The sequence below is a fragment of the Flavobacterium sp. GW821-FHT11G01 genome (assembly GCF_058808175.1).
Map to the genome: position 1 here is coordinate 173,014 of NZ_JBXARK010000009.1, position 57,671 is coordinate 230,684.

General features: G+C 32.9%; 48 protein-coding genes and 1 tRNA gene (1 of these 49 running past the window's edge). 27 read left to right on the forward strand and 22 right to left on the reverse strand.

Features of this window, described 5'->3' with window-relative positions; genetic code table 11:
- Window positions 1-93 precede the first annotated feature (93 nt).
- Window positions 94-393 carry a hypothetical protein gene (locus AC1RRN_RS16695; RefSeq protein ID WP_492968383.1) on the reverse strand — a complete coding sequence of 100 codons (300 nt, stop codon included), beginning with the start codon at window positions 391-393 and terminating at the stop codon, window positions 94-96.
- A gap of 126 nt (window positions 394-519) precedes the next feature.
- Here AC1RRN_RS16695 and AC1RRN_RS16700 point away from each other — a divergent pair, with 126 nt between their 5' ends.
- From AC1RRN_RS16700 to AC1RRN_RS16725, 6 genes are all read left to right on the forward strand, one after another.
- Window positions 520-1,104 carry an RNA polymerase sigma factor gene (locus AC1RRN_RS16700; protein WP_492968384.1) on the forward strand — a complete coding sequence of 195 codons (585 nt, stop codon included), beginning with the start codon at window positions 520-522 and terminating at the stop codon, window positions 1,102-1,104.
- Window positions 1,105-1,106: 2 nt separating this feature from the next.
- Window positions 1,107-1,832, forward strand: a complete 726-nt coding sequence (locus AC1RRN_RS16705) for a tetratricopeptide repeat protein (RefSeq protein ID WP_492968385.1) — start codon at window positions 1,107-1,109, stop codon at window positions 1,830-1,832.
- Window positions 1,833-2,066: 234 nt separating this feature from the next.
- Window positions 2,067-3,728: a S41 family peptidase gene (locus AC1RRN_RS16710; RefSeq protein ID WP_492968386.1), complete on the forward strand. Its 1,662-nt coding sequence runs from the start codon at window positions 2,067-2,069 to the stop codon at window positions 3,726-3,728.
- A 292-nt stretch (window positions 3,729-4,020) separates the two neighbouring features.
- On the forward strand, window positions 4,021-4,800 hold the full coding sequence (locus AC1RRN_RS16715) for a TatD family hydrolase (protein ID WP_492968387.1): 780 nt from the start codon (window positions 4,021-4,023) through the stop codon (window positions 4,798-4,800).
- 63 nt (window positions 4,801-4,863) lie between these two features.
- Window positions 4,864-6,000, forward strand: coding sequence for a 1-acyl-sn-glycerol-3-phosphate acyltransferase (locus AC1RRN_RS16720; protein WP_492968388.1), 1,137 nt, complete (start codon window positions 4,864-4,866; stop codon window positions 5,998-6,000).
- Window positions 5,990-7,021, forward strand: coding sequence for an asparaginase (locus AC1RRN_RS16725; protein WP_492968389.1), 1,032 nt, complete (start codon window positions 5,990-5,992; stop codon window positions 7,019-7,021). The genes AC1RRN_RS16720 and AC1RRN_RS16725 overlap by 11 nt, the downstream gene beginning before the upstream one ends.
- A gap of 165 nt (window positions 7,022-7,186) precedes the next feature.
- On the opposite strand, the gene AC1RRN_RS16730 is transcribed toward AC1RRN_RS16725, so the two are convergent.
- Window positions 7,187-8,419, reverse strand: coding sequence for an MFS transporter (locus AC1RRN_RS16730; protein ID WP_492968390.1), 1,233 nt, complete (start codon window positions 8,417-8,419; stop codon window positions 7,187-7,189).
- A gap of 91 nt (window positions 8,420-8,510) precedes the next feature.
- Between AC1RRN_RS16730 and AC1RRN_RS16735 the strand changes: the two genes are divergently transcribed.
- The 3 genes from AC1RRN_RS16735 to AC1RRN_RS16745 all read left to right on the forward strand — a co-directional run bounded on the left by AC1RRN_RS16735 (window position 8,511) and on the right by AC1RRN_RS16745 (window position 10,193).
- Window positions 8,511-9,383 (forward strand): LysR substrate-binding domain-containing protein, encoded by an 873-nt coding sequence (locus tag AC1RRN_RS16735; RefSeq protein ID WP_492968391.1) that lies wholly within the window; start codon window positions 8,511-8,513, stop codon window positions 9,381-9,383.
- A gap of 60 nt (window positions 9,384-9,443) precedes the next feature.
- Window positions 9,444-9,530 (forward strand) — tRNA-Ser (locus AC1RRN_RS16740).
- A gap of 72 nt (window positions 9,531-9,602) precedes the next feature.
- A complete protein-coding gene (locus AC1RRN_RS16745; protein ID WP_492968392.1) occupies window positions 9,603-10,193 on the forward strand; it encodes a hypothetical protein in 591 nt (196 codons plus the stop codon).
- A gap of 36 nt (window positions 10,194-10,229) precedes the next feature.
- Here AC1RRN_RS16745 and AC1RRN_RS16750 read toward each other — a convergent pair whose 3' ends face one another.
- The 5 genes from AC1RRN_RS16750 to AC1RRN_RS16770 form a co-directional block, all read right to left on the reverse strand.
- On the reverse strand, window positions 10,230-11,189 hold the full coding sequence (locus AC1RRN_RS16750) for a nitrilase family protein (protein WP_492968393.1): 960 nt from the start codon (window positions 11,187-11,189) through the stop codon (window positions 10,230-10,232).
- 67 nt (window positions 11,190-11,256) lie between these two features.
- Window positions 11,257-12,084, reverse strand: coding sequence for an AraC family transcriptional regulator (locus AC1RRN_RS16755; protein ID WP_492968394.1), 828 nt, complete (start codon window positions 12,082-12,084; stop codon window positions 11,257-11,259).
- Window positions 12,085-12,176: 92 nt separating this feature from the next.
- Entirely contained in the window at window positions 12,177-12,941 is a 765-nt protein-coding gene (locus AC1RRN_RS16760) for an SGNH/GDSL hydrolase family protein (protein WP_492968395.1), read from the reverse strand.
- A gap of 68 nt (window positions 12,942-13,009) precedes the next feature.
- Window positions 13,010-13,792, reverse strand: coding sequence for a DUF3050 domain-containing protein (locus AC1RRN_RS16765; RefSeq protein ID WP_492968396.1), 783 nt, complete (start codon window positions 13,790-13,792; stop codon window positions 13,010-13,012).
- Between the two features lie 86 nt (window positions 13,793-13,878).
- Entirely contained in the window at window positions 13,879-15,057 is a 1,179-nt protein-coding gene (locus tag AC1RRN_RS16770; protein ID WP_492968397.1) for an acyl-CoA dehydrogenase family protein, read from the reverse strand.
- Between the two features lie 164 nt (window positions 15,058-15,221).
- Here AC1RRN_RS16770 and AC1RRN_RS16775 point away from each other — a divergent pair, with 164 nt between their 5' ends.
- The 6 genes from AC1RRN_RS16775 to AC1RRN_RS16800 all read left to right on the forward strand — a co-directional run bounded on the left by AC1RRN_RS16775 (window position 15,222) and on the right by AC1RRN_RS16800 (window position 23,918).
- Window positions 15,222-16,976 carry a helix-turn-helix domain-containing protein gene (locus AC1RRN_RS16775; protein WP_492968398.1) on the forward strand — a complete coding sequence of 585 codons (1,755 nt, stop codon included), beginning with the start codon at window positions 15,222-15,224 and terminating at the stop codon, window positions 16,974-16,976.
- Between the two features lie 52 nt (window positions 16,977-17,028).
- Complete coding sequence (locus AC1RRN_RS16780; RefSeq protein ID WP_492968399.1) at window positions 17,029-18,387, forward strand: helix-turn-helix domain-containing protein; 1,359 nt, start codon at window positions 17,029-17,031, stop codon at window positions 18,385-18,387.
- Window positions 18,388-18,403: 16 nt separating this feature from the next.
- Window positions 18,404-19,789, forward strand: a complete 1,386-nt coding sequence (locus AC1RRN_RS16785; protein ID WP_492968400.1) for a tetratricopeptide repeat protein — start codon at window positions 18,404-18,406, stop codon at window positions 19,787-19,789.
- A gap of 97 nt (window positions 19,790-19,886) precedes the next feature.
- Complete coding sequence (locus AC1RRN_RS16790; protein WP_492968401.1) at window positions 19,887-21,125, forward strand: tetratricopeptide repeat protein; 1,239 nt, start codon at window positions 19,887-19,889, stop codon at window positions 21,123-21,125.
- Between the two features lie 109 nt (window positions 21,126-21,234).
- Window positions 21,235-22,542: a tetratricopeptide repeat protein gene (locus AC1RRN_RS16795; RefSeq protein WP_492968402.1), complete on the forward strand. Its 1,308-nt coding sequence runs from the start codon at window positions 21,235-21,237 to the stop codon at window positions 22,540-22,542.
- Window positions 22,543-22,607: 65 nt separating this feature from the next.
- A complete protein-coding gene (locus AC1RRN_RS16800; protein ID WP_492968403.1) occupies window positions 22,608-23,918 on the forward strand; it encodes a helix-turn-helix domain-containing protein in 1,311 nt (436 codons plus the stop codon).
- Window positions 23,919-24,098: 180 nt separating this feature from the next.
- Here the strand turns inward: AC1RRN_RS16800 and AC1RRN_RS16805 are convergent, their stop codons facing one another.
- Window positions 24,099-24,245, reverse strand: a complete 147-nt coding sequence (locus tag AC1RRN_RS16805; protein ID WP_492968405.1) for an rSAM-modified peptide — start codon at window positions 24,243-24,245, stop codon at window positions 24,099-24,101.
- Between the two features lie 258 nt (window positions 24,246-24,503).
- Here AC1RRN_RS16805 and AC1RRN_RS16810 point away from each other — a divergent pair, with 258 nt between their 5' ends.
- From AC1RRN_RS16810 to AC1RRN_RS16830, 5 genes are all read left to right on the forward strand, one after another.
- Complete coding sequence (locus AC1RRN_RS16810) at window positions 24,504-26,060, forward strand: vitamin K epoxide reductase family protein (RefSeq protein WP_492968406.1); 1,557 nt, start codon at window positions 24,504-24,506, stop codon at window positions 26,058-26,060.
- A 47-nt stretch (window positions 26,061-26,107) separates the two neighbouring features.
- The gene (locus AC1RRN_RS16815; RefSeq protein WP_492968407.1) at window positions 26,108-26,275 is read left to right on the forward strand and encodes a hypothetical protein; all 168 of its coding nucleotides are present in this window, start codon (window positions 26,108-26,110) and stop codon (window positions 26,273-26,275) included.
- Between the two features lie 28 nt (window positions 26,276-26,303).
- Window positions 26,304-26,495 carry a hypothetical protein gene (locus AC1RRN_RS16820; RefSeq protein ID WP_492968408.1) on the forward strand — a complete coding sequence of 64 codons (192 nt, stop codon included), beginning with the start codon at window positions 26,304-26,306 and terminating at the stop codon, window positions 26,493-26,495.
- A gap of 323 nt (window positions 26,496-26,818) precedes the next feature.
- On the forward strand, window positions 26,819-29,011 hold the full coding sequence (locus tag AC1RRN_RS16825) for a peptidase domain-containing ABC transporter (RefSeq protein WP_492968409.1): 2,193 nt from the start codon (window positions 26,819-26,821) through the stop codon (window positions 29,009-29,011).
- Window positions 29,012-29,013: 2 nt separating this feature from the next.
- Window positions 29,014-30,303, forward strand: coding sequence for an HlyD family secretion protein (locus AC1RRN_RS16830; protein ID WP_492968410.1), 1,290 nt, complete (start codon window positions 29,014-29,016; stop codon window positions 30,301-30,303).
- Between the two features lie 20 nt (window positions 30,304-30,323).
- On the opposite strand, the gene AC1RRN_RS16835 is transcribed toward AC1RRN_RS16830, so the two are convergent.
- The 3 genes from AC1RRN_RS16835 to AC1RRN_RS16845 form a co-directional block, all read right to left on the reverse strand.
- Window positions 30,324-31,031 (reverse strand): tRNA1(Val) (adenine(37)-N6)-methyltransferase, encoded by a 708-nt coding sequence (locus AC1RRN_RS16835; protein ID WP_492968411.1) that lies wholly within the window; start codon window positions 31,029-31,031, stop codon window positions 30,324-30,326.
- A gap of 74 nt (window positions 31,032-31,105) precedes the next feature.
- Window positions 31,106-31,630: a ribosome maturation factor RimM gene (rimM, locus tag AC1RRN_RS16840; RefSeq protein ID WP_492968412.1), complete on the reverse strand. Its 525-nt coding sequence runs from the start codon at window positions 31,628-31,630 to the stop codon at window positions 31,106-31,108.
- Window positions 31,631-31,645: 15 nt separating this feature from the next.
- Window positions 31,646-32,224, reverse strand: a complete 579-nt coding sequence (locus AC1RRN_RS16845; protein ID WP_492968413.1) for a 30S ribosomal protein S16 — start codon at window positions 32,222-32,224, stop codon at window positions 31,646-31,648.
- A gap of 194 nt (window positions 32,225-32,418) precedes the next feature.
- Here AC1RRN_RS16845 and AC1RRN_RS16850 point away from each other — a divergent pair, with 194 nt between their 5' ends.
- Both AC1RRN_RS16850 and rbp read left to right on the forward strand, forming a co-directional pair.
- Window positions 32,419-32,910, forward strand: a complete 492-nt coding sequence (locus tag AC1RRN_RS16850) for a DUF6252 domain-containing protein (protein WP_492968415.1) — start codon at window positions 32,419-32,421, stop codon at window positions 32,908-32,910.
- 135 nt (window positions 32,911-33,045) lie between these two features.
- Window positions 33,046-33,402, forward strand: a complete 357-nt coding sequence (gene rbp, locus AC1RRN_RS16855; protein ID WP_072970243.1) for an RNA-binding regulator — start codon at window positions 33,046-33,048, stop codon at window positions 33,400-33,402.
- Between the two features lie 126 nt (window positions 33,403-33,528).
- Here rbp and leuB read toward each other — a convergent pair whose 3' ends face one another.
- From leuB to AC1RRN_RS16885, 6 genes are all read right to left on the reverse strand, one after another.
- Window positions 33,529-34,590 (reverse strand): 3-isopropylmalate dehydrogenase, encoded by a 1,062-nt coding sequence (leuB, locus tag AC1RRN_RS16860; RefSeq protein WP_133523462.1) that lies wholly within the window; start codon window positions 34,588-34,590, stop codon window positions 33,529-33,531.
- Between the two features lie 108 nt (window positions 34,591-34,698).
- Complete coding sequence (locus tag AC1RRN_RS16865) at window positions 34,699-36,219, reverse strand: hydroxymethylglutaryl-CoA lyase-like TIM-barrel protein (RefSeq protein ID WP_492968416.1); 1,521 nt, start codon at window positions 36,217-36,219, stop codon at window positions 34,699-34,701.
- A gap of 121 nt (window positions 36,220-36,340) precedes the next feature.
- A complete protein-coding gene (gene leuD, locus AC1RRN_RS16870) occupies window positions 36,341-36,937 on the reverse strand; it encodes a 3-isopropylmalate dehydratase small subunit (RefSeq protein ID WP_133523459.1) in 597 nt (198 codons plus the stop codon).
- Between the two features lie 175 nt (window positions 36,938-37,112).
- Window positions 37,113-38,507, reverse strand: a complete 1,395-nt coding sequence (gene leuC / locus AC1RRN_RS16875; protein ID WP_492968417.1) for a 3-isopropylmalate dehydratase large subunit — start codon at window positions 38,505-38,507, stop codon at window positions 37,113-37,115.
- Between the two features lie 522 nt (window positions 38,508-39,029).
- On the reverse strand, window positions 39,030-39,950 hold the full coding sequence (locus tag AC1RRN_RS16880; protein WP_492968418.1) for a helix-turn-helix domain-containing protein: 921 nt from the start codon (window positions 39,948-39,950) through the stop codon (window positions 39,030-39,032).
- A 75-nt stretch (window positions 39,951-40,025) separates the two neighbouring features.
- A complete protein-coding gene (locus tag AC1RRN_RS16885; RefSeq protein ID WP_492968419.1) occupies window positions 40,026-40,829 on the reverse strand; it encodes an SDR family oxidoreductase in 804 nt (267 codons plus the stop codon).
- A gap of 319 nt (window positions 40,830-41,148) precedes the next feature.
- On the opposite strand from AC1RRN_RS16885, the gene dnaE reads away from it, so the two are divergent.
- The 3 genes from dnaE (at window position 41,149) to AC1RRN_RS16900 (ending at window position 47,587) form a co-directional block, all read left to right on the forward strand.
- Window positions 41,149-45,693, forward strand: a complete 4,545-nt coding sequence (gene dnaE / locus AC1RRN_RS16890) for a DNA polymerase III subunit alpha (RefSeq protein WP_492968420.1) — start codon at window positions 41,149-41,151, stop codon at window positions 45,691-45,693.
- Between the two features lie 177 nt (window positions 45,694-45,870).
- Window positions 45,871-46,839: an outer membrane beta-barrel protein gene (locus AC1RRN_RS16895; protein WP_492968421.1), complete on the forward strand. Its 969-nt coding sequence runs from the start codon at window positions 45,871-45,873 to the stop codon at window positions 46,837-46,839.
- A 130-nt stretch (window positions 46,840-46,969) separates the two neighbouring features.
- A complete protein-coding gene (locus tag AC1RRN_RS16900) occupies window positions 46,970-47,587 on the forward strand; it encodes a hypothetical protein (RefSeq protein WP_492968422.1) in 618 nt (205 codons plus the stop codon).
- Window positions 47,588-47,662: 75 nt separating this feature from the next.
- On the opposite strand, the gene AC1RRN_RS16905 is transcribed toward AC1RRN_RS16900, so the two are convergent.
- From AC1RRN_RS16905 to AC1RRN_RS16920, 4 genes are all read right to left on the reverse strand, one after another.
- On the reverse strand, window positions 47,663-48,652 hold the full coding sequence (locus AC1RRN_RS16905) for a Gfo/Idh/MocA family protein (protein ID WP_492968423.1): 990 nt from the start codon (window positions 48,650-48,652) through the stop codon (window positions 47,663-47,665).
- A 263-nt stretch (window positions 48,653-48,915) separates the two neighbouring features.
- Complete coding sequence (locus tag AC1RRN_RS16910) at window positions 48,916-51,024, reverse strand: prolyl oligopeptidase family serine peptidase (RefSeq protein WP_492968424.1); 2,109 nt, start codon at window positions 51,022-51,024, stop codon at window positions 48,916-48,918.
- 217 nt (window positions 51,025-51,241) lie between these two features.
- Window positions 51,242-53,449 carry a TonB-dependent receptor gene (locus AC1RRN_RS16915; protein WP_492968425.1) on the reverse strand — a complete coding sequence of 736 codons (2,208 nt, stop codon included), beginning with the start codon at window positions 53,447-53,449 and terminating at the stop codon, window positions 51,242-51,244.
- A 157-nt stretch (window positions 53,450-53,606) separates the two neighbouring features.
- Window positions 53,607-53,960 (reverse strand): hypothetical protein, encoded by a 354-nt coding sequence (locus AC1RRN_RS16920; RefSeq protein WP_492968426.1) that lies wholly within the window; start codon window positions 53,958-53,960, stop codon window positions 53,607-53,609.
- A 189-nt stretch (window positions 53,961-54,149) separates the two neighbouring features.
- Here AC1RRN_RS16920 and AC1RRN_RS16925 point away from each other — a divergent pair, with 189 nt between their 5' ends.
- Window positions 54,150-54,887 (forward strand): porin family protein, encoded by a 738-nt coding sequence (locus tag AC1RRN_RS16925; protein ID WP_492968427.1) that lies wholly within the window; start codon window positions 54,150-54,152, stop codon window positions 54,885-54,887.
- Here AC1RRN_RS16925 and AC1RRN_RS16930 read toward each other — a convergent pair.
- Window positions 54,882-55,487 carry a hypothetical protein gene (locus AC1RRN_RS16930; RefSeq protein WP_492968428.1) on the reverse strand — a complete coding sequence of 202 codons (606 nt, stop codon included), beginning with the start codon at window positions 55,485-55,487 and terminating at the stop codon, window positions 54,882-54,884. The two genes, AC1RRN_RS16925 and AC1RRN_RS16930, sit on opposite strands and share 6 nt — an antisense overlap.
- 216 nt (window positions 55,488-55,703) lie before the next feature.
- Between AC1RRN_RS16930 and AC1RRN_RS16935 the strand changes: the two genes are divergently transcribed.
- Window positions 55,704-57,671 carry the 5' portion of a bifunctional UDP-N-acetylmuramoyl-tripeptide:D-alanyl-D-alanine ligase/alanine racemase gene (locus tag AC1RRN_RS16935; RefSeq protein WP_492968429.1) on the forward strand. Its footprint extends 504 nt past the window's final position, so the window shows 1,968 of its 2,472 coding nt (coding positions 1-1,968); its start codon is at window positions 55,704-55,706; its stop codon lies beyond the right edge, outside the window.

Sequence of the window (57,671 nt, forward strand, 5' to 3'; positions counted from 1 at the left end):
CCTTAATTTTAAAATTTATTTTTCGGCTTGTTTTATATGGTTATATCAACTCATGATTAAAATTGTTACCCCTGTTTTTTATTTTTTTTTAATTTATGCGGAGAGGCATTTGTCTTCAAATAGATTTCCGTCTTCGTCGACGGCGACCAATATGTTTTTCTTCCGCGAAAGCGTAATTATTAAATACAACCAGACAATCGACCAAAGTCCAAATGTGAGACAAGTGAGAAAGAGATGAAAAGAATGTTTGATGGCTTTTTTTTCTTTGGATAAAACCACGTACGGCAACTTCTCATTATGTTCGATAACGATAAAACCATTTCGTTTTTTGGCCGAAATCATTTCGTAAAATTGATCCAGACTTTTTTTATTTGTGAATTGATACGTTTCCATTTCTTTAATTTTTTTAATCTAAAAGATAATTGTACTCCTATATCAACTTGATTTTGTAATTGTTACCCCATGAAATGAGAGTTATTTCAGATTCTTTTTCTAAATTAGCTATCAAAAAGTTTTTTTATGGGCGCAAATAAAATTCATCCTGACCAAATATATATTGAAGGGCTTGCTGCAAATGACTCGGCAATTATTCAATCTATATATAAGAAGTTCGTTCCCAAAGTCGTTTTTTTTGTCATGAATAATTCTGGCGATAAAGAGCAGGCTCAGGACATAGTTCAGGAAGTGATGATTTTGCTTTTTAATCAGGCTAAAGCCAATACCTTAAAATTAACGTGTCCGTTTGATGCGTACTTTTTTTTATTATGCAAAAGGAAATGGCTGAATGAGTTTAAAAAAAGATCGAATAAAGGGGTAACAATTAATGAAGATGTGGTATCTATGAATGAATCTGCACTCGAATTAATTGGACAAACAGAGGAATTTGACGAAAAACAACAACTTTTTGATACGATGTTTCAGAAATTGGGAGATAAATGTCAGGAGCTCTTAAAACTAAGTTTTTCAATTAAATCGATGGAAGAAGTTGCTGAAAAACTCAACGTGACTTATGGTTATGTCCGTAAAAAGAAATCGTTGTGCGTGGGCCAGTTAACGCAGTGGATTCAGGAAGCCAAAAATTTTAATTCTCTAAAAAACAATTAGTCATGAACGAAGAACGCTACATATTATTTGATCAATATCTTCAAAGCGAAATGACTGCTGCTGAAAAAACTGATTTTGAAAAACAATTAGCCGAAGATCCGGAATTTGCATCAGAATTTGAGACTTTCAAAACAGTACAACTTCAGTTGGAAAATAAATTTGGGTTTGAAGCCGAAAGAGAAGCGTTTAAGGAAAATCTGACCCAAATTTCAGAAAAGCATTTCAATAACAGTAAACCAAAAGTAGTATTAATGCGTCCGTGGTATTATGCAGCGGCTGCGTCTATAATTATTTTATTCGGATTGTTCTTTTTTGATTACAATCAGAATCCAACTTTTAACGATTATAATCATCCCGGACAGGCTCACTTTACAGAAAGAAGCACTACAGATATGCATCTCTTACAAGCCGAAAAAGCTTTTAATAGCAGAAAATTTAAAGATGCGATTCTGTTTTTTGAAATGGCTTTAAAAGAAACAAACACACCAGAAGTTCAATATTATTATGGCGTTTCTTTATTAGAAATCAGTGAATACAAAAAAGCCGAAGCTGTTTTTAATGAATTGAAAGCCACAAGCCCTGTTTATAAAGACAAGTCGCTTTGGAATTTAGCTTTAATAAAATTAAAACAAAAAGATTATAAAGGATGCAAGCAAATCCTGCAAACTATTTCTCAGGACTATGAAGATTATGATGAAGTTCAGGAACTTTTGGATGCTTTAGATTAAAGTTTATTTCACAGAGATTCGCAAAATTTAACCGCAAGGTGCGCAAAGGGTTTACGCAAAGATTCGCAAAGATTTTAATCTCCTTGCGTTCCATAGCGTAAACCCTTTGCGCACCTTGCGGTTAATTCTTTTTGCTTTTACGTAAAGCCGTAAATAGATTTGAATTTTAATAACTACATTCGACTTTGTTTTTTCCAAATTACCCAAAACTATTTACAACCTAACGATTATTTAATGAAAAAAATCACCATCTTTTTTCTATTAGTTCTTTCACAACTGACTTTCGGAAATGCTAAAATTACAGAAACAGAAAAACTTGCAGCAACTTGTAAAGTTTGGGGATTCTTAAAATATTATCATCCAGTTGTTGCGGGAGGCAAAACAAATTGGGATGAACAGCTTTTAGAAAAACTTCCTAAAATAGAAAAAGCACAAACCAAAGAAGAGTTTTCCTTAATTCTCGAAAACTGGATCGATGATCTTGGTCCGGTAAAAGAAATTGCGCCAATTGCTGCACCAAAAGAGATCAGGTTTCTGGATAAAAACTTCGATTTAAGCTGGATTAACAGCAATAAATTGTTTTCGAAAAAGCTTTCGAAGAAACTCAAATTTATTGAAGAAAACAGGTTTCAGGGCAAACAGTTTTACGTTGAAGGAAAAGAACATGTTGAGAATGTGTCTTTGATAAATGAGCGTTATGACGATCCCAATTTTGAGGATAAAAACTCCAAACTGCGCATGATATTTATGTATTGGAATGTGGTCGAATACTTTTTTCCTTTTAAATATTTAATGAGTCAAAAATGGGATGAAACGTTAACAGAGACATTACCTGCAGTTGTCAAATCTGAAAATGGTAACGATTTTTACACAGCAATGAAAAAAATGGTTTCAAAAATGGATGACAGCCATACGGAGTTTTTTATCTATAAGTCTACGATAGGCGAAGGAAAAGGAAAATTTTTTCCGGCTAAGGGAAAAATAATTGATGAAAAAATAGTTGTAACAGAAATTTTAGGCGACAGTCTGGCTGAGGTTTATGATATTAAAGTAGGCGATGTAATCACGAAAATAAACGACAAAACAATTAAAGAACTTATTTCAGAAAATAGAGATTTAATCTGTGCTTCAAATGACGATGCTTATCTGGACAAACTGACAAAAGTTATTTTGATGAATAACTCAGATAATGTTAAAGTAGAATTTTTAAAAGATGGAAAATTCGAAACAAAAGAAATGATTTGGTTTGATTATCATGATTCTCACAGAAATGAATTTAAAAAGGGAGTCATGAAAAAGAAAGACAAGTTTAAGCTTTTGGAAAATAATATAGGCTATGTTGATATGGGTATTATAAAATCGAGAAATATTCCGGCGATGATTGAAGCTTTAAAAACTTCCAAAGCAATTGTTTTTGATATGAGAAATTATCCACTAGGTACTTTTAGAGAAATATCAGAATTTTTAAATCCGCAGGAAAAAGAATTTGCCATTTATACCCGCCCATATTATGAGTATCCTGGCAAATTTATTTGGGATGGCTCGACGAAAAGCGGTTCTGAAAACAAAGATAATTACAAAGGAAAAGTGATTGTTTTGCTTAACGAAAAATCAATCAGTCAATCTGAATGGACGGCAATGTGCTTCCAGGCGGCGGGCAATACGACAATCATTGGAAGTCAGACCGCAGGAGCAGACGGAAATGTAAGTCAGTTTGATTTTCAGGGATTTCACACTTTGTTTTCAGGAATTGGTGTTTATTATCCAGATGGAAGAGAAACACAAAGAATTGGAATCGTGCCGGATATCGAAGTAAAACCAACCATAAAAGGAATTCAGGAAGGAAAAGATGAAGTTTTAGACCGCGCTTTGCGTTTTATTGAAACTGGAAAATAAGTAGAATATGTCATCCTGAGCGAAGTAGGAGAACAATAAGCACTGGGAAAAGAATTGGGGATCTTTTTTCGCGTACTTCAACGTCGCTCAGCCTGACATCTATAAAGAATTTAATAAGCAAACCTTTGTCAAAGTTCAAAACTTTGATAAAGGTTTTCGTTTTTAAGGAAAAAATCCGTTTTTCATCCGTGTTTTCACGAAGTGAATCCGCGTCATCCGCGTGCCAAATCCTCTCAAAATTGCTATTCTTTTAATATTGTCGTAATTTTGACAGCTTTAAAAAATTAGACAATTGAATTCAACACCAATAATTACCGATACACACACCCATTTATATTCTGAAGAGTTTGATCAGGATCGTGACGAAATGATGCAAAGAGCCATAAATGCCGGAGTAACACGTTTTTTTATTCCCGCAATTGATGTTGCTGCAACACAATCGATGTACGATTTAGAGCAAAATTATCCGGATTATGTCTTTTTGATGATGGGTTTGCATCCCACTTATGTGAAAGATAATTATGAGGAAGAATTAAAACATGTAGAAACCGAATTGGCCAGAAGAAAGTTTTATGCTGTTGGAGAAATTGGGATTGATTTGTATTGGGATAAAACGCATTTAAAAGAGCAGCAAACTGCTTTTAGAAGACAAATCCAGTTGGCAAAACAATATAAATTGCCCATCGTAATTCATTGTCGTGAAGCTTTTGATGAAATTTTTGAAATTTTAGAAGAAGAAAAATCGGATGATTTATTTGGAATTTTTCACTGTTTTACCGGAACGCATGAACAAGCTTTACAGGCAATTTCGTATAATATGAAGTTGGGAATTGGCGGAGTCGTAACTTTTAAAAACGGAAAAATTGATCAATTTCTAAATCAGATCGATTTAAAACATATTGTTTTGGAGACCGATTCTCCTTATTTGGCGCCCATTCCGTACCGAGGAAAACGAAATGAAAGCAGTTATTTAGTCAATGTTTTAGCAAAATTATCTTATATTTATAATATTTCTGAAGAAGAAATTGCAGAAATTACAACACAAAACTCAAAAGATGTTTTTGGGATTTAATAACCAACTAACAATACTTTAATTTTTTTTTTGTTCTTTTGCCCACCTAAATAAATATTTATAATGCAGAGATTTGATGCCATTCGACCGTTTTATGATTCAGAAATAAATGAAGCACTTCATGATGTTGTGAATCATCCGATGATGAAAACCATGATGAACTTTACTTTTCCGGAAGTACAAGATGAGGTTTGGAAAGAGCAGCTTAAAAAAACACATTCAATTCGTGATTTTCAATGCAACTTTATTTATAATACAATACAAAAGGTTTTAGAGAAAAGTTCTGAAGGCCTTACAACTTCAGGATTCGAGAAACTTGAAAAAAATACTTCTTACTTATTTATTTCTAATCACAGAGATATTTTATTAGATACTACTTTACTGAATGTTTGTTTGTTCGAACATGGTTTGGTTATGACCGCATCTGCAATTGGAGATAATTTAGTTAAGAAAGCGTTCTTAAGTACTTTGGCGAAACTAAACAGAAACTTTTTGGTTTTAAGAGGTTTGACACCAAGAGAAATGTTGCAGAGTTCTAAATTATTGTCTGAATATATGGGACAATTATTGCTTCGCGAAAATCGTTCGGTTTGGATTGCACAACGTGAAGGACGTACGAAAGATGGAAATGACGAAACCAATCCGGGTGTTTTAAAAATGATCGGAATGGGTTCTGACGAAGCCAATTTGATGGATTATTTTAAGAAATTAAAAATAGTTCCGGTTTCTATCTCATACGAATATGATCCGACAGATGTTTTGAAAATGCCACAATTAATGGCCGAAGCAAATAACGAGGTTTATATCAAAGAAAAAAACGAGGATTTCATGACCATTTTAAGTGGAATTATGGGAACCAAAAAAAGAATACACATTTCTGTTGGAGATGTTTTAGATACTGAAATTGATCAAATTGTAGCAGAGAACGACAACGCTAACAAACAAATTCAGGCTTTAGCGCAAGTTATCGATGATTCTATTTTGAAGAGTTACAGACTATGGCCAACAAACTTTATTGCTTACGATATTTTAAACGAGACAGATAAATTTTCTCATTTGTACAGAGAAAGTGAAAAATCACTTTTTGAGCGTCGTTTAGAAATGAGAATCGGAAGTGATAATCCGGTTACAAGACAAGGATTCTTATCAATGTATTCCAATCCTGTAGTCAATAAATTAAAATACCAGGATGTCATCTAAAGCTAAAATATTGCTGATTTATACCGGAGGAACTATCGGTATGAGCAAAGATTTTGAAACGGGCGCACTCAAAGCGTTCAACTTTGGAAAACTATTGCAAAAGATTCCTGAAATCAAACAATTAGACTGCGAAATTGAAACCGTTTCTTTTGAAAACCCAATAGATTCTTCGAACATGAATCCGGAAATGTGGACAAAAATTGCCACTATTATTGAGCAAAACTATATTGCTTACGATGGATTTGTAGTGCTTCACGGTTCAGATACCATGTCATATTCAGCTTCAGCATTGAGTTTTATGCTGGAGAATTTAGCAAAGCCAGTTGTGTTTACAGGTTCTCAATTGCCGATTGGAGATTTGAGAACTGATGCTAAAGAAAACCTGATTACGGCAATCCAAATTGCCTCACTTCAGGAAAACGGAAAACCGGTTATTACTGAAGTTTGTCTGTATTTTGAATATAAATTATACCGAGGCAACCGAACTTCAAAAGTAAATGCAGAACATTTTAAGGCTTTTACAGCTCCAAATTATCCTGAATTGGTAGAATCCGGAGTTCATCTTAAATTAAACAGACATTTATTTCTTCCTGTAAAGGAAAATGCTAAATTGATTGTTCACAAGAATTTAGACAATCATGTAGCGATTATAAAAATGTTTCCGGGAATGAGCGAAGTTGTTTTATCTTCAATTCTTGCCATTAAAGATTTAAAAGGAATTGTTCTTGAAACCTATGGTTCAGGAAATGCACCAACCGAAGAATGGTTTTTGAATTTGATTCAGAAAGCGATTCAGTCCGGTTTGCATATCGTAAATGTGACGCAATGTTCTGGAGGAAGCGTAAATATGGGACAATACGAAACCAGTACGGCCTTAAAATCTCTGGGCGTGATTTCTGGAAAAGATATTACTACCGAAGCAGCCATTACAAAATTGATGTATTTGTTAGGACATAATATTCAGCAGGAAAATTTTAAAACGATTTTTGAAACGGCACTGCGCGGAGAGATTTCGCTATAAAGTTTACGATATTTTTGTCATTTCGACGAAGGAGAAATCACACTCGAAATTCGACAAAGATTGGCGGTTTTAGCAACGGAGCTTCTTGTGTGATTTCTCCTTCGTCGAAATGACAATATTGTCGATAATTGGAATTTGGAATTTTTTTATTGAAATTTTTAAAGTTTAATCTTTATAACGAACCGGACAAGTTTCCAATTCTTCTTCAGAACTATGTCTTTTGTAATAAACATACACAATTACTGAAATAATACAAATGATTCCCTGAATTGCAACCGTATTTCTTGTTCCGATAATATGCGAAACATATCCAATAATCAAACTTCCCACAGGAATCATTCCCTGATACGCCATTAAATAATAACTGATACTTCTTGAACGCATTTTTACAGCACTTTGTGTCTGAACATAAATGTTTATAGCAGAGGTTTGTGCCATCATTCCGACGCCGCTTAATGCCATGCAAATAAGTGCTACAGTTAAACTATTTGAATAGGCGAGTATAATTACACTGAAACCTAATAATAAACTCGCAGCAATCATTATTTTGCTCATATTATCAGCTTTTTTAAGGTTAGCCAGATAAATAGCTGATACAATAGATCCAATTCCGGCAGCACTTTCAAACCAACTAAAAGTTTGGGCATTTCCGCTGAAAATATCTTTGGCGAAAACCGGCATTAAAGTATTAAAAGAAATCACGAATAAACTGCTACACATTAGCATTAAAAGCATTTTTGCCATTTCGGTTTCTTTTTTTACATAATCCAGACCTTCAATAAAATCATCCCACATTTTTAATTTGTCGGTTGCTTTAATATGCGGGGTAATTTTCATCATTAACAAAGAAACCAAAACCGGAATATAACTTAGAAAGTTTCCAATAAAACAAATGTCTTCACCATATTGGTTTAAAATAATTCCGGCTAATGCCGGGCCGGCAATTCGGGCAAAATTATTTAAAGTAGAGTTTAAAGCAACTGCATTAGGTAAATCTTCTTTATCATCAACGATATCAATCATCATGGTTTGTCTACAAGTCATATCAAACGAATTGATAATTCCCTGAAATAGACTTAAAGCCAGAATAAAATTGATGTTGTATATTTTTAAATAAATCAGCAAAGCCAAAGCCCCAGCCTGAAACATCGATAAAGATTGTAACAAAATCATGCTTTTATGTCTGTCGTAACGCCCAATTATACTTCCGGCAATTGGCGCCAGAAATAAAGACGGAATCATACTTAAAAAAGTAGCCAGTCCTAATAAAAAAACAGAGCCGGTAATGCTGTAAACCATCCAACTTACAGCTGTTTTTTGAAGCCATGTTCCAACAATAGAAACTGATTGTCCGTAAAAGAACAATTTGAAGTTTTTTGATTTTAACGCTTTAAACATAACCTCTGATATTTTTTTACAAAGTTCGGGATTATGATTTCATTAGAAAAATTAATAATTTTACTGATAATAAGTAGTAAAACTTATCAATATGGAGATCTATCAATTAGAATATTTTATAAAAACAGCCGAGGTTTTGCATTTTACAAAGGCAGCCGAATTATGTTTTGTAACACAATCCGGATTGTCACAGCAAATTAAAAAACTCGAAGAAGAACTCGGAATGCCTTTGTTTGTGAGAATTGGAAAGAAGGTACAGCTTACCGAAGCAGGTGCTGTTTTTTTAATTCACGCCAAACAAGTTATAGAAAATGTTCAGAATGGAAAACAGGCCATTGATGATTTAAATCAGATGATTGGCGGAGAATTGCGAATTGGTGTAACTTATATTTTTGGCCTTTTGGTTTTACCTGTGGTTAATTCGTTTGCTAAAACCTACCCGAATTTAAAGATTGTCGTAGAATATGGCACAACAGAACCTTTGGAACAAAAATTATTGAATAACGAACTAGATTTAGTTTTAGTAATTTCTTCCAATGAAATTAAACATCCATTTCAGAAAATTCCATTGTTTACCTCAAATTTGGTTATGGCGGTTGCAAAATCACATCCTTTAGCCGTTTTAGATAAAATCGCGTTTAAGAAAATAGAAGATATTGCACTTATTTTGCCTGTGAAAGGATTTAATTCGAGAGAGTTTTTAGATGAATTATTTCTAAAAAATAATATGAAACCTAAAGTTTCGATTGAATTAAATGCAGTTCATGCTTTATTGCGATTAGTTGGAGACAGTGATTGGGCTACAATTGTAACCGAAAAAGCCATGAAAGGCTGGGATAATTTAAAAGCAATTCAGATCACGGGCGTAGGTACACAAAGAGATTCGTTTATATTAACCATTGAAGGTGCGTATCAAAAAAAGGCAGTAAAACTTTTTATAGAAGAATTCAGAAAAAGTATGTAAAGTAATTTTAGATTTTGTTTTTCTAACTCAATTTTTTTTGTGTTCTTTGCAGACCTATAAAGAGAGGTGTCCGAGTGGTTGAAGGAGCTAGCCTGGAAAGCTAGTATATGGGTAACTGTATCGAGGGTTCGAATCCCTTCCTCTCTGCGAAATTTAAATTAAACCTGTAGATTAATTTTTACGGGTTTTTTATTGTCTAAAAAAAAATAAAAATTGTCAATGAGAAAAATCTACTTATTAATAATCTTGGGAGTAAGTTTAAATATGCATGCTCAAAATGCAACTGCTGAAAAATCTATATTTGGAGTACAAGCCGGATTTATTGGCGTATGGGCTAACAATGAAAGCCGACTGGTGAATAACTTTGTATTAAGAAGCGAAATTGGAATTGAACATGATATTGCAGTTGGAGATCAATATGAAGGAGCAGGTTTTATTTTTCAACCAGTATTGACACTAGAACCTAAGCTTTATTATAATTTGAGTAAAAGAAGTCAAAACGGAAAAAATATCTCAAAAAACAGTGGGAATTATGTCTCATTAAAAACAAGTTATCATCCTGATTGGTTTGTATTGAATTTGGATGATGATATCACAAAAACAGCCGATTTGTCAATTGTTCCAACCTGGGGTTTCAGACGTGTGGTTGGAGAACATTTTACTTATGAAGGAGGAGCAGGTTTGGGTTACAGAATTGTTTTTCTAAAACCTAATTATTATAACGGATACGCTCACAGTGTTGATGGTTTTTCTTCAAATGAAAGTCAATATACACCGTATTTTCACATAAGAGTAGGATATACTTTTTAAATAAAAAACCTCTTGATTTTTCAAGAGGTTTTTTATTTAACTTTTTTCATCAGAATTTAACCAAACTACATTTTGCTCTGATTCGTGATTCTGCCCAATAATATCGCGGTATAATTCTGGTCTTCTTGCCTTTATATAACGACTTCCTCCAGCCTGAATGCATTTTTCAGGAGTAATTACTGCTGTAGTAAAAGAGTCATCAAAAGTTCGACATTCGGCAATTATATCTCCAAACGGATCAATAATCATAGAACAACCGTTTTTTAACTGGTCGTCATCCATACCAATCGGATTTGAAAATATTGCATAAATAGCGTTGTCATATGCACGTGCAGGCAGCCATTTTAGCAACCAGTCTCTTCCTTTCATTCCGTCGAATTCCAGTCTTAAAGAAGTGGGATCCGTTTCGCGATTCTCCCAAAGTTGAGGTGCAACAAAACCAGCGCCGGGTCTGGTAGATGGCGTGCACATTGTTACGTGTGGCATGAAAATGACATCGGCGCCTAAAAGTTTTGTAGCCCGAACATTTTCGATAATATTATTATCGTAGCAAATTAAAATTCCGCATTTCCAACCGTTAATTTCAAAAACACAATAACGATCTCCAGCGGTGAGATTCGGATTTATAAAAGGATGAAGTTTTCTGTATTTAGCAACTAAACCATTTTTGTCAACACAAACATAAGCTTTGAATAAATTGTCGTTTTCATCTTTTTCGAAAAGCCCGGCTAATATTGTAATATTATTGTTTTTGGCAATTTCGGCAAGTTTTAAAATGCTTTCTCCGTTTGGAATAAATTCTGCTAAATCCAGCATTTGATCTTTCGATAAATGCCTTGCAAATGTATATCCGGTTATAGAACATTCATGAAATGAAATGACATTGCAGCCTTCGCTGGACGCTTTTTGCGAAAGCTTTTCGATTACAGATAAGTTGTATTTTTTATCGCCACTTTTATTTTCGAACTGAGCTGTGGCTATTTTTAGATTCGTCATTTTTTTGCTATTAAGTGATGTCAAAAATAGCATTCAAAATATTTTATAAATTGTACAAAACCGACATTTATAGTGTAAAAGAAGGAAAGGTTTTTAGGAGATTATTGGTCAATTTTCCTGGAGTATTTAAATATTCTTTAGGAGTAATTCCGGTATGTTTTTTAAATTCTTTGATAAGATGTGATTGATCTGAAAATCCTGCATCATAACAAATTGTTGTAAGATTGGTGTCGTCAGATTTGTGTTTTAGTAATTTTAGAAAATGATGGAGTCTTATAACATTGCCAAATTTCTTCGGATTTAATCCGATGCATTCCTTAAACTTTCTTTCAAGATGTCTTTCTGTGTAACCGGTATAATCGGTCAATTGTTTTACTGAGAAATATCCTTTATTGGCAATAATAAAATCTAAAGAACTATTTATTATTAATTGGTTTGATTCTGATTTTTTAGAGATAATGGTTTTAAAAAAATGATTTAAAAGTTTGATTTTCTCATCATTATCATTTTGTTCAGATAATTTTTCCTCAAGAATGACACCATTTTTGCCCAAAATAGCATCTGTACTTATAATATCGTCCTGAAACTCATTGGCAGGAATTTGTAACAACTTATTTATTCCGTTAGGTTGAAAAACGACAATTACTAAAGCAATTTCATTTTCAGAATATATGTCTTTAAAGTTATTGAGTTGCCCGTATAAAAAAGAGCCTGGTAAATAATTTTTTATTTCATAACCCTGAATGTCAGAAATAAGCTTACTTTTTAAAGAAAATACAATACCCATATTACCATCAGAAAACAAACGAAGTTTTTGAATTGTAGTTTCCTTATTATCTAAAAAAAGATAATGTTTGATATAAGGAGATAATTCTTTTGATGGTAAAACTTGCATGAAAGTATTTTAACCAAATTTAGAAAGAAATTCTGAATTTGGTTTTAAAACGAAGAAAAACAGAATTAATTTATCTGGAAATCTAAAAAATATTAATCCTGTAAAACCATTTTTATTTTAGGAAACATACGATCAACAAACATTTTATAAGCCATTTCTGAAGGATGTAACCCATCTGAAGCAACCAAACTCTTATTGTTTAATCCTTGTCTGGTAATATCGGTTATTGAAATAAAAGCAATGCCATTCATCATACAATAATTCTCTGCAAAAGTATTGTATTGATTGATTTCTGTTGAAATTTTTGCTCGTCCTGATTCTCCCTGACCGGAGCCATATTGAGTATAAGCATAATCAGGAATAGAGACTACAATTACATTTTTTTTGTCTCCTTTTGCTAATAGAATTGATTTTTTAACCAATTCGGGAAATTCTTTTTGATAAACCGAAAAATCCATGTGCTGATATTGATTGTTTACACCAATTAAAAGGGTAACCAAATCATAATTTGGATCTGGATTTTGAGTATTTATTGCCGAAATTAAGTCAGTAGTTGTCCACCCAGTTGTGGCAATTATTTTTAATGAAAATGTAGTACCGGGATATGTTATATTTAAATTTGATTTGATTTGTTCCGGAAATCGACAAACCTCGCAAACGCTTTGACCGATGGTGTAACTGTCACCTAAAGCTAAATACTTTATAGAAGTTGAAATTGGTGTAGTTGGAACTGTAGTTGTTGGAGGAATAACAACAGGAGGTTTTACTGCCGTTTGTGAATTTGTTTCTTCAGCACTGCAACTTAGCAGGAATATCGAAAGAATAACGGTAACTATTTGTTTGAAATGTGATTTCATAATTTGGATAAATTAGATTCTGGATCATTCTAAACAAATAGTTACGTTAAATATGTTGCTTTGGTTTTTTATACCATTTCTGTTTTCATCAGAATTTCTTCTTCGATAGCATTCCAAAGTCCGATTCGTTTTTCTAATGCCAAAATCGAGATTTCTTCTACTTCCTTCCATTTTTGAGCATCTTCTTCACATAAGTCTGTGATCATTTGCATTGCCATTGGTCCGTGCTCATCGGCATCTAACTCGATATGTCTTTCAAAGTAATAAAGCAATTTGCTTAGATCAGTTTCAGGTAGATTTTTTTGAAAGTTTTTTAAGATTGCAGTAAACATACTCGGAATCAAATCTTCTCTTCCAAAAGTAAATGTTGCTGCAATTTCATGCGGTTTTCCTTCTTCAATAACTCTAAAAGTAAAATCTAAAAAGGCTTTAATATTTGGATGTAATGAACTTTGTTTGATGGCAACAAAAATATTATGCAACGAATGTACTTCAGACAAAAATTTGTTGATTCCGTTTGTATCGGCACCACAATCTTCCATTGCTTCAAGATACATTTCATAATGACTTTGTCTTCTTCCGTCAATCGTCAAATCGGTTTCTTCGGCAAGAACAATTTCATTGATCAAATATCTCGTTTCAGGGTTTTTTGTAGCAAACCAAGGTGTTGTTGTGCAGGTAAGTTTGGCTTGTAACGCTTTTAATAGTGACATAAAATCCCAAACGGCATAAACATGACTTTCTAAGAAAATATGCAAATCATCTATGCTTTGGATTTTGTTGTATAAAGAATGTTGTAAAAGTTGTTCTTTTTGAGGTTGAATGCTATTGTTTATAGTTTCAATATTCATTGGTGGAATTTTTTGCAAATATAAAAAGCTTCTCGGTAAGAAGAAGCTTTTAGTATTGTTTTTGTATATATTTTAATAGTTATCTATTATTTAAATGCTGGAATTCCAGTTACATCCATTCCGGTTATCAATAAATGAATATCATGAGTACCTTCATAAGTGATAACACTTTCAAGATTCATCATATGTCTCATAATCGAATATTCGCCGGTAATTCCCATTCCGCCTAACATTTGTCTTGCTTCACGTGCAATATGAATCGCCATATCGACATTATTACGTTTTGCCATCGAAATTTGAGCCGTTGTAGCTTTTCCTTCGTTTCTCAAAACACCTAAACGCCAGGTCAATAACTGGGCTTTGGTGATTTCAGTAATCATTTCAGCTAACTTCTTTTGTTGCAATTGCGTTCCTGCAATTGGTTTTCCAAACTGAATTCTTTCTTTTGCGTAACGCAAAGCAGTATCATAACAATCCATGGCAGCTCCAATTGCGCCCCATGCAATTCCGTATCGGGCAGAATCCAAACAACCCAGAGGAGCTCCTAAACCTGATTTGTTTGGTAGTAAATTTTCTTTAGGAACTTTTACATTATCAAAAATCAACTCTCCTGTTGATGACGCACGAAGCGACCATTTATTATGTGTTTCCGGAGTTGTAAAACCTTCCATTCCGCGTTCAACGATTAATCCGTGAATTCTTCCTGTTTCATCTTTGGCCCAAACTACCGCAATATCTGCGAATGGAGCGTTAGAAATCCACATTTTGGCACCATTTAAAAGATAATGATCTCCCATATCTTTAAAATTGGTAATCATGCTTCCGGGATCAGAACCGTGATCTGGCTCAGTTAAACCAAAACAACCCATGAATTCTCCAGTAGCCAATTTTGGTAAATATTTCATTCTTTGTTCTTCATTTCCATATTTCCAGATCGGATACATTACTAATGAAGATTGAACAGATGAAGTTGATCGTATACCAGAATCACCACGTTCTATTTCCTGCATAATTAAACCATATGAAATTTGGTCTAGACCTGCACCTCCGTATTCTACCGGAATATAAGGTCCGAACCCGCCAATTTCTCCAAGTCCTTTTATGATTTGTTTAGGAAATTCTGCCTTTTGAGCGTACTCTTCTATAATAGGAGAAACTTCTCTTTTTACCCATGCACGTGCAGATTCGCGAACTAATTTATGTTCGTCTGTCAATAAATCGTCAAGGTTGAAATAATCTGGAGCCTGAAATAAGTCTGGTTTCATTTTTGATAGTTTTACAAAAACAAATTTACGCAATAAAAATATAACAAAACAAGGCTAAATTGTTATATTTTTTTAATTTCGTAACAAAATTAACAACAGTATGGCAAATAAATTTTAGTTTATTGAAAATTTAAGCGTTATTTTTGAAATCCAAAAACAAATAAATGAGGCTAATCATCTCTTTTTTACTACTTTTTGTTCTAAATATTGGTTTTTCTCAAAAAAAACAAATTAGCGAACAGGAATATTTATCGCTTCAAAGTAAAATTCGACTTCATTTTAATGCAAATGTCGATAGTGCACTTGTATACGCTTACCAAATGGAGAAATCTAATAATAATAAGCATTTGGCATTTGCAAATGGTGCTATGACTGTTTTTTTTCAGGCGAAGGGAAATACAAAAGAATCGCAAAAAAGATATAAAGCCGCACTTTACTACATGGAAAAAATGCCTGAATCTCGTGATAAAATACAGATGAGGTCATACATATATAATTATAGTGCAATAGCAGAGTCAAACAGAGGTAATTTTAGTAAAGCTCTTGAGAATTATCAAAAGAGTTTAAAATTTTCTACACAAATAGATGATATTAAGCAAATTATTAAGATTAAAGGGAATATTGCTTTAATTAATGAGGCAGTTGGAAATTATCAATTATCAATCAAAAACCTTAAAAACCTTGTTAATTTTGTTGATGAAAATGAAGGTGTCTTTACTAAAGTAGAATTATTAAATCATAAAAGTAATTATAATCTTGGTTTAGGGACGGCTTACGAAAGCTTCTTCATGAAAAATTTAAATAAAAAATATTTACTTGATTCAGCGGAATATTATTACAAGAAAGCAATTAATTATTCTCAAAATTTTGCCCAAAACAAAATATCTGCACAATTAAGTTTGGGAAATGTATACAACTGGAAAAAAGATTACAAGAGTGCTGAAAAAACATATTACGATGTTATATTTTTGGCACAACAAAACAATCTGCCAGGCATATTAGGTACAGCGAACTACAATTTAGGAGATATTTATTATACCACCAAAAAATATGATAAAGCATTGGTTTTCTTTAAAAAATGTGATTCAGTTGCAGCATTAACAAATAAAAATACCATTGACTATTTGAAATCCAATTTTTATCAGGCGAAAATCTATAATATTCTTAAAAAACCTGATTTAGCCTATAAACATTCTAGAATTTATTTGGATAATTATGAGCAATATGAGGCGAAATTAAGTGAAGAAGCTTTAGAAGTAAACTATAAGCAGGGAGTAGATGATTTGGCAGTTGAAATGATTTCTATTGAAAAAAAATATAAAAATGAAGTTTTTTTAAGTAGAGGATTAAAAGTATTTTATGTCTTGATGTTTATAGGCATTGTGTTTTTATTAATTAAAAATATAAGAGATAAAAATAAAGCCCATAAAAAAATGAATGCTTTAATCGAAGAATTTAAAGCAAATATTGAGAAGAAAAACAATCCTGAATTTGAAGTTGCAGAAAAAGAAGAATTGGTTTTCGAACACGAAGAAATTCAGCTTAAAAAAGAAAATGTTAATTTAAGTATTGATGAGGCTAAAGAGAATAAAATAGTTGAAAAATTATTAGCACTTGAAAGCAAACATGAATATTTAAATGCCGATTTTACCCTGCCTTACGTAGCTAAGAAAATAAAAACAAATACAACCTATTTATCATATGTTGTTAATAAACGGTTTGGTAAATCTTTTGGTGAATACTCCAATGAATTAAAAATCAATTATGTAATCAACGAAATGATTACCAATCACATGTATAGAAAGTATTCTACACAGGCTATTGCAGAAAGTGTAGGTTTCAAAAACGCAGTGTCTTTTGCAAAATCTTTCCGTAAAAGAACAGGTGTATCTCCGGCTCAATTTGCGAGTAATATTTAGATTCTAGATGTTCCGGATTATCATGACCCTTTCAAAAATACATCTAAAGAGAATGATTATCTCTTTATTATCCTTGTTTATTTTCAATACGGCATTTCCTCAACAGAAAAATGCGGTGATCGAAGATGATTACGAAACATTAAAGGATAAGATTCACCTAAATTTTAATAAATCAACTGATCGTGCGATTTTGTATGCCGAACAAATGGCAAAATCGAGTAATTATAAACATTTGGCTTTTGCAAATGGGGTAATGGCGTGTTTGTTACAAACAAAAGGGGAAACAGAAGAATCGAAGAAAAGATATAAATCAGCATTTTATTATTTGGAAAAAATGCCGGATTCACATGACAAAATACAGATGAAGTCGTATATCTATAATTATGGTGGAACGGCAGAGTGGGTAAGGAATAATCTAAGCAAAGCTCTCGAAAACTACCAAACTGGTTTAATGTTTGCAACTCAAATAAATGATATTAAGCAGATTGTTAAAATTAGAGGCAATATTGCGCTCCTTAATGAAACAGTAGGGAATTACAAGTTATGCATAAAGAATTTAAAATATCTCAATGATTTTGCAGACCAAAATGAAGAAGTTTTTACCAAAGAGGAATTATTGAATTACAAAAACACTAATAATAGAGGTTTAGGTAGTGCTTATGAAGGTTATTTCATGAAAAATTTAAGCAAAAGATACTTACTTGATTCGGCAGAATATTATTACAAAGAAACAATTAATTGTCCTCAAAATTTTACCATAAATAAAGTTTCCGCACAATTGAGTTTAGGGAATGTATACAATTGGAAGCATGACTTTAAAAATGCTGAAAAAATGTATTATGACGTTATTTTTTTGGCTCAACAAAACAATTTAATCGCGATATTAGGTACTGCCAATTATAACCTGGCAGATATATATTATTCGACTAAAAAGTATGATAAAGCACTTGTTTATTATAAAAAATGTGATTCAATTGCTGTGATTTCAAATGATAATGAAATCGACTACTTAAAATCTCAATTTTATCAGGCAAAAATCTATACTATTCTAAAGCAACCTGATTTAGCTTATAAACATTCTAAGATTTATTTAGATAATTATGAAAAGTATGAAGATGAATTAAGTAAAGAAACTACAGAAGTAAATTATAAGCAGGGAGTTGATAATTTGACAGCTGAAATGCGTTCTATTGAGAAAAATTATAGAAAAGATCTTTTATTAACTTGGGCACTTAATATTTTTTACTTACTTCTGTCTGTTGGAATTTTATTTCTTTTGATAAAAAATGTAAGAGACAAAAAGAAAGTTCGAAAAAATATGATTGATTTAATTGAAGAATCTAAATTGAAGAACCTGCATAGTACAGAATTAGTTGTTGATGAAAAGGAATTATTTAAAACAGAAAATTAATTTTGAAATTATTTTTATGAAACCAATTTTCTGTATTCTATTTTTCTTTGTTTTAGGTGCCATATTCGCTCAACAGAAAAATGCGGTGATCGAAGATGATTACGAAACCTTAAAGGGTAAAATCAGACTCTATTTTAACGGCTCTTACGATCGATCTCTGATGTACGCCGAACAAATGGCAAAATCAAGTAATTATGAACATCTGGCTTTCGCCAATGGAGCAATGGCTAGTTTGCTACAAATGAAAGGTGAAAGAGAAAAATCTAAAGAAAAGTATAAAAAAGCACTTGGCTATTTAGCAAAAATGGCTGATTCTAAAGAAAAAAAACGTGTGACGGCTGACGTTTATAATTATGGAGGATTGTCAGAATGGGATAGAGGAAATCATAGTGCAGCGCTGGAAATATTTCAATCGGGAATTAAAATTTCTTCTCAAATAGGAGATATTAAACAGATCATAAAGTTCAAGGCTAACATAGCTTTGGTAAATGAATCTGTTGGTAATTATCAATTGTCAATTAAAAACTCGAAAGAAATTCTTGATTTTATAGATAAAAATGAAGGGTTATTTGATGAAATAGAAATTTTAAATAGAAGAAGTAATGTAAATTTTGCCATAGGAAGCGCTTATGAAGCTTATTATGTAGATAAGGAAAGAATTGAAATACTGGATTCAGCCGAATATTTTTATAAAAAGGCAATTAAATATGCAGGTAAATTTCCTTATCTCGAAGCAAATTCGAAATTAAGTTTAGGGAATATTGCTTTATGGAAAGAAGATGATAAAGCTGCTGAAAAAATATATTTTGAAGTTCTGGAGCTTGCTAAAAAAAATAAACAGATCGACTTATTGAGTACTGTATATTATAATTTAGCAGACATTTATCGAGTGAATAAAGAATATCATAAGGCACTGTCATTTTATAAAAGAACTGATTCTATTGAAGTTTTACATCATTTAATGGAATTAAATTATTTGCGATCCAATTGCTATCAGGCAAGAATCTATAATGAAATAAAGATGCCTGAACTTGCTCATAAGCATTCGAGAATTTATTTGGATCTTTTGGATAAATTTGAAAATAAATTGAGAGAAGAAAGATTAAAAGTAAACTACAAACAAGGAGAAGACAATCTCACTGCTGAAATGCTTTCTATTGAAAAAAAATATAAAGAAGATCTTCTTTTAACCAGAATACGAAATATAGTTTATATTCTTTTATTTATTGGACTTGTCTTTTTTGTAATAAAAAACGTAAGAGATAAAAATATAGCACGCAAAAAGATGATTTCTTTAATTGCTGAGGTTCAATTTAGTAAAGAACATAAGAGCCAAATTGATGATAAAATAGTTATCAAATCAAAAAAGGTAAAACAGAAGAAAGATCAATTAAATGTGTAAAGTATTTTATTCTCTGAAAACAAATTTAATAAAGTCGATTTTTTATCTACTTTCTTTTTTTGTTCTGAATGTCGCATTTTCTCAACAGAAAAATACAGTGATCGAAGAGGATTACGAAATATTAAGGGGGAAAATTCGATTATATTTTAATGCATCTACTGATCGTGCTCTAATGTATGCCGAACAAATGGCGAAATCCAGTAATTATGAAAATTTAGCTTTCGCCAATGGAGCAATGTCGTGTTTGTTGCAAAAGAAAGGCGAGATAAAAAAATCTAATGAAAAATATAAAAAGGCACTTGATTATTTAAAAAAGATGCCTGATTCTAAAATTAAAAATCGTGTTACGGCAGATGTTTATAATTACAAAGGATTGACAGAATGGTATAGAGGTAACTATGGTATTGCACTGAAAATTTTTCAGGAAGGAATTAAAGTTTCTTCTGAAATAGGAGATATAAAGCAAATTATTAAATTTAAAGGTAATATTGCATTAATCAATGAGTCTGTAGGGAATTATCAATTATCAATTAAAAATTCAAAAGAGGTCCTTGATTTTATGAATAAAAACGAGGCATTGTTTACCAATGAAGAACTTTTAACTAGAAAAAGTCCTTTATATCTTGGTCTGGGTAGTGCCTATGAAAGTTATTATGTAGATAAGGGCAGAAAGGAAATATTGGATTCAGTAGAATACTTTTATAAAAAAACAATTGAATATTCAGAATCTTCTCAGTATAATCTGGCCTCCGCAAAAATAAGTTTAGGAAATGTTTTCAGTTGGAAAGGGGATTACAAAAATGCAGAAAAAACCTATCTTGAAGTCACATCATTATTAGAACAACTTCAAAGTGGTGATTTACCAGTTGCTTATTATAATTTGGGTGACATTTATCTTACAACCAAAAGGTATAACAAGGCATTGTTTTTTTATAAAAAAAGTGATTCAGTTTCGCTTTTAACTAACACAAATAAGCTAACTTACTTAAGGTCAAATTGTTATCAGGCCAGGATATATAATATACTTAATATGCCTGAACTAGCTCACAAGCATTCCAGAATTTATCTGGATCGCTTAGAGGAGTATGAAAGCAAATTAAGAGAAGAAAGATTAAAAGTAAACTATAAACTAGGAGAAGATAACCTTACTACAGAAATGGTTTCTATTGATAAAAAATATAAAAAAGATCTTTTTTTAACCGTTATTTTCAATGTCTTTTATGTATTGCTGTTTTTTGGAATTGTCTTTTTTGTAGTGAAAAATAGTAGAGATAAAAACGAGACACGTAAAAAGATGATTGCATTACTTGCTGAAATTAAAAATAAAAAGCCATAAAATCAGTCTGCTGATAAATGGTTTGATTAATTTGCAAAATTATTTCAAAATTGAACATATTGTAAGGTTACTATCAAGAATAAATTAGTTTAACTATCAAAAACAATTAATGAAGCCAATTTTCTGTTTTCTATTCTTTTTTATCTTGAATGCCTCATTTTCTCAGCAAAAAAACGCGGTAATTGATGAGGATTACGAAACATTGAAGGATAAAATTCGATTATCTTTTAGTGTATCAATTGATCGTTGCCTTATGTATGCCGAACAAATGGCAAAATCGAGTAAGTATGAACATTTAGCATTTGCAAATGGAGCAATGTCTTGTTTGCTGCAAAATAAAGGCGAAATAGATAAATCTAAAGAAAGATATAAAATGGCATTTGTTTATTTAGCAAAAATGCCAAATTCTATAGCTAAACAACGTGTCACAGCTGATGTTTACAATTTTGGAGGTTTAACAGAATGGAATAGGGAAAATTTTGCTGCAGCATTAGAAGAATTTCAAAAAGGAATTATTATTTCTTATCAACTAAAAGATATTAAACAAATTGTTAAATTCAAAGCTAATATTGCACTGGTTAATGAATCTGTTGGAAACTATCAATTATCAATTAAAAATTCGAAAGAAGTCCTTGAATTTATTATCAAAAATGAAGGGTTGTTTACTGATGATGAGATCTTAGGTAGAAAAGCTAATTTATATGTAGCTCTGGGAAGTGGTTACGAAAGTTATTTTGTTGATAAAAACAAAATGGCAATATTGGATTCTGCAGCGTATTTTTATAAAAAAGCAATTCAGTACTCTCAAAAATTGCCAGAGATTGCAACCACAGCAAAATTAAGCTTAGGTAATGTTTATAATTGGAAAGGAGATTATAAAAATGCAGAAAAAAGTTATCTTGAAGTTGCATCTTTTAGAGAAAAAAGTAAAAGCAGTTATTTGAGTGTTTCTTATTATAATTTGGGAGACATTTATCTTACAACCAAAAGATATAATAAGGCATTGTCTTTTTATAAAAAAAGCGATTCAGTTTCGCTTTTAACTAATACAAACATGTTAAGTTATTTGAAGTCAAATTGTTATCAGGCTAGAATATATAATATACTTAATATGCCTGAACTGGCTCATAAGCATTCCAGAATTTATCTGGATCGATTAGATGAGTATGAAAGCAAATTAAGAGAAGAAAGATTGAAAGTAAACTATAAACAAGGAGAAGACAACCTAACTGCAGAAATGTTTTCTATAGATAAAAAATATAAAAGAGATCTTTTTCTTTCAAGAGCTCTTAATGCATGCTATGTGATTTTAATTGTAGGAATTCTTTTTTTTCTGATAAAAGTGATAAAAGATAAAAAGAAAATTAGTAAAAATATGATTGATTTGATAGCTGAAGTTCGAATTAATAAAGAATAAAAATCTTAAAAATAAAAAGAAGATTAATTAGGAGTACACTATTTGATTCTCCAAAAACAAATTTAATGAAACCAATTTTCTGTTTTCTGTTCTTTCTTGTCTTGAGTACTACATTTTCTCAGCAAAAAAACACCGTAATTGAAGAAGATTACCAAAAATTGAAGGACAAGATTCGACTTTATTGGAATATATCTTCTGATCGGTCGCTTGTATATGCCGAACAAATGGCGAAATCGAGTAATTATGAACATTTGGCTTTTGCAAATGGAGCAATTGCTTGTTTATTGCAATATCAGGGTGAAAGAGAAAAATCTAAGAAAAAATATAAAGAAGCTCTTTTTTATTTAGAAAAAATTCCAAATTCAAATGATAAAAAGCGTTTGACTGCAGATATATATAATTATGGCGGATTAGCGGAATGGAATAGAGGAAATCTTGGTTTGGCATTGGAAAAATTTCAGGAAGGAATTAAAGTTTCGTCACAAATTGATGACATGAAACAAATTATGAAGTTCAAAGCTAATATCGGTTTAATCAATGAGGGAGTTGGAAACTATCAAGTGGCGATTAAAAATGCTAAAGAATATATTGATTTTATTGATAAAAATGAAAGTCAATATACCAAAACCGAAATTATAAATAAAAAAAGTAATTTATATCATGCTTTAGGAAGTGCTTATGAAAGTTATTTTGTCGAAAATCAAAATAAATGGGAGTTACTTGATTCATCAGCATACTTTTATAAAAAAGCCGTTACTTACTCTGACTTATACACAGATAATAAAATCAGTGCAAAATTAAGTCTGGGAAACATTTTAAATTGGAAGAGGAATTTTAAAAGTGCAGAAAAAGCATATTATGAAGTCGCATCTTTGTCAAAACAAAATGATATGTATGGCTTATTGTGTGTTGCTTATTATAATTTAGGAGATGTTAATATGACGGCTAAAAAATATGATAAAGCGCTTTCTTTTTATAAAAAAAGTGATTCAATTGCACTTTTAAAAAATACAGAACCTCTTATTTATTTGAAATCAAATTGCTATCAGGCAAGAATTTATAACATACTCAATATGTCTGAGCTTGCACATAAACATTCTAAAATTTTTCTGAAAAGATTAGATGAATATGAGGGTAAACTAAGGGAAGAAAGATTAAAAGTAAATTATAAACAAGGTGAAGATAATCTTACCGCAGAAATGCTTTCTATTGAAAAAAAATATAATGAAGATCTTTTTTTAAATAGATTCCTGAATTTTATTTATATACTCTTATTTTTTGGACTCTTTTTTTTATTGATGAAAAAAATAAGAGATAAAAATATTACCCTTAAAAAATTAATGACTTTAATTGCGGAGCCCAATGCAAGGGAATAAGTAAAAAATATCCATTTAAATAAATGAGGACTAGAAAAGTCTGTTTAAAAATCCAGGCTAAAAAAAAATGAAAATCATTTTACGAAATAATTACGCAAAAGAACTGGATTGCCTCCAGCTCAATTTGCGAATTATATTAGTGTAACCTTAGATCAAGTATTTTGGAATTTATTAAATATCTTATCCTCCATATCCTCCAGATCCTTTTCCAGGTTGGTTAGGATCACTTCCGCCATTTTCCCCATCTCCTCCTCTAACAGTTTTTTGTTCTTTCTTAGATAATTTTTCTGCTTCGAAATCTTCGAATTTTATTTTTTGATTTGCCATGTTATTATGTATTAGGATTATTACATGTCAAAACTAGGTAAAAAGGAAAACGCTTGATCGGGAATAGCGTTTTGAGCGCTTTTTGAAAACGTTTAAACAAATAATCATTTGATATACAATTGATTATGTTTTTAATCAGACTGATATAATTTATAAATTGTATGTAGTATAATTGATAAAATGTGTAGGTTGAGCGTTTTTTTTTGGATAAAAACAGTAATCTTTGCAGTGTAATCATGATTTAAACGATTCGAAAAGATGTTAAAACTTGTCCAAAAATTTCTACAAATAAATAGATACTCAGATATAAAAAATGAGTTTAAGGATTTGTTTCTTTCTCATCCAAATTATCCAAGTTTATTTGCGATAACAGATTCGTTAGATCTATTATCAATAGAAAATGCAGCAATAAGAGTTCCGAAAGAACAGATAGTAGATTTGCCTGCAAATTTTCTAGCTTACTTTCAGGATGAACTTATATTGGTAGAAAAAGCCAAAAATGATGTTCGTGTTACAACATCAAAAAAGGGAGCTTATAAAATGGCGTATGAAAAATTCCTTTTAGACTGGAATGGAGTAATAGTCGCTATTGAACCAAATAATGTAATCGCAAGAGAGAATTTAAAAATAGAATATAACTGGCTAAAATATTCCTTGCCTCTTTTTCTTTTAGTTGGATTATCATTTTTTTATAATAACTATAGTTTGTTTAGTCTTGCTTTTTTAACAACAACTATATTAGGTTTTATTGTTAGTATACTTATTGTACAAGAGAAGTTAGGTTTTAAAAATACGATAATTTCCAAGTTTTGTAATTTGAGTTCAAACTCTTCATGCAATTCGGTTATTAATGCTAATGAAGGAACTGAGAATAAATTATTTAATTTTTCAGATTTACCATTGATATTTTTTGGCTCAAGTTTGATCGCAATATTAGTAAAACCATTAGATTCAGCAATTTTTATTGGATTTTTAAGTATGCTGGCTATTCCTATTATAGTATCATCTATTTGGATTCAAAAATTTGAGATTCAAAAATGGTGTGTAATGTGTCTGGTAGTTTCGTTCTTAATTTTTACTCAAAGTGCAATTTGGTTTGCTTCAGATTTTTTTACACTAAGTTTTACGTTTGAAAGTATATTTCCTTTTCTATTTTCTTTAGTTCTTCTTGTTCCAATGTGGCTTGTTGCGAAACCAATGATAAAAAGCATTCTGAAAAGTGATAATTCACTTAAAGATCTAAAAAAATTTAAAAGAAATTATTCCTTATTAAACTTCTTATCCAAAAAAGTTCCAAATACAAGTGGATTTGATGATTTGAGAGGATTGAATTTTGGAAACAGAAATGCCGCAGTAAAACTTTCTGTAATTATTAGTCCAAGTTGTGAACATTGTAATATCACATTTCAGGAAGCATTTGATTTAGTCTTAAAATTTCCGGACAGAATATTTTTGAAAGTTTTATTTAATATAAATCCCGAAAATACTGATAATCCATACAAAGCAGTTGTGGAGAGACTTTTAACAATAAACAGATCAACACCAGGAAAAACAGTTGAAGCTATATCAGACTGGCATATTAAGAAAATGAACCTGAAAAAATGGTTAAAAAAATGGCATGTAGAGTCTGTTAGCATGATGATTAATCAGGAAATTAATAAACAATATGAGTGGTGTTCTAAAAATAATTTTAATTACACACCTGTTAAGATTGTAAATGAAAAGTTATTTCCGAATGAATATGAACTAAACGAATTGAAATATTTTCTAAACGATTATGTTGAAGAAATAGAAATTCTTGAAAAAATAGCTTAGCACTACTAAAAATATTTTGAAGTAGTAAGCCCTAAAATTGAACCTATATGTTAAAGAATATTTTGAACCTTGAAGGATCTCAGGAATTAACGGCGAATGAGCAAAAATTGATCATTGCAAGCAATGTAAAAGAAACATCATCACGATGTGAGGCCTGGAATAATGAAGAAGATTGTATATCCTATTTTCCGCTTGAAATTACTTACGGGAATTAAATTTATTAAAATTAAAACATAAGAAAATATGTTAAAGAAAATTTTAAACCTCGAAAATGCTCAGCATATAAGTAAAAGTGAGCAAAAAACAATAACAGGTGGAATTCCTGATTGTTGGATTTATGCAATCGAAGCAGGATGTGTTTTAATACCAGCTGGAGGAATTTGCCCGATAGATACCTTACCCGGTATTTGTGATACAGGTCGTCTTTGCTGTTAATTTTGAAATTTTTATAAGTATTACAATATAAAGCCTTATCAGAAATTTAGTCATGTTTTTTTTTGAATTTGTAGGCGCTCGATCGTGGAACATTGAGCAAATATCCCAACATTGATGATTGGTGTCGGGATTCTCAGGAAATTGGTCGCTGTGTTAATTTTATTTGGTTAGGGTTAACCAGTGCCATGTCCTAGAGAAATTGTATTGCTAAATTTTTATTTTTTAGATAGTTAAACAGAGCAGATTTATTTCTGCTCTGTTTTTTTTTACTATTAAATCAAAAAATATAATGTTAAATTGCTCCAGATTAAATTTATTAAAAATTGAAAAAATTCACGAATTATAAACAAGCCGATTTTAAAGATTGCGGGCCGACATGTTTGAAAATCATAGCCAAACATTACGGTAAGACCATCAATATTCAGGATTTGCGAGACATTAGCGAAACGACTCGTGAAGGAAGTAATTTGCTTTTTTTAAGTGATGCAGCAGAGAAAATTGGTTTTAGGACTTTAGGAGTGAAGCTAAATCTTGAAAGATTAGAAGAAGCACCTTTGCCGTGTATTTTACATTGGAACAAAAACCATTATGTAGTGCTTTATAAAATCAAAAAAAACACTTATTATATTTCAGATCCGGGTTTTGGACTGATAGAATATAATAAGGAAGATTTTATAAAATTCTGGATAGGAAATAATGCAGATGATACAACTAAAGAAGGTGTAGCATTATTGATGGAAGCTGCACCAAAGTTTTTTCAGTCTGAATTTGATAAGGAAGAAAATAAAGGATTGGGATTTAAACTACTATCGCAATATGTACTGCGATATAAATCATTTTTGACACAACTAAGTATTGGTTTGGTTGCCAGTAGTTTATTAATGCTTATTTCGCCTTTTTTAACCCAAAGTATTGTTGATGTTGGTATACAAAACCAGAATCTGCGTTTCATTTATTTGATACTTTTTGCCCAATTATTTCTTTTTGTGGGAAAAATAGGTTTAGAACTCATCAGGAGCTGGATATTGCTACATCTTTCAACCCGAATCAATATTTCGCTTATTTCAGATTTCTTTATCAAACTGATGAATCTGCCGATTTCGTTTTTTGATGTCCGAATGACCGGAGATATCATGCAGCGTATTAATGATCATCGCCGTATCGAGAAAATCCTGACCACTTCGTCTTTAAGTGTATTGTTTTCAGTAATCAATATGTTTGTATTAGGGGGAGTTTTGGCTTATTTCAACTTGCAAATATTTTTTGTTTTTTTTGCCGGAAGTATTCTTTACTTCGGCTGGATAACATTGTTTTTAAAAAGAAGGGAAATTTTAGATTACAAACGTTTTGCAGAGGTTTCACAGGAACAAAGCAAGGTCATGGAGCTAATAAATGGCATGCAGGAAATCAAACTTCACAATGCCGAAAAGCAAAAACGCTGGGGTTGGGAATATGTGCAGGCAAGACTCTTCAGGGTTTCGATAAAAGGATTGATTTTAGAACAAACCCAAACCATAGGATCTTCTTTTATTAATGAATTAAAAAACATTTTCATTATATTTCTTTCTGCCAAATTAGTTATCGATGGCTCAATTACACTGGGAATGATGCTGGCCATTAGTTCCATTGTCGGGAGTTTGAATGGACCAATCACGCAACTTATAGAATTTGTCAGGGAATTGCAGGATGCCAAAATATCATTGGCAAGGTTGTCTGAAATTCATGAAAAAGAAGATGAGATACAACAGGAAATCCATCAGACAAGTGAAGTTCCTGTAGATTGTGATATTACGCTAAAAAATGTTTCCTATCGTTATCTGGGGTCAGATATTCCTGTTTTGGATGATTTGAGTTTGACAATTCCCGCCAATAAGGTAACGGCAATTGTAGGTGTCAGCGGAAGCGGAAAAACAACCCTGATGAAATTGCTTCTTAAGTTTTATGAACCTGAAAAGGGAGAAATCAATATTGGGAATGCCCAGCTAAAAAACATTGCCCAGAAAGCCTGGCGATCCAATATTGGCGCTGTGATGCAGGAAGGGTTCATTTTTAGCGATACCATCGCCAACAATATCGCTTTTGGAGTTGATAAAATTGACAAGGAACGATTGGTATATGCATCAGAGGTGGCCAATATAAAAGAATACATCAGCGGACTTCCATTGGGGTATAATACCAAAATTGGGGCAGAAGGAACCGGAATGAGTACCGGACAAAAACAACGTTTGCTCATTGCAAGAGCAGTTTATAAAAATCCTGAAATATTGTTTTTTGATGAAGCAACATCAGCCCTGGATGCCAATAATGAAAAGGCAATTATGCAAAAGCTGGATATATTCTTTAAAAACAAAACAGTTATTGTGATCGCACATCGACTCAGTACAGTAATGAATGCTGATCAGATTGTGGTTTTGGATAAAGGGAAAATTATCGAAATAGGAAATCATTCAGCACTGGTAGAACAAAAAGGAAATTACTTTGAACTGGTTAAAAATCAATTGCAGTTAGGAAATTAATTATGGCAGAAGATACATTCGAATTAAGAAGTGAAGAGGTTCAGGACATCCTGACCAAAGTTCCACATTGGATGATCCGATGGGGAACTGTTTTGATATTCGCTATCATTTTTATGCTCTTTTTTGTTTCCTGGTTTATAAAATACCCTGATGTTGTAAAAACAGAAATTGTAATCACAACCAATATTCCACCGGAGAAAATCGTGTCAAAATCATCGGGAAGAATTGAAGCTATTTTGGTAAAAAATAAAGGCATCGTTTCAAAAAATACTACATTGGCCATTATTGAAAATACGGCCAACTATAAAGATGTTTTTTTATTAAAAAGCATTGTGGAAGGCTATAATATCAACGATTCAAAAAAAGCATTTCCGTTTGCCTTGTTAAAAAACAAGCAATTGGGAGAAATTGAAAGCGCTTTTGCTGTTTTTCAAAAAGATTATGAGGCAGAACAGCTCAATGAAAACCTGCAGCCTTTTGAAGTCGAAAACAGGGCACAACTTTCTGAAAAGATTCAGATAAAAGAAAGACTCGAAATTTTGCAGCAGCAAAAAGTACTTAACGAAAGCGAATTACAACTACAAAAAAATGAAATTGCCCGTTTTGAAACCCTGTTCAACAAGGGAATTATTTCAGCTCAGGAAATGGAAGCAAAAAAGTTAGGTTATCTACAGGCACAAAAGAATTACAAGAGCTTGTTGACTTCTATTTCTCAATTAAGGTCTTCTTTGATTGATAATACAAAACTGAGTCAGAATTCGCAGATAAGCGGCACTAAAGAAGAGGTTAACCTTGGGCGTAACATGGCACAATCGTTTTATCAGCTTAAAAAAGTGATAAAAGACTGGGAACTCGCTTATACTTTAAAGTCATCAATCAGCGGTGTGGTTACTTTTTTGCAAGTCTGGAACGAAAATCAGACCATAAATGTTGGCGATAATGTATTTTCAATTATTCCTGATGCAAAAAATGGCTTCATTGGAAAAGTAAAAGCTCCTGCATTAAATTCAGGGAAAATAAAAGTAGGGCAAAAGGTAAATATCAGATTGGCCAATTTCCCCGACAGGGAATTCGGTGTATTGAGAGGCAAAATTCAAAATATATCTCTGGTTCCGGATAAAGACGGAAATATTTTGTTGGATGTTGCACTTCCAAACGGATTAGAGACTTCCTATAAAAAGAAAATTATATTTCAGCAGGAGATGAAAGGAAGTGCTGAAATCATTACCGAGGATTTGAGATTGATTGAAAGAATTTTATACCAGTTCAAAAGTGTTTTTGAGCAGGTTTAAAAACAAATTTTAATTATAAATTACATCTTCAAATAAAACTCTTTTGTCAACTCAATATATTCCGGAGTATAAACATGTCTGTCAATTTCAATAATTAACTCATCAATTTCGATTTCTGAAATTTCATTTCGGCTAAAAGCCAATAAACTGCGTTTAATTTCAGATTTTGGAGTTCCTTTTACTCTGGTAATTTTTATTGGATATAACTCGGCTTCTTTTGCCAAAGCAATAAAATTTTCTTCTTCTTTGAATGGAAGAATTAGAGCGAATATTCCGTTTTCAGAAAGTAATAAATCGGCTGCTTCAACTAGTTCCTCAAAAGGCATTGCATCTTGAAAACGGGCTAAGTCTCGTTGTTCGTTTTCTGTTTTATAATCTTCTGCATAAAAAGGAGGATTCGAAACAATCAAATCATATTCGTCTTCGGGTTCATCAATAAATTCATCTAAACCAGCATGAAAACAAAATAAACGGTCGCCCCAAGGTGAATTTTCGAAATTTTCGACTGCTTGTTCATAGGCATCTTCATCAATTTCAAGAGCGTCAATTTGTTCAGCATGAGTTCGCTGCGCCAACATCAAAGCAATAATTCCGGTTCCTGCACCAACATCTAAAACACTAAATGGATTGTGGCTTACTGGTGCCCATGCGCCTAATAAAACACCATCAGTACCAACTTTCATTGCTGTTTTATCTTGTTTTACAGAAAATTGCTTGAATGAAAACATCGTAATAGATAATTGAAATTAAGATTTATCCAGCTAGAAAACTGAACACTAAAAACTGTAAACTGAATACTCTTTTAAAGGTACATTTCCACCAATCCTTCTGGAAGGTTCATGATTACTTTTTTGTTTTCCCTATCAATTTTTACAAGAAAATGATCGATCATCGGAATTAAAATTTCGACTTCGCCATTTAAAACTTCAAAAAGAGGTTGTGCTGTAGTATCATTTACAGCAACAATTTTTCCAAAAACGCCTAAACGCTGGTCTTCGATTTCGAAACCAATAACTTCATGGAAATAGAATTTGTTGCCGGAAAGTTTTGGCAACATACTTAAAGGAAGGTAAATAGCATTTCCAAGAAGAGCGTCTGCTTCTTCTTCTGTATTTACATCTTCAAAACGAATTCTAAGAAAATCGTTTTTATGTATTGAACTTGTTTCAATAAAAAAAGGAACCAGGTGTTTGTTGCATTCAACAAACACTGATTCCAGATTTTCGTATAACTCAGGTTCGTCCGTGTCTAAATAAGCCAGAACTTCACCTTTGAAACTAAATTTTTTAGCGATTTTACCTAAATAAAAACATTCTTCTTTACGCATTCTCGCTAAGTAAAATTATGCTTCAGTTGTTTCGTTATTTTCTTCAGCAGCAGGAGCTTCTTCAGTAGCAGCTTCCGCTTCAACTTCAGCAACTTCTTCTTCTTCTTCAACTGCAGGAGTTGCAGCAGCGATAGCATCAGCTTCAGCCTGAGCTGCAGCAGCTAAACGTTTAGCGTTAACTTCTTGTTCTGCTTTAAAAGCTTTAGCTTTAGCATCAGCTTGCGCTTTTGTTAAACCGTCTTTTTTAGCATCAACTTTTCCAGCTTTAGCATCTAACCAAGCAGATAATTTAGCATCAGCTTGCTCTTGAGTTAAAGCACCTTTACGAATACCTCCATCAAGGTGGTGTTTCAATAAAGCACCTTTGTAAGAAAGAATTGCTCTTGCAGTATCAGTTGGTTGTGCACCATTGTGTAACCATTTAACTGCACTATCAAGGTTTAAGTCGATAGTTGCTGGGTTAGTGTTAGGATTGTAAGTACCGATTTTCTCTAAGTATTTACCATCTCTTTTTGAGCGTGCATCTGCAGCTACAACCCAGTAAAAAGGTTTTCCTTTTTTACCGTGTCTTTGTAATCTAATTTTTACTGACATAATCTTATGATTAAATTTTGAGGTACTCGACCTCTGTTAATTAAGGGCGCAAAGATATAATTTTTTTATGAATTATGCGTTCCAAACAGTATTAAATATATTTGAGGTAAATTTTTATCATTTTTTAAGGTTTTAGAATCAAAATTTTAAATATTTATTTCAAATAAGGTATTTTTGCATCAAATTCATTCTACATGAAAAAAATCTTTTATTTTTTATCACTTCTTTTTATCGTTACATCTTGTACCGAAGACGTAAAATTTAATAATCCAGCATTTCAAGGCTTGAAAGATAATGTCTTTTGGAGATCTATAGCATACAAAGCTCAAATTACTACAAATGGTAATTTAATTGTAGAAGGCTCTTTAGGTTATGAAAAAGTTACGCTGCAGGTAGCATCTCCTGTAAAGCAGACTTTTGTTTTGGGTGTCGATGATGTTTCAAAAGCAGTATATGCTAACACTTTTCCGGGACAAACTGTAGAGTTTTCTACCGGGACAAAAGTAGGAAGTGGTCAGATTGTGATTACCGAGTATAATACTGAAACAAATACAATTTCCGGAACATTTAAATTTACTGCCATTAATAAAGATGAAACTGATGCTGAAAACCCTAAAGTTACTTTTACAGAAGGTGTTTTTTATAAAGTTCCTGTTTCACCAACTAGTAATTTCCTTGTGAACTAGTTTTTTAATTTGTGATAGATTGGTTTTATTGGTTTTTGTTTTTTTTAAATCAAAATAAAAACATAAATAAACTAATATATAGTAGATTACGGAAAAATAAGACTACATTTGCTACATTATTATAAATAAGTACATATGAACATTTTTGTTGGAAGCCTTCCATTCAGTATTGAGGAAGCAGATTTAAGAGAGTCTTTCGAGGCTTACGGAGCAGTAGATTCAGTTAAAATCATTACTGATAAATTTACAGGAAGAAGCAAAGGTTTTGGTTTTGTTGAGATGCCAAACGATGCTGAAGCTCAAAAAGCAATTGATGAATTGAACGGAGCTACTGTTCAAGGTCGTGCAATTGTTGTTAATAAATCTGAGCCAAAACCTGAAGGTGAAAGAAGAAGCTTCAATAATAACAGCCGTGGTGGAGATTCACGCGGAGGTTATGGTGGAGGAAACAACCGTGGTGGAAATGACCGTGGTGGTAGAGGAGGATATTAATATTTTTTTCTAAATATATAAAAGGGATCAACTTTCGTTGATCCCTTTTTTTGTTTAAAATTGTTTCAAGTTTCAGGTTTCACGTTCCAACAATAACTTGAAACTTGAAACCTGAAACAAATAAAACTATAGATTCGCTACAAGCCAGTCTCCAACTTCGCTTGTTTTGTATGCTTTAGATCCTTTTGGAGCTAAATCTTCAGTAACAATTCCTTGTTCTAATGATTTGTTTACAACGGCTCTAATTGCTTCAGCTTCGTCTTTTAATCCAAATGCATCTTCGAACATCATTGCTGCAGATAAAATAGTTGCTAACGGATTAGCAATATTTAATCCTGTTGCTTGTGGATAAGATCCGTGGATTGGTTCGTATAACGAAGTATGCTCTCCAACAGAAGCAGAAGGCATTAATCCCATTGAACCTGAAATAACTGAAGCTTCGTCGGTTAAGATGTCTCCGAATAAATTCTCAGTAATTAATACATCATAAGAATTTGGCCATTGAACCAAACGCATGGCTACAGCATCAACAAATTCGTATGAAACAGTAACTTCAGGATAATCTTTTTCCATTGCCTGAACAGTTTCTCTCCATAAACGTGAAGTTTCCAAAACGTTTGCTTTATCAACACAACATAGTTTTTTACTTCTTGTCATTGCTAATTCAAAACCTTTTTTAGCCAAACGCTGAACCTCTGCTCTTGTGTAAACACAATTATCGAAAGCAGTTTCTCCACCGTCTTTTCTTCCTTTTTCTCCAAAGTAAATTCCGCCAGTTAATTCTCTTAAGAAAACCAAATCAGTTCCTTCAATTCTTTCTCTTTTTAAAGGAGAATTATCAATTAAAGAAGGAAAAGTAAAAGTTGGACGTACGTTTGCAAACAATCCTAATTTTTTGCGCATCAATAATAATCCCTGCTCCGGACGAACTGGCGCACTTGGATCGTTATCATATTTTGGATGACCAATTGCTCCAAATAAAACTGCATCAGCTTTCATACAAATTTCGTGCGTTTCATCTGGATAAGGAACTCCAACTGCGTCGATTGCACAAGCTCCAGTTAGAGCTGGAGTCCATGTTATTTCGTGATTGAATTTTTTTGCAATAGCATCAGATACTTTTACAGCTTCATTAATTACTTCTGGTCCGATTCCGTCTCCGGCTAAAAGGGCTATGTTTAATTTCATTCTATGTGTGTTTTTTAAGGTTCAAAGGTTCAGAGGAACAAAGGTTCAGAGGTGTTGGGATGAAAACTCTTTTTTAGCCTTTGTTCCTCTGAACCTTTGTATCTATTATTAAGCAATTACATTCAACATCTTTTGCGTTGCAATAATTGCTGCAACGGTTTGATCTGAATCTAATCCGCGGGTTTTAAATTCTTTTTCATTGTTAACCCAGGTTATAATTGTTTCGCATAAAGCGTCAGAACTACTTCCTGGGGGAATACGAACTGCGTAGTCAATCAATTTTGGAAGCGTTAGTTTTTTGCTTTTATAAATTTTCCCTAAGGCATTCATGAAAGCATCAAACTGACCGTCGCCCTGTGCGTTTTCTTCAATTACTTCACCATCGATTTTTAAACATAAAGTCGTTGACGGGCGCATTCCTTTTGAGTGTACTAATATATAGGACTCGATTGTTATTTTATCCTGATAAGTATGACTGTCCAAAACATCAGAAATAATGTATGGTAAATCTTCTTTTGTAACTGTTTCTTTTTTATCTCCCAGTTCGATGATTCTTTGGGTAACCAATTTTAAATCTTCCTGGTTTAGTTTCAAACCTAATTCCTGAAGATTTTTTTCGATATTGGCTTTTCCTGAAGTTTTTCCTAAAGCATATTTTCTTTTTCTTCCAAAACGTTCCGGAAGTAAATCATTAAAATATAAATTGTTTTTGTTGTCTCCGTCCGCATGAATTCCGGCAGTTTGTGTAAAAACGTTATCACCAACAATTGGTTTATTGGCGGGAATTCTATATCCGGTAAAAGTCTCTACTAATTTACTAACGGTGTATAAAGAAGTTTCTTTTATGTTGATGCTTACTTCAGGCAAATAATCGTTTATTACAGCGACAGTGCTTTCAAGTGGTGCGTTTCCAGCACGTTCTCCCATTCCGTTTACCGTTACGTGAAGTCCGTTTATCCCGGCCTTTATAGCTTCCATAACATTGGCAACGCTTAAATCGTAATCGTTATGTGCATGAAAATCAAAATGAATTTGAGGGTATCTCGCTCTGATTTTTGAAATAAATTCAAAAGCCTGAGAAGGAATTAAAACGCCTAAAGTATCCGGAAGTAAAATTCTTTTAATTGGTTGAGTCGACAAGAAATCCAGAAACTGAAATACATATTCCTGTGAATTTCGCATTCCGTTGCTCCAATCTTCCAAATAAACATTGGTTTCAATATTATTTTCTTTCGCTAAAGCGATGATATTTGCGATTTCAGAAAAGTGTTGTTCCGGAGTTTTTTTTAATTGATGCGTTAAGTGATTCATTGATCCTTTAGTCAATAAATTTTGCACTTTGGCGCCTGCTTTTTTCATCCATTCAATAGAAACTCCTCCGTCTACAAAAGAAAGAACTTCGATTCGGTTAATGTAGCCTTTTTCAGTTGCCCAGGTAGTAATGCCTTTTACGGCTTGAAATTCGCCTTCGCTTACTCGGGCAGAAGCAATTTCGATTCGATCAATATTTAATTCCTCCAACAACAATTGTGCAATGGTTAATTTTTCTGCAGCAGAAAATGATACTCCAGACGTTTGTTCACCGTCACGAAGCGTCGTATCCATTATTTCAATTTTTCTTTTTTCCATATTGATATCTAAATTCCTTTTTAAAAGTAAATTGTAGTTGTGTTGTCTTGGTTAGCTTAACTTATAAAGACCCGACAGGTTTCAAAAACCTGTCGGGTCTCATAGGACTGAACCTGATTTTTTAGTAAGGAAGTTTATCGGCGAAAGCCACAATATCTTCTTTAATATTTTGTAAATAATCAATGTCATCAAAGCCATTAATCATGTTGTTCTTTTTGTATCCGTTAATCGCAAAAGATTCTGATTGGCCAGTTGCCAATAAAGTAATCGTTTGGTTTGGCAGGTTGATTTCTAATTCTGTTTTTGGGTCAGCTTCAATTGCTTTAAAGATTATATCAGCAAATTCAGGGCTAACCTGAACTGGTAAAACACCAATATTCAAACAGTTTCCTTTAAAGATATCAGCAAAGAAACTAGAGACTACAGCTCTAAAACCATAATCGTAAACTGCCCATGCAGCGTGCTCTCTTGAAGATCCAGAACCAAAGTTTTTTCCTCCAACAAGGATTTTTCCACTATAAGTTGAATCGTTTAAAACGAAATCAGCTTTTGGAGTATCATCTCCGTTATATCTCCAGTCTCTAAAAAGATTATCTCCAAAACCTTCACGTTTTGTAGCTTTTAAGAAACGTGCCGGAATAATTTGATCTGTATCTACGTTCTCAATTGGTAGTGGCACAGCACTACTAGTAAGTATATTAAATTTATCGTATGCCATTTTTTGTTTTTGCTTTAGGCTGTTTTTTTGCTTTAGGCTATAAGCTATAGGCTTTAAGCTTTTTGCACAGCATTTATTTTTTGTTTGCTTTAGGCTTTAAGCAATAAGCTGTAAGCCTTCTTTTTAAGATTCTGTAAAAAGCTTAAAGCCTATTGCTTAAAGCTTACAGCGAGAATTAAAATAATTCTCTCGGGTCTGTTAGTTTTCCTGTAACAGCAGCAGCGGCTGCCATAATTGGGCTCGCTAATAATGTTCTTGAACCAGGACCCTGACGACCTTCAAAGTTTCTGTTTGATGTACTCACCGCATATTTTCCAGCTGGAACTTTATCATCGTTCATTGCTAAACACGCTGAACAACCTGGCTGACGTAATACAAAACCAGCTTCAGTCAAAATATCTAAAATACCTTCTTCTTTAATTTGAGCCTCAACAACGTGAGAACCAGGAACTAACCAAGCGGTAACATTATCTGCTTTTTTTCTTCCTTTTACAATTTCGGCGAAAGCCCTGAAATCTTCAATACGACCGTTTGTACAACTTCCTAAGAAAACATAATCAATTGGTTTTCCAATCATCACATCGTCTTCGTTGAAGCCCATATAGGCTAAAGATTTCTTGTAAGTTTCCTCACCACCTTCAACCTGGTTGGCATTCGGAATATGTTTTGAGATACCAATTCCCATTCCTGGGTTAGTACCGTAAGTAATCATTGGTTCAATGTCTGAAGCGTTGATGTTTAATTCAGCATCAAAAACGGCATCAGCATCTGTTTTTAAAGTTTTCCAGTAAGCAATCGCTTTATCCCAAGCTTCACCTTTCGGAGCGAATAATCTTCCTTCAAGGAAATCAAAAGTAGTTTGGTCAGGAGCGATCATACCTCCACGAGCACCCATTTCGATACTAAGGTTACAAACGGTCATACGCCCTTCCATAGTCATGTTTTCGAAAACATCTCCGGCGTATTCAACAAAATATCCAGTTCCTCCAGAAGTAGTTAATTGTGCAATAATATAAAGTGCAACGTCTTTTGGACCAACACCTTTGCTCAATTGACCGTTTACGTTGATACGCATTTTCTTTGGTTTTGGCTGCATAATACATTGCGTAGAAAGTACCATCTCAACCTCAGAAGTTCCGATACCAAAAGCAATAGCTCCAAAAGCACCGTGAGTAGACGTGTGAGAATCTCCACAAACAATAGTAGCACCTGGCAAAGTAATTCCGTTTTCAGGACCAACTACGTGTACAATTCCGTTTTTAATGTGACCTAATCCCCAGTGCGAAATTCCGTATTCGTTGGCATTGTCTTCAAGCGCTTTCAGCTGGTTAGCTGATAGAGCATCCTGAACTGGTAAATGTTGGTTTATGGTTGGTGTATTGTGATCTGCAGTTGCAAAAGTACGTTCTGGGTATAAAACCTTAACGCCTCTGGCTTTTAATCCTAAAAAAGCAACAGGACTCGTAACTTCGTGAATGAAATGGCGGTCAATAAAAAACACATCTGGTCCATCTTCAATTTTACGCACTACATGTGAATCCCATACTTTGTCAAATAATGTCTTACTCATTTTTTATTTTTTTTAATTGTAATTTCTATAATCACAGCAATTCCTGATAATAGCAAAACAAAAGTAAAAAAAGATACAAAGTGGTCAATTTCAATATTTCATTATATACGATACCCAAACTAAAATACAAATTGGTATTCGTAATTTATACCTTTAATTTTGGTCGGAAAATGAATGATAAATCCCTTTTGTTTTTCTTTTTCAGATTAATTTTGGCTGTATTGCTTTTAATTTTAATAGTTTGCAAATTTATCTCAAAATCACTATAAAATATAGGTTTTTGCTTTAAAAAATGTAACAAAATGTATAAAAATAGTAACAATTGTTAGTTTTTGATTCTTTAAAGGAATTTTAGAAGTTGTCAATTAATATGATTTTGAAGTCTTAAAAATCAATTTAGAATGGATATTGGTAAGTTCGATTTTAATTCAAATACTACGACATCCAAGAAGTGTATTTTTTTGAAATTTTATGAATTTTAAGAGAAAATTGAGTTGAGAATGAGTAGAATTTATTTGAAGTCTAATTCAATGAATTCTTAAACTCTAATGGTGTCAGGTTGGTTTTCTTTTTGAATAGTTTACTAAAAGACTGAGGATATTCAAAACCTAATTGATAGGCTATTTCTGCTACCGAAAGATTAGTAGAAATCAGGAAGTCTTTAGATTTTTCAATCAATTTTGAATGAATGTGTTGTTGTGCATTTTGTCCGGTTAAATTCCGAAGCATATCGCTTAGGTAATGACTGGAAACGTTAATTTGTGAAGCAAGAAAATCTACTGTAGGTAATCCTCTTTTTAAGGTTTCAGCATTATTGAGATAATTATCAAGAGTTTCTTCTACTTTTAATAATAAATCACTGCTAATTGTTTTTCTGGTAATGAATTGTCGTTTGTAAAAACGATTGCTGTAATTCAGTAAAACATCAATATAAGAAACAATTACATCCTGGCTCATTTCGTCTATAGCATTATGAAGCTCATTATCGATACTAGTTAATAATCCTATAATAGTTGTTTTTTCACTATCAGAAAGATGCAGTGCTTCATTGGTGTCGTAGGAAAAGAAACCATATTTTTTTATGTTTTTCCCTAAAGGATAATTTCGAATAAAGTCCGGATGAAAAAACAGCGTAAATCCATAATATTCAGCTCCTTCTTCATTATCAGTAAAAATCAATTGATTGGGAGAAGTAAACATTAATCCGCCTTCGTTAAAGTCATAATAACCCTGACCGTAGCCCATTTTTCCATTAGTAGAATATTTATAAGATATTTTATAGAAATCGAGTAGGAAATGGTTATTAGTTAAATCAGCATTTATAACCAGTTTGGTGTTATCAACCAAAGTTATCATAGGATGAAGCGGTTTTGGTAGCCGAAACAAGCTATGAAATTGTGATATGGAGGAAATTTTTGTCGGATTGTTGTTTTTCTTTTCCATGATATAAATGTATAAAAAAATCAAAAACGAATGCCGCACAGATTGTCAAAACCTGAACGGCATCAGTATGAATAATTATGCTCCCAAAAATTGTTTTCCAAACGCCGCGCGAAAAACTTCATCGCCTTGTTCAAGTCTTTGTTTGTAAAGTGCTTTTGCATCTTCACCGGCAACATATCTAAGTTTAGTTTTTCCATCTGTGGCTGCTTCATAAACTACATCAGCAATTTGTTCAGGAGTTGATGCCATTTCAAACATTACATCTACATTTTCAAACATTTTGTTTGCCATTGCTTCATATTCAGGTTTAACTCCGGTATCAAGTGAACCGTGAAGGAATTCTGTTTTGATACCTCCCGGAGAAACCGTTTTTATATTTACGCCAAACGGATTTAATTCATAAGCCATACTTTCGCTCCAGCCTTCTAATCCCCATTTTGTTGCGTGATATACAGATCCTAAAGGGAAAGAAATCAATCCGCCAATAGAAGTTGTCGAGATAAATAATCCGCTTTTTCTTTCTCTGAAATACGGAATAAAAGCATTGGTAACACGAATTACTCCCAATAAATTAGTGTTAAGCTGTTTGGTAATTTGATCGTCGTTAAAGCTTTCCAAAGGACCAATTAAACCATATCCTGCGTTGTTAAAAACAACATCAATATCTCCCAATTCAATTGCTTTTTGAACCGTACTTTGTATTTGGTCATAATTGGTAACATCTAATGGTAAAAGGGTAACATTGTTTAAGTTAGAAAGTTCAGTTTCTTTTTCAGGATTTCGCATTGTTGCGATTACATTCCATCCTTGTGCGTGGAATAATTTTGCTGTTGCTTTTCCTAATCCGGATGAAGCACCTGTGATAAAAATAGTTTTCATGATAATTTGTTTTAAATTGATAAGGCAAAGTTCAGGATACAGTACAGCTTAAAAGTGTTCATTTTGGTGTAATGAGTATCCAAAATGGATAATTGAAGTTTTAGTATCAAACTAATTGAAATTTTGTCATTTTTACTGGTTTTCAACAGTTTGTAATTAGTGCTTTTTGTTGATAATTCTTTATTTTATCAAGCAGAAAAAAAGCGTAAATTTGAACTTCCTCCATTTTCTATAAGACAATTTTTTATTCTCCATATAATCAAAGGTTTATATTGGAAAGTTTTGGGATTTGGAGCTTTAATTTTTGCTATTTAAACTTATGTATTTAATATTCGATACCGAAACAACCGGATTACCAAAACGCTGGGATGCGCCAATAACAGATTCTGATAACTGGCCGCGTTGTATTCAGATCGCATGGCAGCTTCATGACGAAATGGGACAGCTTATCGAGCACCAGGATTATTTGGTAAAACCAGACGGGTTTAATATTCCGTATGATGCTGAACGTATTCACGGAATTTCGACTGAATTGGCTGAAGCCGATGGAATCACGCTGGCCGAAGTTTTGGAGAAATTCAATATCGCTTTAAGCAAAACCAAATTTATTGTTGGTCAGAATTTAGGTTTCGACGTTAATATTATGGGAGCTGAATTCCATAGAATGGGAGTTGAATCTCAAATGGGTTCTATGCCCGTTCTAGATACTTGTACCGAGGTTACTGCTTCGTTATTACAACTTCCCGGAGGTCGTGGAGGAAAATTCAAACTACCAACCTTAACAGAATTACATAGCTATCTTTTTAATAAACCTTTCGCGGAAGCGCACAACGCAACTGCCGACGTTGAGGCAACTACACGTTGTTTTTTAGAGTTAATAAGAAGAGAAGTTTTTACCAAAGAAGAATTAGATGTTCCGAAGGATTATTTTAAGGAATTTCAGAATAGAAATCCGCAGGAATTTCCGCTAATCGGATTAAAACACATCAATTTAAAAGCGGCTTCTGATAAAATCAGAGAGCAGTTAAAAGCTCTAGAATCTGTTGGACAAGAACCTACAGTTTCACATTCTGACAGAGCCGATTTTAAAGCGGCAAAATATGCGCATTTACATAATCATACGCAGTTTTCGGTTCTTCAATCGACTATAGGTATTGCGAATATTGTTTCGGCTACAGCCAAAAATGGAATGCCAGCCGTTGCCATGACAGATACCGGAAACATGATGGGAGCTTTCCACTTTGTGAGCGCCGTTATGAATCACAATAAGGCAGCATCCGGAAAAAATAAAGCTTTAGTTGAAGCCGGAGAAGAACCAACTGAAACCGAAATAAAACCAATTGTAGGTTGTGAATTTAATGTCTGTGATAATCACTTAGATAAAAGCAAAAAAGACAACGGAAATCAGGTTGTATTGTTAGCCAAAAACAAAAAAGGTTATCATAATTTGGCGAAAATGTCGTCGATCGCTTTTACCGAAGGTTTTTATTATGTTCCGAGAATTGATCGAAATATCATCGAAAAATACAAAGAAGATATTATGGTTTTATCTGGGAATTTATACGGAGAGATTCCGAGTAAAATTCTAAACATCGGCGAAAACCAGGCCGAAGAAGCATTGATTTGGTGGAAAGAACAATTTGGTGATGATTTTTATCTGGAAGTCATGCGCCACAATCAGGAAGATGAAAATCGTGTAAATAAAACCCTGATTGAATTCTCTCAGAAACACAATGTCAAATTAATTGCGACAAACAATACCTATTATTTAAATAAGGAAGATGCCAACGCGCACGATATTTTATTGTGTGTAAAAGACGGTGAAAAACAGGCAACGCCAATTGGTCGTGGCCGTGGTTACCGTTACGGATTACCAAATCAGGAATACTATTATAAGTCGGAAGAAGAGATGAAAAAACTCTTTTCTGATTTACCGGAAGCTATTATCAATATTCAGGAAATTGTAGATAAGGTTGAAGGTTATTCACTTTATCGTGATGTATTGCTTCCTAAATTTGATATTCCGGAAGAATTTGTTGTTGCTGAAGATGAGGCTGATGGTGGGGTTAGAGGTGAAAATAAATATTTGCGCCATCTTACCATGGTGGGTGCGAAAAAGAGATATGGTGAAATTACAGAATCGATTCAGGAACGTTTGGATTTTGAGTTATTAACGATTTCAAATTCCGGATATCCGGGTTACTTTTTGATCGTTCAGGATTTCATCGCCGAAGCCAGAAATATGGATGTATCGGTAGGGCCGGGACGTGGATCTGCAGCAGGTTCTGCGGTAGCGTATTGTTTGGGAATTACCAATATCGACCCGATTAAATACGATTTGCTTTTTGAGCGTTTCCTGAATCCGGATCGTGTATCCATGCCCGATATTGATATCGATTTTGATGACGAGGGTCGTGGTCGTGTTATGGATTATGTAATCAATAAATACGGTAAAAATCAGGTGGCACAAATTATCACTTATGGTAAAATGGCTACCAAATCAGCAATCCGTGATACGGCGCGTGTATTGGATTTACCGTTATTTGAAGCCGATAGAATTGCAAAACTGATTCCGGCAATGATGCCGTCGAAGTGGAATCTGGCGCGTTTTATTTCTGAACACGAAGATGAGGTTAAAAAAGCCCTTCGTTCTGATGAATTTGATAATGTAAAAGAATTGATCGCTATTGCCAATGAAGATGATTTGGCAGGAGAAACAATTCAACAGGCAAAAATCCTTGAAGGATCGATGCGAAATACCGGAATTCACGCCTGTGGGGTAATTATTACGCCATCGGATATTACGAATTTCGTTCCGGTTACCACAGCAAAAGATTCTGATTTATATGTAACGCAGTTTGATAACTCGGTTGCAGAAAGTGCCGGATTGTTAAAAATGGACTTCTTGGGTCTGAAGACTCTAACATTAATAAAGGATACGGTTAAACTGGTAAAATACAGAACAAATATTGATTTGGATCCTGATGTTTTCCCTATTGATGACCCGGAAACATATGCGCTCTTTCAAAGAGGGGAAACGGTTGGAATCTTCCAATACGAGTCGCCTGGAATGCAGAAATACATGAAAGACCTGAAGCCAACGGTCTTTGGAGATTTAATTGCGATGAACGCCTTGTATCGTCCGGGGCCTTTAGAATATATTCCGTCTTTCGTTAGAAGAAAAAATGGTGATGAAGAAATCAAATACGATTTAGATGCCTGTGAAGAATATTTAGGAGAAACCTACGGAATTACAGTTTATCAAGAGCAGGTAATGCTTTTGTCGCAATCGCTGGCTGACTTTACAAAAGGTGAAGCCGACGTTTTGCGTAAAGCGATGGGTAAGAAACAAAAGGATGTTCTGGACAAAATGAAGCCTAAGTTTGTTGAACAAGCATCGGCAAAAGGCCATGACGCCAAAGTTTTAGAAAAAATTTGGAAAGACTGGGAGGCTTTTGCGAGTTACGCCTTCAACAAATCACACTCAACTTGTTATGCTTGGATTGCGTATCAAACAGCTTATCTAAAAGCACATTATCCGGCAGAATATATGGCAGCGGTACTTTCTAATAATATGAACGATATCAAACAGGTTTCGTTTTTTATGGAAGAATGTAAGCGTATGGGCTTAGAGGTTTTAGGTCCGGATGTAAATGAATCGTACTATAAATTTACCGTAAATGATAATTATGCTGTTCGTTTTGGAATGGGAGCAATTAAGGGAGTTGGTTCCGGAGCGGTAGCAACCATTGTTGAAAATAGAAAAGACGGAAGATATAAATCGATTTTTGATTTGGCGAAGCGCATCGATTTGCGTGCAGCCAATAAAAAAGCTATTGAAAACCTGGCTTTAGCCGGAGGATTTGATTCTTTTGAAGGAACAACCAGAGCACAATATTTTCATGATGACGGTGATGGAATTACCTTTTATGAAAAGGCAATGCGTTATGGATCAAAGTTTCAGGAAAATGAAAATTCATCGCAAGTAAGTTTATTTGGTGAAACAAGCGAAGTTCAAATTGCCGAACCCGTTGTGCCTCCATGCGAAGACTGGAGTACCATGGAAAAATTGGCTAAAGAAAAAGAAGTTGTCGGGATTTATATTTCGGGACATCCTTTGGACGATTTTAGATTTGAGATGAAATACTTTTGTAACGCCCGATTGGAAGCGCTGAAAAGTATGAATGAATATGTAGGGAAAAATCTAAATTTTGCCGGAATCATCAATAACGTACAACATCGTGTGGCCAAAAACGGAAAAGGTTGGGCGGTATTTAATTTAGAGGGATATGATGAAAGTTATGAGTTTAAGATTTTTGGTGAAGAATACTTAAAGTTCAGACATTTCCTGATTCAGAATAATTTTGCTTATTTGAAAATTTTAATAAAAGACGGCTGGGTAAATCATGATACAGGTAAAAAGTCTGATCCAAGACTAACGTTTGTTGAGGTTCGACAATTACAAGATGTATTGGAGGCTTTTGCTAAAAAATTGATCTTGCTATTGAATATAAAAGACTTGCAAACTGATTTTATTCATACGTTGAGTCATTTATTCAATGCCTATAAAGGCGATAATTCCGTGACTTTTGAGATTATGGAATTAGAAAAAGTAAAGCGTTTGGTTGAAGTTGAAACCAATACTGATTTTGAAGAAACTGAAGACGCTGTTTTTGTGGATGAAAATGAAAATGACGATGCAGATTCTCCATTAGAAGAAGTCAAAATTCAGGAAGTAAAAGAAGTTGAAGAAATAAAAGTAGTTACCAAACTGACTATGCCAAGCAGAAGATTAAAAGTGAGAATTTCTACGGAATTACTGCAGGAATTAGAAAAGCTGCAGATAAATTTTAAGCTAAATTAAATTTTAACAGTTAAAATTTAGAAGTATGCGAAATTTTTATGTTAAAAATATGCATGCATAATAGTTTTTTAGTAATATTGCCCGAAATTACAACGATTTCGTTCCAAGTCTAACTTTGCGAACTCAAAGGATATGTTAAAATATTTTAAGTTTGCATAAATTAATTAAAACAGAATTATGAAAAAGAACCTATTTTTATTAGGATTATTAGTTTGCTCTATGGCCACAATGGCGCAAACAGAAAAAGCAGATAAACCAGAATCTTGGTATTTTAAATTAGGAGGATCTTATTTTAATCAAACTGCTTCAACCGAATTTCCAGTTGTTGGAGGTCAATTACCAAACAGAGATGTTTATGAAGGAACTTTAGCTAATAATAAATTAGTTTCAAGAGAAGGTGTTACAGGTTCTTTTGGACAAGGATTCAGAAGTGGAATCACTGCGGGTTACCGTTTTTCTACGCGTTTAGGACTTGAGGTTGCAGCAAATTATTACACTAGTAATACTAAAACAATGGCGCAAACTACAAATAGACTTATTTCATATAATCCAGCTACTAGTCCGGCAGCTACTTATGTAGATTTTACAGCTGAAGGAAAAATTAAAGCTTTTGATATCGCACCTGCAATCGTAATGTTTTTAGGTGAAGCTCACGGTTTTGAACCATACACTAAGGTTGGAGTTATTGTTCCAATTCACGGTACATTAGATATTGAAACAAACAGAACTTATTCGACTTTTGTTGGAGCTAATAAAGTAGCTACTACTGAAGCTTATTCTAAAGATGTTGTAAAACCAAACCCAACAATTGGTTTCGTAGCAGCTTTCGGAACTTCTTATAAATTAGGAAAACATATTTCAGCTTTTGCTGAACTAGAATACCGTAACTTTACTGTACACGGAAAAACTAAAGAAACTGAAGTATATACTGAAAATGGTGTAGATAAATTAAATACTACAACTTCATTTAGAGCAGCTTCATATTCTGCTAATCATACTAATTATCATGAAAAAATTGATAATACTTCAAATAGTACAGTAACTAATGCAGCTGGTTTTGACAATACTAAAGCTACTGACGATATTAGTTCTTACGTTGGAATTTCAGGTTTAGGATTAACTGTAGGTCTTAAATATAGCCTATAATTCTAAAGGTATTTATAGTTTAAATAAAAAGAGGATATTCAATTTGAATATCCTCTTTTTTTACGTCTTTCCGTAATGAAATATATTTTATAAATTATAGATTCGTCGCCAATAACTAACACATATTTTAATGAAGAAAATTACTTTTGTTGTCCTTTTTTTAAGTGTACTAAATTTTGTTCACGGTCAGGAAAAAGGAAAGTTTAGAGTTGGCTTAGACGGTGGTATAATTTTAGGATCAGGAAAAGGCGGCGGCGGTGGATTTAGTCTGGAGCCTAAATTTAATTTAAAAGATGATTTAAATCTTGGACTTCGCCTTCAGAGAGCCGGAATGTTTAAAAATTTATATTATATCGATGCACAAAGAGATAGATATAATACTATAGAAATGTGGAGTACTTCTGTTTTAGCAACATCGGATTATTACTATTCTATGAATAAAGAAGAACGTACTTCATTCGCACCTTTTGTTGGAGGAGGTTTAGGAATTTACAATGTTACAAATGTATTCTACACTGCCGATCAGCTTGATGCTGGAAATTCTTATAACACAAAGGGGAACGCCGTTTTTGGAGCAATGCTTCGTACCGGTTTTGAGTGGAGGAAATTTAGATTGACTGCAGAGTATAATTTTGTTCCGAAAACAGATTTGCAGGATTATTACGGAAATATTATTGGAAAAGAAAAAAACAGCTATTTTGGATTAACTATTGGCTTTTACGTTGGTGGAGGAAAATGGCGTAGATAAAATACGATTTAAAGAATAAAAAAAAGCTTTGCTGTACAATTGGCAAAGCTTTTTTTTATTCAAAGATAAATTGAATTATGAATTCCTAAACTCTTTCAAAACTTCATCAATAACCCAAGTTGTTCTTGCGGCAGAAGTTCCTTTTGACGGATTTACACCAGCATTACCTAAAAGTTCTGCAACTACAGTTTCAATTAATGGTTGTTGAATATGCAACGGATTTTCGATTGTAATACTTTCTTTTTCTCCATTTATATATTGAACATGAATAGGATCATTTCCAAAAGTAGAGAAAGATATTTTTCCTTTATCGCCCACAATTTCAGTGTTGTCATAGCGCTCGAAACTAGCGAAATTCCATAAACCTGTTCCGTGAATTCCGTTTTCGAATAAAAAGGACATCGAAACCGAATCTTCAGCAGGATATGCTTTAAGCTGTGAACTTGCATGGCCACGAACAGATTTGATCGGTCCTAAAACAAAATCAAGAAAATCTAAAGTATGACAGGCTAAATCGACAAATATTCCACCGCCTGAAATATGTGGCAAAACGGTCCAGGGTAAATTAATTTCGTCATCATAACGTTCTTCAAACGGATGATATAAAAGACAATTTACATGTCTTACAGTTCCAATTTTATTCTGGTCAATTAGTTCTTTTATTTTTAAGAATCTTGGTAAACTTCTTCTATAATATGCTACAAACAAAGGAACATTATGTTCTTTACAAACACTAATCATTTCGTTGCATTCTTCAAATGTAAGTGCCATTGGTTTTTCTACATAAACAGGTTTTCCTGCTTTGGCACACAAAATAGTATATTCTTTATGAGAAGATGGAGGAGTGGCAATATAGACAGCATCAACTTCAGGATCATTGATTAAATCAATCGCATTCGAATACCATTTTGGAACATTATGACGTTTGGCGTAATCTTCGGCAAGTTTAGCATCTCTTCGCATTACAGCAACTAACGCTGAATTTGGAGTTTTTTGAAAGGCAGGACCACTTTTAACTTCTGTTACATTTCCGCAGCCTATAATTCCCCATTTTATGATTTTCATGGTTTAAGTTTTAAGTTTTTCAAATTTAAGAGAAAATTAGCCACGAATTCACGAATTAATTTAACCTGTGAGTTTAAAAATGTTGTAGTGAATTTCACTAATTTATTTTATGCACTTTTTTAATCCATCTAATATTTTAATAAGTGGCATAGGAAATCAGCTAGGTATTCAAGAAAATTCGTGTAATTTAAAATAAAATAAAAAGCCACGATATTCACAAAATTAATTCGTGAATTCGTGGCTAAAAAAATCAGTTTAAAGTCTTACTTTGAAGGCAAACCTTTAAAACCCATATTATAAAGCGTGAATGCCTGAACATCTACGTTTTCCTGAATAGAGGCTGCAACAGATTTTCCTGCTCCGTGACCTGCTTTTACGTCAATACGAATTAAAACCGGATTTTCTCCCGCTTGTTTGTCTTGCAATTCAGCAGCAAATTTAAAACTGTGTGCCGGAACAACACGGTCGTCGTGATCTCCAGTTGTTACCATTGTCGCCGGATATTTAATTCCTGCTTTTACATTTTGAACAGGAGAATATCCTTTTAAATATTCAAACATTTCTTTGTTGTCCTGAGCAGTTCCATAATCATAAGCCCATCCTGCACCGGCAGTAAAGGTATGGTAACGCAACATGTCCATAACACCAACCGCTGGCAATGCTACTTTCATTAAATCCGGGCGTTGTGTCATGGTTGCTCCAACTAATAAACCTCCGTTAGAACCCCCGCGAATGGCTAAGAAATCTGATGAAGTATATTTTTGCGCGATTAAATATTCTCCGGCAGCAATAAAATCGTCAAATACATTTTGCTTTTGCAATTTAGTTCCTGCATCATGCCATTTTTTTCCGTATTCACCACCACCTCTTAAATTGGCAACGGCATAAACGCCTCCATTTTCCATCCAAACTGCATTTGCAATACTGAAAGCGGGTGTCAGACTAATGTTGAATCCGCCGTAACCATAAAGGATTGTTGGGTTTTTACCGTTTAATTTTAATCCTTTTTTATAGGTAATAATCATCGGGATTTTAGTTCCGTCTTTTGAAGTGTAGAAAACTTGTTTCGATTCGTAATCTTCACTTTTGAAATCTACTTTAGGTTTTTGATAAATTTCAGATTTGCCCGATTTTGGTTCAAATGAGTAAATACTGCTTGGTGTTGTATAATTGGTAAAAGTGTAGTATAAAGTTTTTTCGTGTTTTTTTCCACCAAATCCGCCAGCTGTTCCAACTGCCGGAAGTTTGATTTCACGAACTAATTTTCCGTTATAATCATATTGTTGTACAAAGGAAACGGCATCTTTAGTATAATTGGCAAAAAAATACCCACCACCCGTTGAAGGCGATAAAATATTTTGTGTTTCTTTAATAAAATCTTTCCAGTTTTCTGGTTTCGGATTGCTCACATCTACTGTTACAACACGTTTGTTGGGAGCATTTAAATCGGTTTCGATAAACAATTTGCTTCCTTCATTTTCGATAATCGAGTTATCGCTGTTAAAGTTGTCTACAATAGTTACAATTGGACTGTTTGCAACAGTTAAATCTTTAATATAAAGCTCGTTTCCGTAAGTGGAATTTGATGCTGAAATCACTAAATAACGATCATCTTCGGTAACATAACCACCAACATATCTTCTTTTTTGATCTGCTCCAAAAATAAGTTTATCCTCTTTTTGAGAAGTTCCCAATTTATGGAAATACAATTTATGCTGGTCCGTTTTAGCCGATAATTCGCTTCCTTTTGGTTTGTCATAACTAGAATAATAAAAACCATCATTATCGTGCCATGAGATTCCGCTGAATTTTACATCAACCAAAGTATCTTCTAAAACTTTCTTAGAAATAGCATCAATAATAATCACTTTTCTCCAGTCGCTTCCGCCCTCAGAAATGGCATAAGCGGCTTTTGATCCATCTTTAGAAAAATCTAATCCGCCAAGTGAAGTTGTTCCGTCTTTAGAAAATGTATTCGGATCTAAGAAAACTTCTTCTTTTCCATCAGAACCTTTTCTGTAAATAACTGATTGATTCTGAAGACCGTTATTTTTAGAATAATAAGTATATTTTCCTTCTGTAGAAGGGGCGCTTATTTTTTCGTAATTCCAAAGTTTTTCCATTCGTTTTTTCAATTCATCACGAAACGGAATTTTATCCAAATAGCCATAAGTAACTTTATTTTCAGCTTGTACCCAGGCTCCGGTTTCAGCAGATTTGTCGTCTTCAAGCCAACGATATGGATCGCTTACTTTATTATCGAAATACACATCGACAGTTTCGCCTTTTTTAGTTTCCGGGTATTGAATTTTGTTTTGTCCAAATGAAATTCCTGCAGTTGTAATTGCCATTATAAGAAATGTTTTTTTCATTGTTTAAGTTTAACGGTTGTAACAAAAATAGCGTTTTTTGTGAGATGGATAAAAGTTTTAACCACAGAGAGCACAAAGATTTTTTAATATATAAAGTCTATAAAAAATACAGAGTTCACAAAGTTAAAAATTGACACAAAGCTTTGTGGAATCTGTGTTTTTCTAAAGATAGTTTTTAAATAAAATCTTAGCGTTCTCTGTGGTTAAATTTAAAAAGTTATAGATTGAAATTAACTCCTAAAACAATATTCCTTCCAATATTCGGAATACCATCTGTTTTTAATCTTGAAAGGTGTGCGATATATTCCTTATCAAATAAATTGTTTCCGTTCAGGTTTACATCAAAAGCAGTTTTTCCTAATTTTACTGTTCCTCCAAAACCTAAATTTACTAAAGTATAACCTTTTGAAGCTGTTTCGAAACCGCTTACATTGTCTTGTTTAAAAGTCGATGAAACGTTTAAAGTTGCGAAACCTTCCTGAAACCAATCTTTAATTTTGAATTCGGTTCTAATCGTATTATTCCAATTATTGGCTGGAATTAAAGGCAAATAATCTTTGTTGTCTTTTTTACCAGTTACGGTTTCAAAACTCGTTTCAAAATGCAACCAGTCTAACGGATGTGGATGAAAGTGTAATCCGGCTTCACCACCAAACAATTGTGCATTATCCTGTACATAGGCAAAAACGTCATTGTCATCAATAACGTCTCCGGTTGGCGAAGTATAAATATAATTGTTTACATGATTGTAAAATCCGTTTACGAAGAATTCAAAATGCGAATTTTTGTATTCTAAGTTTAAATCGGTCTGAACGTTTTGCTCTGTTTTTAAATTTGAATTTCCAATTTCATAACGATTAGTTCCTTCATGAACACCGTTTGAAGTTAATTCGGCTAAATTTGGCGCTCTAAATCCTGTTGCAACATTCAATCGAAGCGTTAAAGGTTCTGCCAATTTGGTTTTATACCCCAAAGAAGCATTAAAACTGTCGAATGATTTGTCTAAAGCTTGAAAATAACCTTCTTCACCTGCAATTCCGTGTTCTTCAGAAGTTATATTTCGATTGTCAAAACGTAATCCTGCTTGTAAAACACTGTTGTTCCATTCGTAATTAGCTGTTCCAAAAACACCAAAATCGTTTGTAGTAGCATTCGGAATCAAATATTCTTCACCAAAATTAGTATTCGTTTGATGCATTCCCTGAACACCTAAAATGGTTTCGATTTTGCCCATTTTTGGAAAATGATATTTTGCATTATAATTGAAAGTGTTCAATTTCATTCTTAAAGAAGCGTCATTGCTGTCTTCAAATTCACTTCTGTCATTGGCGATATACCCCAAATCAACATCTAATTTTGAGTTTTCAAAAAAGATCACATTGTTTAAACTCAACAAATGATTAAAAATTCCTTGTCTTGGGAACATTGTATTCTTACTCGAAGATTGTTCTGCAATTCCATCCTCCGGAATTCCAAGATCCAATTTGTTGTAGTTGTATCTCAAAACACTTGAAAAGCTTGAATTGCTGTATCCAATTCCGGTTTTAAAATCGGTTTCGTTATAACGTGAATTGGTTACACGGTCGCCATCAGCAATTTTATAGTCAGAATGGGTGTTGAAACTTCCGCGAGCCAAAAATTTCCAATTCTCGGTTGATGTTTTTAATCCAATTGATGAATTACTTCCTTGTGTATTGGTGAAATATTTTTGACTGAAATTAGCTTTGAAAGTATTCGCATCGGCAAATTTTTCAGGATTAAAATACAAAACTCCACCTAAAGCGTCAGAACCATATAATAAAGAAGCAGGTCCTTTGATCACTTCTACACTTTCGATTCCCGCATCGTTTAAACCTAAACCATGTTCGTCTCCAAACTGTTGATTTTCGATACGTACGCCTTGAGAATAAACCAAAACACGATTACCACTCAAACCTCGAATAACAGGTTTTCCGATAGAAGTTCCTGTCGAAATTTGAGAAACTCCGGGAATTGTTGCCAAACCTTCAATCAAAGTTGAGGTTCCTTTTTGCTGTAAAGTTTTGATGCTTTCGTGTTCGACTTTCATAACGTTTTGCGATTGCAATTTGTTGAAAGGAGTTGAAACCACGACTTCATCCATTTCAAAAACAGATTCTGAAAGTGTTATATCTAAGGTGTTTTCTTTTAATAATTTAGCGATAGTTTTATTTTGGGTGGTAAAACCAACAAAAGTAAAAGCGACTCTAAAACTTCCGTTTGGAAGATTAGTAAATTCGTATTTTCCGTTTGCGTCAGTTGTTGTTCCTTTATGTAATTCAGGTGCATAAACGGATACGCCCGGCAAAGGCTGATTCTGAAGATCGGTAACAGTTCCGGTAACAGTATTTTGAGCAGAAAGTATGCCCGAAAACCCTAAAATAAGGGCTAGTATGATTTTTTTCATTTGAAAATGATGCTATAGTTTAATTGATTTTTTTCTTTAGAATAAAAACAGCAATCAAAGTAAACTTGCCAATCCTGATAAGTTTCAAGATGGAAAATTTATTTTTATTCGGAATTTTATAATTAAGAATTTGGTTTTATTTCGAGTATTTCGAAATCTAAGAAACTATAGATGCTGGTGGTCCGCGCAATAAATAAGCGCTTCGGGAAAACGAAAAAACATTCTCAGAAACAGTAAAGAAATAAGGGATTTCTTTGTGAAAAGTACGAAATTGAAAAGCAAAATCTTCAGGAAGAATATAACTTCCAAAAGCAAAATGACAAACGTAACACAAATCATAATTATGATGCTGATGCGTTATTTCGCCACTTGGATCACTATAATCGTGATGACATTGTTTTTCTGAAAGTTGCTTTACAATATGCTCATAACTGTGTATCGACTGAAACAATATTGAGAACAATATTGTCAGCGCGAAAGAAACACTTAATATGAGCTGCTTTTTTTTCATGCAGGACAAAGGTATAAAACAGCAATGAAAAATTGACTCATTTTCTAGATTCTGTTGCTAATTTGTTGAAAAAAGTGCAACAAATAGTTTTATTCGTCGTGAAAAACAGAATAATAACTTTCAAATGGTATCCTGAACTGGCATTATATTATATTTGTGTAAAATAAATCTACTTTAAAAAACGTTTATTTGAGAACCACTTTAAAACCAAAATACGATATGCGATTCCTTTTAAGTTGTTTGTTTTTAGTTTCGTTTTTCAATGCTTTTTCACAGGAAGAAGTGAAACCTGAAATAAAACCAGTGATTAAAATTGATTCCTTATATCGCGAAGATCAGTTTTATTTTACGGTAACGTATAATATGTTGGTTCAGGGACCTCCGGGTTTAAAACAAGATAAATTTTCTGCCGGACTTTCGGGAGGTTTTCTGCGTGACTTTCCTATCAATAAAAAAAGAACTTTTGCCATAGCACCCGGTTTAGGATTAAGTTATCAAAATTATTATCAAAATTTGACGGTTTCAAAAGGTGCTGACGGCTCATTAGTATATGGGGTAAATGATTACGGAGAGTTTGTTGCGAATAGATTTAGACAATATTCCGTTGATTTACCAATAGAATTCAGATGGAGAAATTCGACTTATGAAAGCACTAAATTTTGGAGAATTTATACAGGTTTGAAATTTAGCTATGTTTTTGCAACTAAATCTGTTTTGAAAGACGGAGAGACCACTTATAAAATTAAGAATAATCCGGATTTAAATGATTTTCAATATGGAGCTTACATTTCTGCAGGATATAATACCTGGAATATTTATGCTTATTATGGCTTAAATCCGTTATATAAATCTAATGTTAAGACATTAGATGGTGAAAGTGTCAATATGAGAACATTAAATCTGGGACTGGTTTTTTATATCCTATAACCACAAATATAAAAACAATAACTGCGGTAAAACGCCCAGTAATAAACCGATCATTAATTCTTTAGGCGTATGAGCTTCCATTTCTAATCGGGAAGAAGCCACAACCCCGGTCATTAAAATTAAAAAAGCACCCCAATACGGATTTTGCATTTGTAAATGAATGTTTAAACCAATTACAAAAATGGTCAAACCGCTGATTGCCATCATATGCAAACTTGCCTTTATTTTAAAAAGAGAACATATTAAAGCTAAAATGGTACTGAATAAAGCGCCGAGAAAAAAGAAATGAAGTTCGGGATAACGTGTAATTATAATACTTCTTTTTACCAAAAGGATATATAAAAAACACTGTAAAATGAGTGGAATTTTGCGTTGCGATGTTTCTGCAACCATTATAGAATCGACGTGTCCTGTCGAGCGAAGCAACAAGAAAAATAAGATCGGAACTAAAAAAGTAATGATCAGAATCTGGAACAACACATAATATTTTTCCTGATTGGTAAAAATATCTCCTTTGGCAAAAAGATAAAATAACGTAGCATACATCGAAATAAAAATCGGATGTAAAATATACGAGAATATCGGCAGGATTCGTTTCAAAATGCTATAAATTGAGGTCGTCAACAAATATAATGATGTTTTTTGCCACGAAATACACAAATTTTCACAAATTATATTTAAAATTTTTCTGGCAGATTAAAAGCAAATAAAATTAAATCTGTTAATCTACGGCTAATTATTTGAGCCAAATATTAGTGAAAATTTGTGAAATTCGTGGCAAACCTTTTTCTAAATTTGACAAAAGAAACTTTCTAAATGAGCATAAATTTAAAAAACCTTATTTCGGTTCTTGACGCCAAATGGATTGGTCCTGATACTGATATTTTTGTTGATCATATTTCTATCGATAGCCGTTCGTTACAAAACGGATCAAAAACATTATTTTTTGCTTTATCAGGCGCTAATAATGATGCTCATTTATATATTTCGGAGTTGATAGAAAAGGGAGTTCAGAATTTTGTGGTGCATCACATTCCGAAAAATAGCGAGGGGAAAGCTAATTTTTTGGTAGTAAAAAATACACTCAAAGCTTTACAGCAATTTGCAAGTTATTACCGTGATCTTTTCGATTTTCCTATACTCGGAATAACCGGAAGCAACGGAAAAACGATTGTAAAAGAATGGCTTAATTTTTTATTAAGTCCCGATTATAATGTTATCAGAAGCCCTAAAAGCTACAATTCTCAGGTTGGCGTTCCGCTTTCTGTAATTGCCATTAATGAAAAACATAATTTAGGTATTTTCGAAGCAGGAATTTCGACGGTTAACGAGATGAGTAAACTCGAAAATATCATAAAACCAACTATTGGTGTTTTAACGAATATTGGTCCTGCACACGATGAGGGTTTTGAAAAGTTAGAGCAGAAAATCAAAGAGAAATTATTGCTTTTCAAAAAATCAAAAGTTATTATTTATCAAAAAAATGAACTTGTTGATCAATGTTTAAAGGTGTTTTGTGAAGAATATCCAATAAAAGACAGAGTCCTTTTTTCCTGGAGCTTTACAGATAATAAGGCTGATGTGTTTATTCTGGAAAAGGAAAATAGAAATGAAAAAACGACTATTCAATATCAATATCAAAACGAATTTTTCGATTTAGAAATTCCATTTAGTGATTCGGCTTCAGTAGAAAATACGATTTCATGTTTGCTGGTTTTGCTTTATTTTAATTATGATTTTGAAACCATTCAGGGACGCATGAAAATGCTGTATCCGGTTGAAATGCGTTTGGAAGTAAAGAACGGAATCAATAATTGCAGTATAATTGATGATAGCTACAGTTCCGATTTTCAGTCGCTAAAAATTGCTTTGGATTTTCTGGAAAGCCAGCAAAAAAAGAACGCAACAAAAACCGTTATTTTGTCTGATATTTTCCAAAGCGGATTTTCAAATGAAGAGTTATACTCAAAAGTAGCACAACTTATTGCTGATAATAAAGTCAACAGAGTAATTGGAATTGGAAAGACGATTACCTCTTTTAAAAACAAATTTTCAAATATAATTACATTTGAAAATACAGCCGAATTTATCTCGAAGTTCGAAAGTTTAAATTTCAATAATGAGACGATTTTGATTAAAGGAGCAAGGTCATTTCAATTTGAAGAAATAGTTTCATTACTGGAAGAAAAAACGCATGAAACGGTTCTTGAAATTAACCTGGATTCCATTAGTCATAATCTGAATTTCTTTAAAGCCAAATTAAATCCGGATGTAAAAATCATGGTTATGGTAAAAGCTTTCGGATATGGAAACGGAGGTTTGGAAATTGCAAAATTACTGGAACATCATAAAGTAGATTATTTAGGTGTGGCTTTCGCCGATGAAGGAATTTCATTGAAAAATGGCGGAATTAAATTGCCAATTATGGTTCTGAATCCGGAATCGACCAGTTTTCCTTCGATTATTCAATATCAGTTAGAACCTGAAATTTATAGTATAAAAGGATTAAATGCATTTTTGAAAATTGCCAGAGAAAAGAATCTGAAGGATTTCCCTATTCATATAAAATTGGATACAGGAATGCATCGATTGGGTTTTGAAGAAAACACACTCGATGAATTGATTGAAACTTTAAAAGGAAATACAAGTGTAAAAGTAAAAAGTGTTTTGTCGCATTTAGCAACAAGTGATGAAATGAAACATTATGATTTTGTCATTTCGCAAATTAATTTATTCGAAAAATTATCATCGAAATTAATTTCAGAACTAAATATTAATCCAATT

Bases quoted from the DNA above. Each gene is read 5' to 3' on its own strand.
- AC1RRN_RS16775 (WP_492968398.1), top strand. From the start codon at position 15,222: ATGAGGCTAATCATCTCTTTTTTACTACTTTTTGTTCTAAATATTGGT.
- dnaE (WP_492968420.1), top strand. From the start codon at position 41,149: ATGTATTTAATATTCGATACCGAAACAACCGGATTACCAAAACGCTGG.
- leuD (WP_133523459.1), bottom strand. From the start codon at position 36,937: ATGGCATACGATAAATTTAATATACTTACTAGTAGTGCTGTGCCACTA.
- AC1RRN_RS16755 (WP_492968394.1), bottom strand. From the start codon at position 12,084: ATGCAAGTTTTACCATCAAAAGAATTATCTCCTTATATCAAACATTAT.
- AC1RRN_RS16810 (WP_492968406.1), top strand. From the start codon at position 24,504: ATGTTAAAACTTGTCCAAAAATTTCTACAAATAAATAGATACTCAGAT.
- AC1RRN_RS16710 (WP_492968386.1), top strand. From the start codon at position 2,067: ATGAAAAAAATCACCATCTTTTTTCTATTAGTTCTTTCACAACTGACT.
- AC1RRN_RS16865 (WP_492968416.1), bottom strand. From the start codon at position 36,219: ATGGAAAAAAGAAAAATTGAAATAATGGATACGACGCTTCGTGACGGT.
- AC1RRN_RS16800 (WP_492968403.1), top strand. From the start codon at position 22,608: ATGAAACCAATTTTCTGTTTTCTGTTCTTTCTTGTCTTGAGTACTACA.
- AC1RRN_RS16745 (WP_492968392.1), top strand. From the start codon at position 9,603: ATGAGAAAAATCTACTTATTAATAATCTTGGGAGTAAGTTTAAATATG.
- AC1RRN_RS16785 (WP_492968400.1), top strand. From the start codon at position 18,404: ATGAAACCAATTTTCTGTATTCTATTTTTCTTTGTTTTAGGTGCCATA.
- AC1RRN_RS16850 (WP_492968415.1), top strand. From the start codon at position 32,419: ATGAAAAAAATCTTTTATTTTTTATCACTTCTTTTTATCGTTACATCT.
- AC1RRN_RS16765 (WP_492968396.1), bottom strand. From the start codon at position 13,792: ATGAATATTGAAACTATAAACAATAGCATTCAACCTCAAAAAGAACAA.
- AC1RRN_RS16705 (WP_492968385.1), top strand. From the start codon at position 1,107: ATGAACGAAGAACGCTACATATTATTTGATCAATATCTTCAAAGCGAA.
- AC1RRN_RS16700 (WP_492968384.1), top strand. From the start codon at position 520: ATGGGCGCAAATAAAATTCATCCTGACCAAATATATATTGAAGGGCTT.
- AC1RRN_RS16725 (WP_492968389.1), top strand. From the start codon at position 5,990: ATGTCATCTAAAGCTAAAATATTGCTGATTTATACCGGAGGAACTATC.
- AC1RRN_RS16815 (WP_492968407.1), top strand. From the start codon at position 26,108: ATGTTAAAGAATATTTTGAACCTTGAAGGATCTCAGGAATTAACGGCG.
- AC1RRN_RS16910 (WP_492968424.1), bottom strand. From the start codon at position 51,024: ATGAAAAAAACATTTCTTATAATGGCAATTACAACTGCAGGAATTTCA.
- AC1RRN_RS16820 (WP_492968408.1), top strand. From the start codon at position 26,304: ATGTTAAAGAAAATTTTAAACCTCGAAAATGCTCAGCATATAAGTAAA.
- rimM (WP_492968412.1), bottom strand. From the start codon at position 31,630: ATGCGTAAAGAAGAATGTTTTTATTTAGGTAAAATCGCTAAAAAATTT.
- rbp (WP_072970243.1), top strand. From the start codon at position 33,046: ATGAACATTTTTGTTGGAAGCCTTCCATTCAGTATTGAGGAAGCAGAT.
- AC1RRN_RS16760 (WP_492968395.1), bottom strand. From the start codon at position 12,941: ATGAAATCACATTTCAAACAAATAGTTACCGTTATTCTTTCGATATTC.
- leuB (WP_133523462.1), bottom strand. From the start codon at position 34,590: ATGAAATTAAACATAGCCCTTTTAGCCGGAGACGGAATCGGACCAGAA.
- AC1RRN_RS16830 (WP_492968410.1), top strand. From the start codon at position 29,014: ATGGCAGAAGATACATTCGAATTAAGAAGTGAAGAGGTTCAGGACATC.
- AC1RRN_RS16915 (WP_492968425.1), bottom strand. From the start codon at position 53,449: ATGAAAAAAATCATACTAGCCCTTATTTTAGGGTTTTCGGGCATACTT.
- AC1RRN_RS16795 (WP_492968402.1), top strand. From the start codon at position 21,235: ATGAAGCCAATTTTCTGTTTTCTATTCTTTTTTATCTTGAATGCCTCA.
- AC1RRN_RS16695 (WP_492968383.1), bottom strand. From the start codon at position 393: ATGGAAACGTATCAATTCACAAATAAAAAAAGTCTGGATCAATTTTAC.
- AC1RRN_RS16780 (WP_492968399.1), top strand. From the start codon at position 17,029: ATGATTATCTCTTTATTATCCTTGTTTATTTTCAATACGGCATTTCCT.
- AC1RRN_RS16835 (WP_492968411.1), bottom strand. From the start codon at position 31,031: ATGTTTTCATTCAAGCAATTTTCTGTAAAACAAGATAAAACAGCAATG.
- AC1RRN_RS16905 (WP_492968423.1), bottom strand. From the start codon at position 48,652: ATGAAAATCATAAAATGGGGAATTATAGGCTGCGGAAATGTAACAGAA.
- AC1RRN_RS16885 (WP_492968419.1), bottom strand. From the start codon at position 40,829: ATGAAAACTATTTTTATCACAGGTGCTTCATCCGGATTAGGAAAAGCA.
- AC1RRN_RS16720 (WP_492968388.1), top strand. From the start codon at position 4,864: ATGCAGAGATTTGATGCCATTCGACCGTTTTATGATTCAGAAATAAAT.
- AC1RRN_RS16750 (WP_492968393.1), bottom strand. From the start codon at position 11,189: ATGACGAATCTAAAAATAGCCACAGCTCAGTTCGAAAATAAAAGTGGC.
- AC1RRN_RS16845 (WP_492968413.1), bottom strand. From the start codon at position 32,224: ATGTCAGTAAAAATTAGATTACAAAGACACGGTAAAAAAGGAAAACCT.
- AC1RRN_RS16805 (WP_492968405.1), bottom strand. From the start codon at position 24,245: ATGGCAAATCAAAAAATAAAATTCGAAGATTTCGAAGCAGAAAAATTA.
- AC1RRN_RS16735 (WP_492968391.1), top strand. From the start codon at position 8,511: ATGGAGATCTATCAATTAGAATATTTTATAAAAACAGCCGAGGTTTTG.
- AC1RRN_RS16895 (WP_492968421.1), top strand. From the start codon at position 45,871: ATGAAAAAGAACCTATTTTTATTAGGATTATTAGTTTGCTCTATGGCC.
- AC1RRN_RS16920 (WP_492968426.1), bottom strand. From the start codon at position 53,960: ATGAAAAAAAAGCAGCTCATATTAAGTGTTTCTTTCGCGCTGACAATA.
- AC1RRN_RS16770 (WP_492968397.1), bottom strand. From the start codon at position 15,057: ATGAAACCAGACTTATTTCAGGCTCCAGATTATTTCAACCTTGACGAT.
- leuC (WP_492968417.1), bottom strand. From the start codon at position 38,507: ATGAGTAAGACATTATTTGACAAAGTATGGGATTCACATGTAGTGCGT.
- AC1RRN_RS16900 (WP_492968422.1), top strand. From the start codon at position 46,970: ATGAAGAAAATTACTTTTGTTGTCCTTTTTTTAAGTGTACTAAATTTT.
- AC1RRN_RS16730 (WP_492968390.1), bottom strand. From the start codon at position 8,419: ATGTTTAAAGCGTTAAAATCAAAAAACTTCAAATTGTTCTTTTACGGA.
- AC1RRN_RS16880 (WP_492968418.1), bottom strand. From the start codon at position 39,950: ATGGAAAAGAAAAACAACAATCCGACAAAAATTTCCTCCATATCACAA.